General features: G+C 64.5%; 50 protein-coding genes (2 of these 50 only partly in view). 19 read left to right on the top strand and 31 right to left on the bottom strand.

Annotated features, from left to right (window positions below):
* Positions 1-445, bottom strand: the beginning of a protein-coding gene (locus GNK13_RS18530; protein ID WP_164104040.1) for a redoxin domain-containing protein. The gene continues 1,100 nt to the left of window position 1, outside the view; only the first 445 of its 1,545 coding nucleotides appear in the window; it begins with the start codon at positions 443-445; its stop codon lies beyond the left edge, outside the window.
* A gap of 179 nt (positions 446-624) precedes the next feature.
* Here GNK13_RS18530 and GNK13_RS18535 point away from each other — a divergent pair, with 179 nt between their 5' ends.
* Positions 625-1,779 (top strand): DegT/DnrJ/EryC1/StrS family aminotransferase, encoded by a 1,155-nt coding sequence (locus tag GNK13_RS18535; RefSeq protein ID WP_164104041.1) that lies wholly within the window; start codon positions 625-627, stop codon positions 1,777-1,779.
* Positions 1,780-2,098: 319 nt separating this feature from the next.
* Here the strand turns inward: GNK13_RS18535 and trxA are convergent, their stop codons facing one another.
* The 6 genes from trxA to prfB all read right to left on the bottom strand — a co-directional run bounded on the left by trxA (position 2,099) and on the right by prfB (position 7,239).
* Positions 2,099-2,425 (bottom strand): thioredoxin, encoded by a 327-nt coding sequence (gene trxA, locus GNK13_RS18540; protein WP_203329138.1) that lies wholly within the window; start codon positions 2,423-2,425, stop codon positions 2,099-2,101.
* A 256-nt stretch (positions 2,426-2,681) separates the two neighbouring features.
* Positions 2,682-2,834, bottom strand: a complete 153-nt coding sequence (locus tag GNK13_RS21545) for a hypothetical protein (protein WP_203329139.1) — start codon at positions 2,832-2,834, stop codon at positions 2,682-2,684.
* A gap of 34 nt (positions 2,835-2,868) precedes the next feature.
* A complete protein-coding gene (locus GNK13_RS18545) occupies positions 2,869-3,708 on the bottom strand; it encodes a hypothetical protein (RefSeq protein WP_164104043.1) in 840 nt (279 codons plus the stop codon).
* A 244-nt stretch (positions 3,709-3,952) separates the two neighbouring features.
* The gene (locus GNK13_RS18550) at positions 3,953-4,837 is read right to left on the bottom strand and encodes a serine/threonine-protein kinase (protein ID WP_235935333.1); all 885 of its coding nucleotides are present in this window, start codon (positions 4,835-4,837) and stop codon (positions 3,953-3,955) included.
* A gap of 24 nt (positions 4,838-4,861) precedes the next feature.
* Entirely contained in the window at positions 4,862-5,773 is a 912-nt protein-coding gene (gene accD / locus GNK13_RS18555) for an acetyl-CoA carboxylase, carboxyltransferase subunit beta (protein WP_164104044.1), read from the bottom strand.
* Positions 5,774-6,095: 322 nt separating this feature from the next.
* Positions 6,096-7,239, bottom strand: a protein-coding gene (gene prfB, locus GNK13_RS18560) for a peptide chain release factor 2 (RefSeq protein ID WP_390622527.1) whose coding sequence is annotated in 2 segments (ribosomal slippage) — positions 6,096-7,169 and positions 7,171-7,239 — 1,143 coding nt in all. Because the reading frame shifts where the segments join, the coding sequence is not laid out codon by codon here.
* Positions 7,240-7,450: 211 nt separating this feature from the next.
* On the opposite strand from prfB, the gene mnmA reads away from it, so the two are divergent.
* The 3 genes from mnmA (at position 7,451) to GNK13_RS18575 (ending at position 12,034) form a co-directional block, all read left to right on the top strand.
* Entirely contained in the window at positions 7,451-8,605 is a 1,155-nt protein-coding gene (gene mnmA, locus GNK13_RS18565) for a tRNA 2-thiouridine(34) synthase MnmA (RefSeq protein WP_164104045.1), read from the top strand.
* A 67-nt stretch (positions 8,606-8,672) separates the two neighbouring features.
* Entirely contained in the window at positions 8,673-9,599 is a 927-nt protein-coding gene (locus tag GNK13_RS18570; RefSeq protein ID WP_164104046.1) for a rhomboid family intramembrane serine protease, read from the top strand.
* A gap of 2 nt (positions 9,600-9,601) precedes the next feature.
* Complete coding sequence (locus GNK13_RS18575) at positions 9,602-12,034, top strand: cytochrome c3 family protein (RefSeq protein ID WP_235935334.1); 2,433 nt, start codon at positions 9,602-9,604, stop codon at positions 12,032-12,034.
* A gap of 108 nt (positions 12,035-12,142) precedes the next feature.
* On the opposite strand, the gene GNK13_RS18580 is transcribed toward GNK13_RS18575, so the two are convergent.
* From GNK13_RS18580 to GNK13_RS18605, 6 genes are all read right to left on the bottom strand, one after another.
* On the bottom strand, positions 12,143-13,153 hold the full coding sequence (locus tag GNK13_RS18580; RefSeq protein ID WP_235935335.1) for an NAD(P)-dependent alcohol dehydrogenase: 1,011 nt from the start codon (positions 13,151-13,153) through the stop codon (positions 12,143-12,145).
* Between the two features lie 282 nt (positions 13,154-13,435).
* Positions 13,436-14,977: a DUF3618 domain-containing protein gene (locus GNK13_RS18585; protein WP_164104047.1), complete on the bottom strand. Its 1,542-nt coding sequence runs from the start codon at positions 14,975-14,977 to the stop codon at positions 13,436-13,438.
* Positions 14,956-15,450, bottom strand: coding sequence for a phage holin family protein (locus tag GNK13_RS18590; RefSeq protein ID WP_164104048.1), 495 nt, complete (start codon positions 15,448-15,450; stop codon positions 14,956-14,958). Before GNK13_RS18590 ends, GNK13_RS18585 begins: the two co-directional genes overlap by 22 nt.
* A 49-nt stretch (positions 15,451-15,499) precedes the next feature.
* The gene (locus GNK13_RS18595) at positions 15,500-16,534 is read right to left on the bottom strand and encodes a hypothetical protein (RefSeq protein WP_164104049.1); all 1,035 of its coding nucleotides are present in this window, start codon (positions 16,532-16,534) and stop codon (positions 15,500-15,502) included.
* A gap of 407 nt (positions 16,535-16,941) precedes the next feature.
* Entirely contained in the window at positions 16,942-18,030 is a 1,089-nt protein-coding gene (locus GNK13_RS18600) for a DUF1559 domain-containing protein (RefSeq protein ID WP_164104050.1), read from the bottom strand.
* Positions 18,031-18,446: 416 nt separating this feature from the next.
* Positions 18,447-19,265 carry a hypothetical protein gene (locus GNK13_RS18605; protein ID WP_164104051.1) on the bottom strand — a complete coding sequence of 273 codons (819 nt, stop codon included), beginning with the start codon at positions 19,263-19,265 and terminating at the stop codon, positions 18,447-18,449.
* 536 nt (positions 19,266-19,801) lie between these two features.
* Here GNK13_RS18605 and GNK13_RS18610 point away from each other — a divergent pair.
* The 4 genes from GNK13_RS18610 (at position 19,802) to GNK13_RS18625 (ending at position 23,557) form a co-directional block, all read left to right on the top strand.
* The gene (locus tag GNK13_RS18610) at positions 19,802-20,761 is read left to right on the top strand and encodes a lipoprotein N-acyltransferase Lnb domain-containing protein (protein ID WP_164104052.1); all 960 of its coding nucleotides are present in this window, start codon (positions 19,802-19,804) and stop codon (positions 20,759-20,761) included.
* Between the two features lie 183 nt (positions 20,762-20,944).
* Entirely contained in the window at positions 20,945-21,472 is a 528-nt protein-coding gene (locus tag GNK13_RS18615) for a hypothetical protein (protein ID WP_164104053.1), read from the top strand.
* A 36-nt stretch (positions 21,473-21,508) separates the two neighbouring features.
* A complete protein-coding gene (locus tag GNK13_RS18620) occupies positions 21,509-22,468 on the top strand; it encodes a DUF1559 family PulG-like putative transporter (protein ID WP_164104054.1) in 960 nt (319 codons plus the stop codon).
* A gap of 99 nt (positions 22,469-22,567) precedes the next feature.
* A complete protein-coding gene (locus tag GNK13_RS18625; protein ID WP_164104055.1) occupies positions 22,568-23,557 on the top strand; it encodes a deoxyhypusine synthase family protein in 990 nt (329 codons plus the stop codon).
* 228 nt (positions 23,558-23,785) lie between these two features.
* On the opposite strand, the gene GNK13_RS18630 is transcribed toward GNK13_RS18625, so the two are convergent.
* Positions 23,786-25,723, bottom strand: a complete 1,938-nt coding sequence (locus GNK13_RS18630; RefSeq protein ID WP_164104056.1) for a hypothetical protein — start codon at positions 25,721-25,723, stop codon at positions 23,786-23,788.
* Positions 25,724-26,215: 492 nt separating this feature from the next.
* On the opposite strand from GNK13_RS18630, the gene GNK13_RS18635 reads away from it, so the two are divergent.
* Positions 26,216-27,082, top strand: coding sequence for a hypothetical protein (locus GNK13_RS18635; protein WP_164104057.1), 867 nt, complete (start codon positions 26,216-26,218; stop codon positions 27,080-27,082).
* 241 nt (positions 27,083-27,323) lie between these two features.
* Here the strand turns inward: GNK13_RS18635 and GNK13_RS18640 are convergent, their stop codons facing one another.
* Positions 27,324-28,163 carry a 3'-5' exonuclease gene (locus GNK13_RS18640; RefSeq protein WP_235935336.1) on the bottom strand — a complete coding sequence of 280 codons (840 nt, stop codon included), beginning with the start codon at positions 28,161-28,163 and terminating at the stop codon, positions 27,324-27,326.
* Positions 28,164-28,327: 164 nt separating this feature from the next.
* Between GNK13_RS18640 and pepT the strand changes: the two genes are divergently transcribed.
* Positions 28,328-29,632 carry a peptidase T gene (gene pepT / locus GNK13_RS18645; protein ID WP_164104114.1) on the top strand — a complete coding sequence of 435 codons (1,305 nt, stop codon included), beginning with the start codon at positions 28,328-28,330 and terminating at the stop codon, positions 29,630-29,632.
* Positions 29,633-29,659: 27 nt separating this feature from the next.
* Here pepT and GNK13_RS18650 read toward each other — a convergent pair whose 3' ends face one another.
* From GNK13_RS18650 to GNK13_RS18710, 13 genes are all read right to left on the bottom strand, one after another.
* A complete protein-coding gene (locus GNK13_RS18650) occupies positions 29,660-30,418 on the bottom strand; it encodes a class I SAM-dependent methyltransferase (protein ID WP_164104115.1) in 759 nt (252 codons plus the stop codon).
* A gap of 337 nt (positions 30,419-30,755) precedes the next feature.
* Positions 30,756-30,983, bottom strand: a complete 228-nt coding sequence (locus GNK13_RS18655) for a hypothetical protein (RefSeq protein ID WP_164104058.1) — start codon at positions 30,981-30,983, stop codon at positions 30,756-30,758.
* A 140-nt stretch (positions 30,984-31,123) separates the two neighbouring features.
* Positions 31,124-31,507, bottom strand: a complete 384-nt coding sequence (locus GNK13_RS18660; RefSeq protein WP_164104059.1) for a hypothetical protein — start codon at positions 31,505-31,507, stop codon at positions 31,124-31,126.
* Between the two features lie 15 nt (positions 31,508-31,522).
* Positions 31,523-31,891, bottom strand: a complete 369-nt coding sequence (cutA, locus tag GNK13_RS18665; protein ID WP_164104060.1) for a divalent-cation tolerance protein CutA — start codon at positions 31,889-31,891, stop codon at positions 31,523-31,525.
* Positions 31,892-31,910: 19 nt separating this feature from the next.
* Positions 31,911-33,569: an NfeD family protein gene (locus tag GNK13_RS18670; RefSeq protein WP_164104061.1), complete on the bottom strand. Its 1,659-nt coding sequence runs from the start codon at positions 33,567-33,569 to the stop codon at positions 31,911-31,913.
* A 48-nt stretch (positions 33,570-33,617) separates the two neighbouring features.
* Entirely contained in the window at positions 33,618-35,270 is a 1,653-nt protein-coding gene (locus GNK13_RS18675) for a TrkH family potassium uptake protein (protein ID WP_164104062.1), read from the bottom strand.
* 83 nt (positions 35,271-35,353) lie between these two features.
* Positions 35,354-36,868: a sodium:solute symporter family protein gene (locus GNK13_RS18680; protein ID WP_164104063.1), complete on the bottom strand. Its 1,515-nt coding sequence runs from the start codon at positions 36,866-36,868 to the stop codon at positions 35,354-35,356.
* Positions 36,869-37,227: 359 nt separating this feature from the next.
* Positions 37,228-37,977 carry an N-formylglutamate amidohydrolase gene (locus tag GNK13_RS18685; protein ID WP_164104064.1) on the bottom strand — a complete coding sequence of 250 codons (750 nt, stop codon included), beginning with the start codon at positions 37,975-37,977 and terminating at the stop codon, positions 37,228-37,230.
* Positions 37,974-39,227, bottom strand: a complete 1,254-nt coding sequence (locus GNK13_RS18690) for a carboxylate-amine ligase (protein WP_164104065.1) — start codon at positions 39,225-39,227, stop codon at positions 37,974-37,976. The genes GNK13_RS18685 and GNK13_RS18690 overlap by 4 nt, the downstream gene beginning before the upstream one ends.
* Positions 39,224-40,699, bottom strand: coding sequence for a RimK family protein (locus tag GNK13_RS18695; RefSeq protein ID WP_164104066.1), 1,476 nt, complete (start codon positions 40,697-40,699; stop codon positions 39,224-39,226). The genes GNK13_RS18690 and GNK13_RS18695 overlap by 4 nt, the downstream gene beginning before the upstream one ends.
* A gap of 29 nt (positions 40,700-40,728) precedes the next feature.
* A complete protein-coding gene (locus GNK13_RS18700; protein ID WP_164104067.1) occupies positions 40,729-41,454 on the bottom strand; it encodes a C39 family peptidase in 726 nt (241 codons plus the stop codon).
* A 142-nt stretch (positions 41,455-41,596) separates the two neighbouring features.
* Positions 41,597-41,986 (bottom strand): carbon storage regulator, encoded by a 390-nt coding sequence (locus GNK13_RS18705; RefSeq protein WP_164104068.1) that lies wholly within the window; start codon positions 41,984-41,986, stop codon positions 41,597-41,599.
* A 113-nt stretch (positions 41,987-42,099) separates the two neighbouring features.
* The gene (locus GNK13_RS18710) at positions 42,100-42,267 is read right to left on the bottom strand and encodes a hypothetical protein (RefSeq protein ID WP_164104069.1); all 168 of its coding nucleotides are present in this window, start codon (positions 42,265-42,267) and stop codon (positions 42,100-42,102) included.
* 545 nt (positions 42,268-42,812) lie between these two features.
* Here GNK13_RS18710 and GNK13_RS18715 point away from each other — a divergent pair.
* Entirely contained in the window at positions 42,813-44,273 is a 1,461-nt protein-coding gene (locus GNK13_RS18715) for an MFS transporter (RefSeq protein ID WP_164104070.1), read from the top strand.
* A gap of 122 nt (positions 44,274-44,395) precedes the next feature.
* Here GNK13_RS18715 and GNK13_RS18720 read toward each other — a convergent pair whose 3' ends face one another.
* Both GNK13_RS18720 and GNK13_RS18725 read right to left on the bottom strand, forming a co-directional pair.
* Positions 44,396-45,721: a hypothetical protein gene (locus GNK13_RS18720; protein WP_164104071.1), complete on the bottom strand. Its 1,326-nt coding sequence runs from the start codon at positions 45,719-45,721 to the stop codon at positions 44,396-44,398.
* A gap of 44 nt (positions 45,722-45,765) precedes the next feature.
* Positions 45,766-49,803, bottom strand: coding sequence for a serine/threonine-protein kinase (locus GNK13_RS18725; RefSeq protein WP_164104072.1), 4,038 nt, complete (start codon positions 49,801-49,803; stop codon positions 45,766-45,768).
* A 491-nt stretch (positions 49,804-50,294) separates the two neighbouring features.
* Between GNK13_RS18725 and GNK13_RS18730 the strand changes: the two genes are divergently transcribed.
* The 8 genes from GNK13_RS18730 to GNK13_RS18765 are packed head-to-tail and all read left to right on the top strand — an operon-like array spanning position 50,295 to position 57,003.
* Entirely contained in the window at positions 50,295-52,730 is a 2,436-nt protein-coding gene (locus GNK13_RS18730; RefSeq protein WP_164104073.1) for a putative monovalent cation/H+ antiporter subunit A, read from the top strand.
* Entirely contained in the window at positions 52,727-53,143 is a 417-nt protein-coding gene (locus tag GNK13_RS18735) for a Na+/H+ antiporter subunit B (protein WP_164104074.1), read from the top strand. Before GNK13_RS18730 ends, GNK13_RS18735 begins: the two co-directional genes overlap by 4 nt.
* Before the next feature lie 7 nt (positions 53,144-53,150).
* The gene (locus GNK13_RS18740; protein WP_164104075.1) at positions 53,151-53,498 is read left to right on the top strand and encodes a Na+/H+ antiporter subunit C; all 348 of its coding nucleotides are present in this window, start codon (positions 53,151-53,153) and stop codon (positions 53,496-53,498) included.
* A complete protein-coding gene (locus GNK13_RS18745; protein WP_164104076.1) occupies positions 53,495-55,063 on the top strand; it encodes a Na+/H+ antiporter subunit D in 1,569 nt (522 codons plus the stop codon). The genes GNK13_RS18740 and GNK13_RS18745 overlap by 4 nt, the downstream gene beginning before the upstream one ends.
* 8 nt (positions 55,064-55,071) lie before the next feature.
* The gene (locus tag GNK13_RS18750) at positions 55,072-55,536 is read left to right on the top strand and encodes a Na+/H+ antiporter subunit E (RefSeq protein ID WP_164104077.1); all 465 of its coding nucleotides are present in this window, start codon (positions 55,072-55,074) and stop codon (positions 55,534-55,536) included.
* Positions 55,533-55,820, top strand: coding sequence for a monovalent cation/H+ antiporter complex subunit F (locus GNK13_RS18755; RefSeq protein WP_164104078.1), 288 nt, complete (start codon positions 55,533-55,535; stop codon positions 55,818-55,820). Before GNK13_RS18750 ends, GNK13_RS18755 begins: the two co-directional genes overlap by 4 nt.
* Positions 55,820-56,209, top strand: coding sequence for a monovalent cation/H(+) antiporter subunit G (mnhG, locus tag GNK13_RS18760; protein WP_203329140.1), 390 nt, complete (start codon positions 55,820-55,822; stop codon positions 56,207-56,209). Before GNK13_RS18755 ends, mnhG begins: the two co-directional genes overlap by 1 nt.
* Positions 56,210-56,220: 11 nt before the next feature.
* Positions 56,221-57,003, top strand: coding sequence for a TVP38/TMEM64 family protein (locus GNK13_RS18765; protein WP_164104080.1), 783 nt, complete (start codon positions 56,221-56,223; stop codon positions 57,001-57,003).
* Between the two features lie 102 nt (positions 57,004-57,105).
* Here the strand turns inward: GNK13_RS18765 and GNK13_RS18770 are convergent, their stop codons facing one another.
* A protein-coding gene (locus GNK13_RS18770; RefSeq protein WP_164104081.1) for a carbon-nitrogen hydrolase family protein crosses the window boundary here: on the bottom strand, positions 57,106-57,457 show its 3' portion. 476 nt of this gene lie beyond the right edge of the window; only the last 352 of its 828 coding nucleotides appear in the window; the start codon falls outside the window, past its right edge; its stop codon occupies positions 57,106-57,108.

The raw sequence follows: 57,457 nt of genomic DNA on the forward strand, positions 1-57,457 counted from the left end.
GCTGGCCGCCCGACACGAAGCGGACCGCTTCGCTCTCGAATTTTGCACTCAGGGCGATCTTGTTCGGCACGACCGAGGCAATTTGAAAGAGTCCTTCGGTGGTGCCCAGCACTTCGTCAGCGACGGCCGAGGTGACGGTCATCTTGACCGTCGCTCGGAGCGATTCGGCCGCCGCGATCCGCCGCACCATCGGGGCCACGGCCGCCCGCACTTCGTCGCTGATCTTTGCCGCTGCCGGTGCCGCCGCATCGGCGGGGGCTGGTTGCTCGGAAGCCGGCGGCTGCGCGGGCTGCGCCTGCGTGGGGGCGGCGTCGTCTTGGGCCAGCGTGGTAGAGGCTTGGCCGACGAACAGTGGTCCAGCGAGCAGCGGGACGACGAGCAGCTTGGCCCAGAGGTGGCGGGAGGCGCGCCGGACGGGGGCGGTGGGTGGGCAGGATTTCCGCATCGGTCTGGAGGTCCTCGAAGGTGGAGTGGCTTAGCTGCAGCGGCAAGTGTTCATTTCATGATAGGCGCGGTGGAAAGCCGGGTCGACCGACCGAGCTTGACTTCCCCGGCACGCCCGCAGTAGCTTCGAACGCAATCGGACGGATTCCATTTAAAAATTGCCAACGGAAGGCTTTTACCATGTCGGGTCCCGTCGCCGGGGTGCCGCTGCTCGATATTGCACGCGGAAACTCCCCTCTTCGCGAAGAATTCATCGAGGCGCTTGCGGGCGTCATCGATAGCGGCCGTTTTCTGTTCGGACCCGAGGTGAGTGAGCTGGAGCGGGAGGTCGCTCGGCTGAGCCAAGTCGACCACGCGATCGGCTGTGCTTCGGGCAGCGACGCTCTGCTGTTGGCCCTGATGGCGCTCGACATCGGTCCCGGCGACGAAGTGATCGTCCCCAGCTTTACCTTCTTTGCCACCGTCAGCTGCGTTACGCGGCTCGGCGCCACGCCGGTGTTCGCCGACATCAACCCGCGGACTTTCAACATCGATCCCGCGGCGATTGCCGCAGCGATCACTCCGGCCACGCGAGCGATCATCCCGGTGCACCTGTTCGGCCAGTGCGCCGAAATCGACGCGATCTGCCGGCTGGCGACTCAGAAAGACATCGCGGTCGTTGAAGACGCCGCCCAGGCGATCGGAGCGGCCTACCACAGCCGGGCCGCTGGGAGTTGGGGCCAGATCGGTTGCTTCAGTTTCTATCCCACCAAGAATCTCGGCGGGATGGGGGACGGCGGGATGTTGACCGCCACGGACGCGTCGATGGCCGAGCGGCTGCGGTTGTTCGCCGCCCATGGGATGCAGCCTCGCTACCACCACCGCGTGGTCGGGATCAACAGCCGCTTGGACACGTTCCAAGCTGCCGTGCTGGGGGTGAAGATGAAGCATCTGTCGGTCGCCGTGGCGGCTCGTCAGGAGAACGCCGCCCGCTACACCGAAATGTTCACCGACGCCGGCCTGGACGAAGCGGTCGTGCTGCCGGCGGTCGATCCGCACGCCTACCACGTCTGGAACCAGTACGCGATCCGCATCGAGGCTTCCCAGCGCGACACGCTTCGCCAGCACTTGGCGGCCGACGGGATCGGCAGCGAAGTCTATTACCCGATCCCCGTGCACGCCCAGGCTTGCTACGCCTCGGAGCCGTGGAGCCGAGTCGAGTTGCCCGAGACCGAGCGGGCGGCCCGCGAGATCCTCAACTTGCCGATCTTCCCGGAACTGACGGCCGAAGAGCAGGAGCGGGTGGTGGCGTCGATCGGCAGCTTCTTCGCCAAGCAAAACCGGGCCGCAGCCTGAGTGTATGTCAGCCTTTCCAGGCTGGCACTATCAGCCGCCGGGCGCTAGGCGCGGTCAGAAAACCCTGAGCCGACGGCGCTAGCCGCGGGTGCGGCAGCGAAAATTCCGGGGCTGCGAGGCCCGAGGCTAGCGCCTACGGCTCAAAAGACTGAAATCACTGGATTTTCTGACAGGGCCTAGCCCCCGGTTCCCGAAAACGCGGTGACAACCGGACGCAAGAAGCGTGGCGGCTGATGGGATGAGAAACGTAAAAAAAGCTCGCCGGGCCCGAGGGCTCGGCGAGCTTTTTTGTTTCTTCGCAGCGTCTCGCGACGGCTCCTTAGGCTTTGACCGAGTCGAGCGCTTCTTGCAGTTGGGCCTTCGGCCGCACTCCCACAAACGTCTCGGCGACTTCGCCCCCTTTGAAGACCAGCAGCGTCGGAATGCTGCTGACGCCGTACTTCTGCGCGGCTTGCGGGTTGTCGTCGATGTTGACCTTGCCGATTTTGACTCCGGGATTGTCGCCGGCCAACTCGTCGATCATCGGAGCGATTTGCCGACAGGGGCCGCACCACGGTGCCCAAAAATCGACCAAGACCGGGCCGTCGGCTTGGAGCACTTCGGCGTCGAAATTGGAGTCGGTAAACTCCTTCACGTTTCCTGCCATCAAATCACCTCAAGAACGGTTGCAGTGCCGCCGCACCACCGGGGAAAGGAAATCGGTCGCGATTGCATCCGTAAGCCGGCGGCTGGGTTGCGTTTCACATTCGTTGCCGAATGCAGGATTGTAGGAACCTCCCGGGCGCTGTCAATTTGACGCACGGCCGATCCGAGCAGCAGTGTAAGCATTCGGCGTGCCACCAACAAAAACAGGCGTCCCCGCGATGGGAACGCCTGGATGGATTTTCAATGCTGCGAGCGGTTTAGCGGAGACCGATGAGCATCCCGACCGCCGGCCGAGCTTCGCTGGTATTCCACAGCTGGGGCAGATACCGCCGCATTTCGATCGTCATCGCGATCACGGCCACGGTCATGAACACCACGCTCAGCAGCAGCATCACCGTGTAAATGTCCATGCCCCGTTTACGGGCCGGGCCGCGGGCGCCTGGGTTACTGGATATTTGTGTCGACACGGTCGCCTTTCTGAATGGGGCCTTCGAGGTACGGTTCGAGGATTTCCGCGACGGCCCGATCGGGCTGAGTTCGCCGCACGAGCAGTTTGCCGATGTAGCGGCCGCCGCGGGTGACGTGCAGGGTGTGTCCGTCCCGCAGCCCTTCGTCGTAGCCGATCGAGATCTCGACCAGCTTCGCCGGGCGGTTGACGACCAGCACCACGCCATTCCGCTCCGGCGGGGCTCCGTCGAGCGGGTCGTTCACGTTGATTCCGCGGGCGTCGAGCACTTCCTTGTACCGCGAAACGTCGCTGACCAGCTGCTCGTTCCGCTCCTGTTCGGTCTCGAGCAAACCGATCGCCTGGTTGTATTCGTCGGTCAGCTTCAGCGAGCGAGCGAACAGCTCGTCGCGCTCGGTCCGCTCGGCAATGATCCGTTGCTCGAGATCCTTGTTGGCTTCGGTCAGCCGCGAGAGTTGCTCGGCGCGACTGCGATCGGTTTGCACCAGTTCGTTGTTGGTCGCCTGCAAGGCCTGGACAGTTTGCTCGCTGTTCTGCAGCTGCTGGCGAAGCTCGTCCAACTGGGTTTGCAGAGCGGCCAAGGCGGTCCGCCGAGCGACCTGCTCGCGGGCCAACGCCTCTTCGGTCCGCTGACGCGAATCGCGGAGCTGCTGGTTGGTCTGCTCGACCAGTTCAACTTGGTGCTTCAAGCCATTCACCGGGTCGAGCACCTCGTCGCGCCAGTTGCGGTGCGAAGCATTGGCAACCAGCGCCAGGACCATGAAGGCCAAGGAGAGGCAGACCAGGATGGTCGAAAAGATTTTTCCCAGGAAAGTCATCGATTACCAGCTCAAATGGATGAAGTTTCCGGCATCGCCGGCAGCCCGTACCACGCTTTAGATCGGCTCGCGGCGGACAAGGGGGCAGCCACGGATCGCTCGCTCAAGCGGCACCAAGCCCGCAGTGCCGCTCGGGCAGCGAATCCGTACCCGTTAAATATAGTTGCCGATTTTTTACAGTGTCAACGAAAACGGGCGATTTCGGCGTTTTAATGAGAATAGGGGGTCTGGCGTACGGGGCCGGTCAGGGCGAATCGTCGGGGCCGAGCGAGCGGATCTGCTGGAGGAACGTGGACATCGACGGCGTTCGCTTGCTGACTTCCGGTTCCATGCAGCCCATGATCGCCCGGGCGAGAATCGGGTTCAGATCCGGACGGTACTGGAGGATGTCGACCGCTTCGGCCGTATCGTGCTGCAGAGCGGCGCGGCCGGTCGTATCGCCCGAGGGCCAAGGGAACTCAAAGGTGGTGACGCAGTAGGCGGTGACGCCGAAAGCGAACACGTCGACCCGCTGGTCGGTGACGCGGCGGCGGACGATCTCCGGAGCCATGTAGAGCGGCGTCCCGGTCCGGTTACCCGGTTGCATGAAGACCCCTTTGGCTGGGACGGTCAGCCCGAAGTCGATCAGCTTCAGCCCCGTAATGCCTGGCAAGCAGATAAAGTTCCGCGGGCAAACGTCGCGGTGAATGTAGCCCTGGGCGTGCACGTACTCGATCGCTTCGGCCATCTGGCGGATCAGCATTAAACGCTTGCCGCGAAGCTGATCCTCGGCCCGTTTTTGGACCAGTTGCTGCAGCCCGGGGCCTTCGATGAACTCCATGATCAGGTAGTGCTGACCCTTGGTCGTCATCCCCGCTTCGTACGTTTTCATCACCCGGGGGTGGTCCATCTCGAGAGCGATTTGGCCCTCGGTCGGTTTTCCTTGGCCTTTGAAGCGGGCTTCGAAGAGGGCGAACTTCTCGGGGTCGCAGAGCTTGAGCGCGACGATCCGGCCATCGGTGCGGTCGCGGACGACGCTGACGTCCCCCATCGTGCCGCTGACGCTCGAGCGGAGGCGCTCGAAACGCGCCTCGACGTCCAGCTTCTTCTGTGACTTGAAAACCGAGCGAAGAGAATCGAGAAAGCTCACGCGCGTGGATCCTGCAGGGAAAGACTACTTGCCACAGTAATCGATCGCGCGGGCGATTTCGCTCTTCAAGTTTTTGCGGGTCACGATCCGGTCGATGTAGCCGTGTTCGAGCAGAAATTCGCTGGTTTGGAAGCCTTCGGGGAGTTCAATGCCGATCGTCGCCTTGATCGTCCGCGGGCCGGCGAAACCGATCAGCGCTTTGGGTTCGGCAAAGACCAAGTCGCCGAGCGAAGCGAAGCTGGCGGCGACCCCGCCCATCGTGGGATTCGTCAGCACGCTGATGAACAGTCCCCCGGCCTGGTCGTACCGGGCAAGCGCCGCCGAGACTTTGGCCATCTGCATCAGCGAGAGGATACCCTCGTGCATCCGCGCCCCGCCGCCGGAGCCACTGATGATGATCAGCGGCATGTTCTCGCGGGTCGCCCACTCGATCAGCCGGGTGAGCCGTTCGCCGACGACCGATCCCATGCTCCCCATGATGAAGGCCGAGTCGGTGACCGCGAACGCGACCCGCCGGGCGCGAATCATCCCGGTGCCGGTGATCGCCGCGTCGGTCAGTCCGGTCCGTCGCTGCTCGGACAGCAGGCGCTCGGAATATCGCTTGCGGTCGGCGAACTCGAGCGGATCGGTCGGCCGCAGATGCTCGTCCATCGGCTCGAAGGTCCCCTCGTCGAGGACCTGGGCGATCCGCTCTCGAGCCGAGACGTAAAAGTGGTGCTCGCACTTGGGGCAAACATTCGCCCGCCGCTCGACCTCTTTGCGGTACACCGAGGCGGAACAGCCTGGACACTTGATCCATAGCCCCTCGGGAACTCCCCGTTTTTTAGGGGAGGTCGCGGAGCCATTTTCAGCTCCGTTCTCCGCGGCGGAAGAAGAACCATTCACCGCGTCGAGGTTCGACGAAGCAGACGAAGAGGGGTTGTCGACGGTCGCCATGGCAGCAGTCGGAGTTTCCAGCTAGCGCGGTAGAGGATCGAAAACGCAGGATCGCCTCAAGTGTCGGCGAGCGGCCCGCAAGAGGTCAAACCCAATGCGGGCGTTTCTGCCCCAAGCTCGATTGTTAAACCAGTGTATCTTGAACCCGTGCCCGGTTCTGCGGCAATTTCGCGACGCCCACTCGCCGCCGGGCCGGAATCTTCATCAGCCGCCACGCGCTAGCGTCCGGTTCGCACGGCGTTTTCGGGAACCGGGGGCTAGCGCCCGGCGGCTGATTTTGCCATCTACCAACGCAATGCGGTACTGCCGTTCAGCGCGCCCCTCACTCGGCCGCTCCGGCTTTCTCCGAGGCTTGGCCGTCGACTTCTCCGTCGCGGGCTCGCCATTCGAGGTAGCTGTCGAGGAAGCCCTGCAACTCGCCTCCGTCGAGCACGGCATGGAAGCTGCCCGCGTAGTGCCCGGTCCGCGCGTCCTTGACCCGCTGGTCGGGATGCAGGAAGTAATTGCGGATTTGGCTGCCAAAACCGGTGCGGGCCCGCTTGGCATATTTGTCCGCCTGTTCGGCCTCGCGGCGTTCTTCCTCGATTCGGGCCATCCGAGCCCGCAGCATCTTCCAGGCCGTGGCCCGGTTCTGGTGCTGGCTCCGTTCGCTCTGGCAGGTGGCGACGATTCCGGTCGGGATGTGCGTCAAGCGAATCGCGCTGTCGGTCTTGTTGACGTGCTGACCCCCTGCTCCGCTGGCCCGAAAGCGGTCCTCGCGGACATCCTTTTCGTGGATTTCCACCTCGACCGAGTCGTCCAGCTCTGGAGAAACCGAGACGGCTGCAAAGCTCGTTTGGCGTTTGCCTTCGCTGTTGAAGGGGCTGATGCGGACCAACCGGTGCATCCCCTCCTCGCCCTTCAAGTATCCGTAGGCGAGCGGCCCGCGGACGGCGATCGTGGCGTGGTTGATGCCCGCTTCCTCGTTGTCCTGGCGGTCGAGCAACGAAACGCTGTAATCGTGGCTGGCGGCCCAGGCCGAGTACATCCGCAGCAACATCTCGGCCCAGTCGTTGGCGTCGGTGCCGCCGTCGCGGGCGTTGATCGTCAGCAACGCGCCGGCGTCGTCATTCGGTCCGCTGAGCAGCGCTTTGAGCTCCAGCGCGCTCAGCACCTCCTCGAGCCGCTCGATTTCGCCCCGGACTTCCCCGACCAACTCGGGCTCCTCTTCGGCCATCTCCAGCATCGCTTGCAGGTCCTCGGCCGCTGCAAACGCTTCGCCCATCGGACCGGTAAGTCCCTTGAGCCCTTTCAGCTGAGCGACCGTTGCCTGAGCCCGTTCCTGGTTGTTCCAGAAATCGGGTTGCCCCATCCGCTGCTCGATCTCGTCGACGAGCTGACGCTTGTTGGCGTAGTCAAAGACTGTCTCGGAGAGAGGCCAAACGATCCTGAATCTCGGCGGCGCGGTCGTACAGTGCAGATTCCATGAAAAGCCCGCTGCGAAAGAATGGGGGGAAGTGGAGTGGAGCAGCCCGTGCGGAGAAGTCTCGAGTGTCGAACTCGAGCGACCTACGTTACGTTGAATATAGCGAAAGGGATCGCCCACCCAACGGGGTCAACTGGCCAACGGGGTCAACGGGGCAACTGGCCAACAACTCCCACCTCACCCACTCTCCTCCACTCGACGCACGACAGAACATGGCACGGATCGTATTGGCAATGAGCGGAGGGGTGGACAGCAGCGTCGCTGCGCACCTGCTCCGCGAGGCGGGACACGATCTGGTCGGCGTGTTCATGCGGCACGGCGAGGAATCGGTCGAAGCCTGCCGGAGCGACGACGGCGGCGCTTCGCCACTGCTGCCGATCCTCCACGGGAGGGGGGCTGGGAGTGGGAGAGCCGATCACAAACAGGGTTGCTGCAGCGCTTCGGATGCGGCCGATGCGCGGCGGGTCGCCGACGCCCTGGGGATCCCGTTCTACGCCCTCAACCTGCAGAAAGATTTTCGCCGCATCGTCGATTACTTTGTCGACGATTACACCCGCGGGCGGACTCCGAACCCGTGCGTGATGTGCAACAACTGGATCAAGTTCGGGCGGTTGTTCGAGTATGCCGACGGGGTCGACGCCGATTTCGTCGCCACCGGCCACTACGCCCGGATGGGGCGCGATTCGCAGGGCCGAGCGATGCTGCTTCGCGGTCGAGACAGTTCCAAGGACCAGTCGTACGCCCTGTTCGGCGTCGAGGCGTCGAGGCTCGAGCGGATGCTGTTGCCGGTGGGAGATTTTGAAAAGAGCAAGATCCGCAGTCGCGCCGCTGAACTCGGTCTGGGAGTCGCCGAAAAGCGGGACAGCCAAGAAATTTGCTTCGTGACCTCCGGGCACCATTCGGAGTTCGTCCGCAGCCGTCGCGGCGCCGATGCCCCGTCGACTGCGGGAGAAATCGTCACGACCGATGGCCGCACGGTCGCCGAGCACGCGGGGATCGAAGGCTTTACCGTCGGCCAACGCAAAGGCTTAGGCGTGGCGCTCGGCGAGCCGCATTTCGTGGTCCGCATCGAACCCGAAACCCGGCGGGTCGTGATCGGCGACCGCGAGGCGCTGCTCCGTCCAGGGCTGCTCGCCAACGAGGCCAATTGGCTCGTCGATCCCCAGGAACTGCCGCCGCGGTGCGAAGTGCAGATTCGCTATAACGGGGAGCCCCAAGCGGCGACCGTGACGCTTGACGTTGCCGACCCCAGGCAGTTCACGGTCGAGTTTGAGCAGCCGCAAGCGGGGGTCGCCCCCGGCCAAGCAGCGGTCGTCTACTCGGGCGACCGCGTCCTCGGAGGCGGTTGGATCGAGCATTCGCTGTGAGCTGACGTACGTTTGAAATGACTGCCCCCCTCCCCAATTAGCCAGTGCACCGGAAAGCCGATTTTCGATGGGTCTGTACGATCGCGACTACAGCCAGTTTGACGACGGAGGCGAGCCTCGCTTCGGAGGCCGGCTGGCGAGCCACCCCGCCTGGTTGATCATCCTGGTCATCAACGTAGCGGCCTTCCTGATCAACGGGTTGTTCTTCAACCGCAGCGACTCGTTGACGACGACCCTCAGCGTCCACGACGAGACGCTGTACCAGCCGTGGATGTGGTGGCGGTGGTTGACCTACGGTTTTGCCCACGGCGATTTGAATCACATCTTCTTCAACATGCTCGGGTTGTTCTTCTTCGGGTCGGCGATGGAACGGCGCTTGGGGAAGGCGGAGTTCACTCGCTTTTATCTGTTGGCGATCGTCGCCGGCGGCGTCGTCTACTCGCTGCTGACCGCTCTGGCAGCAGCCGGAGCCGATGCGCCTCAGGTCCGCTCGTTGATGCTCGGAGCCTCGGGAGCCGTGGCGGCCGTCACGATTCTGTTTTGCTTTTGCTATCCGCACGCCAAGATCCTGCTGTTCTTCGTACTCCCGGTCAAAGCCTGGATCGTCGGCGTGTTGTTCGTGGCGATGAACCTCTTGGGAGCCCTCGGGGGACGCGGCGAAGCCCAAGTCGACTCGACGGCGTTCGAAGTCCACTTGGCTGGGGTCGCATTCGCCGCGGCGTATTACCTCGGCGGCTGGAATCTCGGGACCGCGCTGCCGGACTGGCTGGGAGGATCTTCAGGAGGTTCTTCAGGAGGGTTCGCTGGCGGGCTGCGGGACCGGTTCCGCTCGCGGCCCAAGCTGCGGTTGCACGACCCGGACAAAAAGCTCGCCAAGGAAGCGGCCGAAGCGGATCGCATCCTCCAGAAGATTCACGATTCGGGCGAAGCGAGTCTGACTGCCGCCGAGCGTCGCCTGCTCGAACGCTACAGCCGACGCATTCGCGGGAAGTAAGTTTGAATCCCCCCGACCTTCATTTTGCACCGCTCGCTCGCCTTGCCTATCAGGTCGAGCGGTCTCAGCAGCGCCGTCGGGCCCGCTCGCTCCGTCGGTTGCGGAGGCGCGGGGTCGCTCACTGGATCTGGATCGCCGCCGCCTCGCTGCTGCTCGTCGCCGCGGGCGTATTCGCGGATTACTGGCGGACGCTGCCGCCGGAGACGGTGGCGACCTACGTCGGCCGCTCCGCGTGCATCGATTGCCACCAGGAAGAGGCGGCCGCCTACGACGGTTCGCACCACGACCTGGCGATGGATTTGGCGACCGAGGCGACGGTCCTCGGAGATTTCAACGATGCGACGTTCGAGCATCACGGGATCGTCAGCCGCATGTTTCGCGACGGTGAGCGGTTCCTGATCCACACCGAAGGCCCCGACGGCGAGATGAGCGACTTCGAGATCAAGTACGTCTTCGGGGTCGAGCCGCTGCAGCAGTACATGGTCGAGTTCGATCGCGACGCTGCGACGCCCGAGAATGCCGACGCCCGCGTGCAGGTGCTGCGGATCAGCTGGGATACCGAACGGGGCGAGTGGTTTTACTTGGCGCCTCCCGATGTCGATGAGAAGCTCGCCCCGGAGGACGACCTGCACTGGACCGGCATCGCTCAGCGCTGGAACACGATGTGCGCCGACTGCCACTCGACGAATCTCGTGGCCGGCTTCGATCCCAAAGCGAACCGCTATCACACCACGTTTTCCGAGATCGACGTGAGCTGTGAAGCGTGCCACGGTCCGGGCAGCACGCACGTGACGCTGGCCCGCCGCAAATCGCTGTTCTGGGACCGGCACCTCGGCTACGGACTGGCGACGCTCAAGGGGGAAAGCAACGAGCCGCAGATTCAGGCCTGCGCCCCGTGCCACAGCCGGCGTGGGCCGATCGCTCCTGGTTTCCAGCCCGGCAACCAGTTCTGCGACTTCTATGATCCGTCGCGGCTCAGCGAGACGCTCTATCACGATGACGGTCAGATCTTGGATGAGGTGTATGAGTTTGGCTCGTTCACCCAGAGCAAGATGTATCACAAGGGAATCCGTTGCAGCGATTGTCACGATCCCCACTCGCTCAAGCTGAAAGCTCCCGGCAACCAAGTTTGCACTTCCTGCCACCAGCATCCGGCCGGAAAGTACGACACCCCGTCGCACCACAAGCACGCTCCGGGGACTCCGGGGTCGGCTTGCGTCGATTGCCACATGCCCGAGACGACTTACATGGCCCTCGACCGGCGGCGCGATCACAGCCTGAGGATTCCACGCCCCGACCTGTCGGTCTCGACCGGGACCCCCAACGCTTGTACCGGCTGCCACTTGGATCCCAACAACGTCGACGCGGAGAAGCGACCCGAGCTGCGGGAGTACGCCGATTGGCAGCGGTTGGCAGCGGCCGGTGACGAGTCGGTGCAAGCGGAGATTGACCGTGTCGACCGCTGGGCGGACGAAGCGTGCGACCGCTGGTATGGCGAGGAGCGACGCCGCGATCCGCATTTTGCTGAAGCCTTCGCCGCTTTTCGCCGCGGCGCGTCGGGGGGTGTCGACGCGCTCGCGCAACTGGCCCGCGAGGCGGCGAGCGTCCCGGCGATCGCCCGCGCGACGGCGCTCGACGAGCTGGCCCAAGGGGCCGATCCGAGGACTGCCGCGGCTGGCGCTTCCGCGGCTCGAGACGCGCTGGACGATCCGCACCCGATCGTCCGCGCCGCGGCCGCTCGCGCTCTGGCCGGCGAGCTGGTTCGCCCCGACGGTGCGGAACGATTAGCCGACCGCCTGGGACCGCTGCTGGACGATTCCTCGAGGCTGGTCCGGGTCCACGCCGCTCGCACGCTGGCGACCACGCGAAGTTATGTCGGGCTCGATGCAGGCGAGCGTGTTCGGTTTGGACAAGTGATGGACGAAATCGAAGCGGGGCTGGGAGTGATCAGCGATCGCAGCGGAGCCCACCTCGACTGGGCGCTGCTCTGCGAAGCGACCGGCCGGATTGCGGAAGCCGTCGAATCGTACAAGACCGCGATCCGCGTGGAGCCGAACACGGTCGGCCCGCGGAGCAACCTCGCCGGACTGCTCGAGAATCTGGTCGAGGGGCAGTTGGCCGCGGGCGAAGGGACGCCCGAGAGTATCGCTGCGACGCGAAAGGCAATTGCGGAACTGCGGCGACAGGAACTCCCACTGCTCGCCCGCGACGCTCGCCTCGCACCTACCAGCGCTCCGCTGCAGTACCGCCTCGGCTGGGCTTACTATCTCGACGGCCAGATGGACAAAGCGATGGAGCACCTTCAACGGGCGGCTTCGCTCGAGCCAGAGAACGAGGATTTCCAAACCGCCGTGAGACTGCTCCGCGAAAAACTCGAGGGCTCAGCCGAGACACGCGAGGCGAGCCCGGGTGGCGGATCAGCCGCCAGCCCCTAGCCCGGAATATTCATCAGCCGCAACGCGCTAGCGTCCGGTTCTCGCAGACGCCGTATTAACCGAACGCTAGCGCGTGGCGGCTGATTGGCGGATGATTGGTAGGCCAACTCACCCTCCAACTCTCAGCACCAATTTGCCTCGCACTTGATGCTTTTCGCTGCGGCGGTGGGCTTCGGGGGCTTCGTGGAGCGGCAGAATTGCGTCGACGGTGATCCGCAATTGATCGACCGTGTGGAGCCGGATGAGTTCGCCGAGGTCCTCGCGGCGGGACCGCGCGACCATGATGCGGCCTCGCTGCGAAGTGGTCAGCGTCGCGAGGCTCGTCAGCGCTCCGCGGAGGCTCGGCTCGGTGCTGACAAATCGGCCCCGGGGGCGCAGCACGCGGCGGGCTTCGTGGAACGAGCTTTTGCCGGCCGCGTCAAAGATCAAGTCCCAACGCTCGTCGGCCTCGCTGAAGTTCTGACGCTCGTAGTCGATAAATTCATCAGCCCCAAGCATACGGACATGGGCCTCAGCGCCCTCACTGGCCACCCCCGTGACGTGCGCCCCGTAAGCTTTGGCGATTTGCACTGCATAACCGCCGACCGCGCCGCTGGCCCCGTTGATCAATACGCGATCACCGAGACACAGTTTGCCGTGGTCGCGGAGCGATTGCAGCGCAGTTGACCCGGCGAGTGGAAGCGCCGCGGCATCTTCGAACGAGAGCGAATCGGGGATCGGCGATACCGCATGCGGCGAACAGACGGCCCACTCGGCATAGGCTCCGCCGTAGACCGAATCGAGAAAGGCCATCACACGCGCTCCGCGAGCCAGTCCCCATGGCTCGCCCCCCTCCTCGAGATAACCAGCCACGTCAAAACCCGGAATCCGCGGGAAGCCGCCAGGCAGTAAATACCGCATCTCCCCCTGACGCATCCGCCAGTCGATCGGGTTCACGCTGCTGGCGACGACTTGGATGCGAACCTGTCCGGAGTGCGGCTCGGGTGTGCGGAGGCTGCCGTAGCGGAGAACTTCGGGACCGCCATAGTCTTCGTAGAAAACGCCCTGCATCGTCTTGGGAGCAACAGCAAGCGGGGCTGGTGCGGCAGCGTCGAACGCGGCGGGAGATGCAGTCGTCACGGCAGCCTCAGGTTCGAAAAATCAGCCGACACGCGGCAGCGTCCGGTTTTTTTACTGCGCCGAGGGAAACCGGAGGCTAGCGCCCGGCCGCTGTTGAGACGGGAGGGTTTTCCACAGCTCTATCAGCCGCCACGCGCTAGCGTCCGGTTCTTGCGGCATTTTCGAGAACCGGGGGCTAGCGCCCGGCGGCTGATGAATAATCCGGGCTAGCATCCGGTTCCGGAAACCGGGGGCTAGCGCCCGGCGGCTGATAGTTTCTGTCAGCCTGGGCGAAAATGAGACCTACTTGCTGGTCTCTTTTTTCGCTTCGTTCTTGGCCGTTTCCTTGGCTTCGTTTTTGACCGCAGCCGCTTTGTCGGCGAGCTCCTTGGAGGTCAGTCCTTCCTCGTGCATCGCTTCCTTGGCCGACGCGGCCACTTTCTTCACGACGTTGCCGGCGTGATCGGCGAGTGCGGAGGGGGTCAGACCTTCTTCTTCGGCTTGCTCCATTGCGTGGGCGGCGGTCGCCGATACGACACTTTTGCCGCGTTTGACTGCTTCGTTGCCCATCTCGTAGCCGCGGTGGCGAACCTCCTCGGCAGTCTCACCAAACGCTTCATCCTCGCGGCGGGTCCGCGGCAACAGGAAGCCGGCGACCATTCCCAGTCCGAGGCAACCGAGGCCGACCAGGAGCGGATACTGCTCGGTTGCCTCTTTGGTAGCGTCGCGAGTGTAAGCCGCTCCGCGGTTGATCGCCCGGCCGCTGGCTCGCAAGCCATCGACGGTTGCTTCGCCCACCGTCGTCGCCCCGCGATAGGCCCCTTCATAGGTGGCCGACGCCGCATGGCTCATCGAGCGACCGGTTCCTTGCATCGCTCCGTAGGTCGACCGTCCGGCGCTGGAGGCCGCGTGGCTGACCGACGAAGCGGCGTGTCGAGCGGCTTCGCTCATGCTGTGCCCAGCCGCCGAGGCGGCATGGCTCGCCGAGGAGGCAGCGTGGCGAGCCGAATCGCTCATCCGGTTCCCGGCAGACGAGGCTGCCTGACGGACAGAGGAGGCAGCGGAACCTGCCGCACCCCCAACGGCCGAAGCCCCTTCACTCGCCCGCTGGCCGGCTTTCGAAGCCAGCGATGATCCGTCGCTGCCGCTCCTCGCTTCCACTTCGGCCTGCAGCGGGTATTTGGGCGATTCGATATCCGATCCAGCAGGCAGAACGATCGACCGCTCGGCCGTCCCCGCCGGCTCACAAAAAACATCTTCTTCAGAAACCGGCTGAGGGGTGTAGCCTTGCATGATTAACCTCTCGGAGGAAATCGATTCCTCGCGGCGATCGCGGAGGAATTCGTTGTAAAGGAAATATCCCACACCGGCGCCGACCAGCGCCGAAGGAACGGGGTTACGGCGGATGCAATCGATCACCGCTTCGGTCCCCTCTTGGACCCCTTCGGAGATCGATTCACTGCCGCTACGCACCCCCGAGCTGACCGACGAGCTGACCGAATGGCCGAGCGCCGCGGCTTTCTCCGCTCCGGCGTGCATGCCGTGACGAACGCCCGAGCTCACGCTGTGGCCCATCGACGAGGCAGCGTGGCTAACCCGTTCGCGGGCTCGACTGCTGCCGGAAGAGGACGACGAGCGGAACGCGGCCCAGACGCCACGGAGCAATTCGGCCGGTTGCAGCCGAGCGGTCAGCTCGTCGATCGTCTCGTCCATCAAGCTCCGAGTCCGCTCGATGTCGCGATAGATCTCTCGGCTGTCTTCATGCTCGTAGTGGTATTCGGCCTTGGCGCGCGGGAGTCGATCGTTGGGAATCGGCTGCGGGTTCATACTTTCTCGCGGATCCATTCCTTGTTCTCCTTCATAGTTTCGATGGTTCGTTCAGGAAGAGGCGAGGTCGACTGAATGGCGTTCTTGCCTTTCATGACCAGCATCAAGCCGATCAAACTGACGACGCAGCCGACGATCAACGGAGCGATCCACATCCCGTGGTACTCCATGTCTGCCGCGACGAACGCGACATAGATGCCCGCGGTGATCGCGAGCAGCACGAAGATCAGGCCGGCAAAAGCGACCTGCGTTCCGCTGGCAAGATAGGCCGCATTGCGACCAATCTTGCTGATCCGCTCGCTCATTTCAGTCCGAGCCAGCGCGATTTCCTGACGGACGAGAAGCGTCGTCTCGTCGCGAAGTTCTTTCAGCAAAGTGCCGATGCCAGCGGCCGAATCTGCGGTTCGCCTCGGTTCGACGTAGTGCGGGTCGTCGCGAAAGCGTGGATCGGCCGTCTCAGCCCGACGCTGGCGATCCGTTGAATCGATCATGATCTTCCTCCTCGGAAGCGGTATTTAGGGAGATGGGTCGAAGTCGCACTCAGCGGGGCCGCGGAGCGGAGCCGCCCGAATTTCGATCGCCGCTCTGGCTGGGCTGCGATTGGTTTCCTCGAGAGCTATTTCCCGCGGGAGTGGAGCAACTAGGGGACTGATCCGTCGACGGTTTAGGACTGGGCGAAGCACCGCTCCGCGGAGCACTGGTGCCAAGTGGCGACCCGGTCGCCGGCGGGGTCGTCGGCGGCGTTGCCGGGCGGCCCATGCTCGCTTGTCCGAGGCTTCCCTGTCCGGGTTGAGCCATTCCCGCCGAACCGGCCGCAGCCGGATTGCTGCCGACGGTCAATTCATGGTCGTGCGGCAACGGCGGAACCGGGCCCCGCTGCGCGCTGGGGTTCGCTCCAGTGGGCCTGCCCGCCGGCCCGCCGGCCGGCGGTTGGAAGCCGGCACTCTGATAGCGGGGCGGGCGGGCTTTGAGGAAGCGCGCCAAGGAGAGGCCGGCGACGAACAAGCCGCCGAGCACGAGCGTGGGATTGCGACGAACGAAGTGTTCAGCGTCCTCGAGCAGATCTTGGACCTGCGAGTCGCGAAGGTGGTTGCCCATCCCCTCGATCCGCTGAGCGAGCGAACGAGCCTGGGCGGCGAGCCGAGGATCATGGTGCTGTTCGAGGTCGTCGGCCGCACGCTGCAAGGCGCTGCTGACATCGCAGATCTTGGTCGCAAAACCGTTCTTCTGGGAATCGACCTGCTCGACCACCCGGTGCTTGACCATTCCGGCTTGCTCGATCGCCTGCTCGCGAACGAGCTCCGCGGTTTCCCGCGTCTGCCGGCGAACTCGCTCTCCTGCTTCAGCCGCCGAGCGTCGAACCTGATCACCGGCATGGGCAGCCTGCTGCCGGACGTGATCCTGCTCAGCCTTGGCTCGCTCGGTCGCGCTGCGAGCACCACCGTTTTGGTCAGCCTTGCCTTTCTCGATCGTCGTGGTGGTCGTTTCCAGTTCGATGTTGGTGCCGGCCGCTGGGTGCGATTGGTTCGTAGCGCGCGACTGGAAATCGTCCCGGTCTCGTGACGTCCCGTTCATCTGCCTTTCCTCCTGAGTGTGTAAATGGATGCGGCCTGACTCGTGGGCTCGCGTGTTCGGTCATTTACATGGGGAAAGTACAAATCCCGCGCCAAAAAGATCTGACCGGGAGTACAACCACAAAGTGCACGAAGGAAAGTTGAACCACGGACGACACGGATTGTGGGCTTTCGGACTCCCCCTTCATCCGCGTTCTCCGTGCTATCCGCGGTCCCACTCCTTTCCGTGCTTTTCCGTGTCCTTCCGTGGCCACCCTTCGTGCGCTTCCTGGTTGCACCCCCGGCCCGATCCGGACATGGACTCCGTGAGAGTCAGTAGATGCGCGGGGCGGTGGGAGCGCATGAAAAAACCCCACGGCGAGAGCGGCTCGCCGTGGGGTCGCAGAAAAGTTCGGAGTGCTGTCGCGATTAGAGCGCGTCGCCAGCCGGCACGAACTCTTTGAACGGCACGCTGCTGCTCTTGCCGCGGAGGGTCAGGTAGGCCTGATAGACGCGATAGTCGATCGACTCACTCACCCACCGGCTCGCGCCATCGGCAAAGCCGGCATTGACCCCGCCGTTGTGAGCCGAGGAGGGACGGGCCCACAACGGAGCGTCGGCCGACGTCATCTGTCCTTCCATCGCTTGCCAATTGATCTTCATGACCGATTCCGGTGCGGGTGCCAGCGTCGTGCCTTCGCTTTCGTCGCGGAAGTGGAAGACCATCCCCTGCATCACCTTCGCATTGGCTGCAGTCGTGCTCGAGCCCAGAGTCCAACGATTCCACGGTTGAGCCTGAAGGCTTTCGCTGAACAGGATCGTGTTGTTGCCGCCATCCTTGAAATCATCCATGCGGATCGTGGGCCCAACGGGACCGAGGGCCTCAGCCTTGTTATTGAATGCGCCGTTCGCCTTCGTCTCGACGTTCTTCAATTGAACTGCCGTCACTGCTCCATAGGTCGCAGGATCTCCAGCGTCGGTGCCATTTGCAGCCTCGGTGGGCCAGAAGCCGTTGTTCGAGATGTAGGTGTTCTGCGCAGCCTCTTGCGAGTCGAATGCGACTCCCGTGGCGCTTGCACAGACGAAGATCGGGATGTTCGGCACCGAGTTGATGTGCCAGCCGCCCACCGCGTTCGGCGTGTCGGTCGCATACAGCGGGTACTTGTCTTCGTTGTACCGCTCGTAGGTCGCTTGGGCGCCGAGGTTCGGCATCAGGGCGACGTGCCAGGTGCCGTACTTTTCGTGTGCGGTGGTGTAGGTGTTGTCCGGATCGCCGGGGTCGTTGGCACCGCTGAACGAGCCAAAGTGATTGATGTACCCGGGCAGCTTGCGATTGGTCGTCTCGTACGTCACCGCGGCCAGGGCGAGGTTCTTGACGTTGTTTGCGCACTCGGTCCGCCGGGCGGCTTCACGGGCGGCTTGGACCGCTGGAATCAAGAGGCCCATCAGGACGCCGATGATGCTGATAACGACCAGCAACTCGACTAAGGTGAAACCAGGACGAGAGCGTTTAGACATCGCACCACTCCGAAGAACTTGAGACAAGAAGGGACGGCCGGGGATGTGGGGCTGCAGAGCATCCCACCGCCAGAGGATTCGCCCCTAGTATGACACAAGCTGCTTCGCAAAGTCCAGCGTTTTCGCCCGAGCTGTAAACGTGCGCGATACCCTCCCCCCGGGCATTGGTCTCTACACAAGTCCAAGGGCTAGAAAAGGCACAGCCAATACCCTCCCCCCGGGAGGGTCGCGAGGAACGAGCGGGGAGGGTTTCCGCGACGGTGAGTTTCACTTGGGGCTATCGGTAGGGATCGCCCTCCCTCCCCTCGCTGACGCTCGACCCTCCCGGGGGGAGGGTGATGACAGGTCGTGCGACTTGTGTAGAGACCAGTTCCCGGGGGGAGGGTGATGGTGTGTGACCCGGGCTTTGGCTAGAGCTAGGCGGCCGCGGGCATGACTTCGTACTGCACCGCCTCGACGAGCTCGGCGGAAATCTGCTTCGCTTGCTCGCCGGCTCCCGCCAGCAAGGCCAGGTCGGCCAGCCGGGCGATGGTCCCCACGCGGCCTTCGGCGAGCTCGTGCAGTCGCACGATGGCCGCGTCCTTGAAAACTTCCTCGCGGGCGCCCGCTTGCGCCAGAGCGTGGCGGATGTATCCCGCCGTATCGGCCAGGTCAAATGGATCGAGATCGATCCGCAGCGGGCAGCCTCCCACGGCCGCGGCGAGCGACAATGCATCGTGCGGCGAGCAGCCGATCACGGCGGTGAACCAGGGCGTTTCCGCAGCCAGTGCCCCGGCCGTCTCCGCGGCCAGCGTCGTCGCATCGTCGAGCAACCAGACGGTGCGGACACTTTGGCGAGCCGAGGCGGCGATCCGCTCGGAGACTTGACGGTACACGTCCCCCAGTCGACCGCTTCCCAGTCGCCCGCTCCCGAAGTGCGTGACTCCGAGATGCGTGACTCCGAGCCGCTGCGCCAGATGGACCAACAACTCCTCGGCCGAGCGATTGCGGGCCCCGGTGCGAACCATATCGACGGCCGTGTCCCCGAAGCCCGCCGAGACCGCGATCCGGTGGAGCAGCATCGTCCGCCCGGCGCCGGCCGGGGCGATCAGCAACCCGCTGCTGCGGCCCCCCGAGATCAGATAGTCGAGCCGCGCTAGCGCTTCCCGCTGCGGGCGACCCGCAAAAAAGTCATCGGCCAATTCCGGTCGCCCAAAAGGCATCCGGTGCAGTGACCAGTAGGCGTAGTGGGACATTTGCGAAAGCACCAGTACGAGTCGCCACCGAAGGCGCGGATCGAGCCAAGACGCGGAAAGACCGCGGCATAACTCCGACAATCGGCACGTCCCGCACGCCGCCTTGAAGGAAAGCCGGGGCCTCGAGGTACGGGTGAGCCACGGAAGGAAATACGGGTGAGCCACGGAAGGAAATGCGGGTGAGCCACGGAAGGAAATACGGGTGAGCCACGGAAGGACACGGAAGGTCACGGAAGAAAAGGAAAGAGGGAAGAGAAGAGGAGCGGCAAGAGGTGACGGCAGGAGGTGACGGCAAGAGGTGACGGCAGGAGGTGACGGCAGGAGGTGACGGTGATTGCTAGCTCCCTCTCCAGCCCGCTTCTCGCTGCTCCCCGCCCCTTCCTTGCTTCCTTGCTTCCTTGCTTCCGTGCTTCCGTGCTTCCGTGCTTCCGTGCTGTTCCGTGTCTTTCCGTGGCTCCTCTCCGCTCCCTACGCCTCCCGCTACCTCCTGTTGGGGTTGACTCGCAAGGCTCGGAATTGCGACTGGAAGCGGCGTGATGAACCCGTCCCGCCTAAGCCTCTGCCGCCGCTGCGTCAACTTCGCCTGGCTCTGCTGCGCGGTCGGGCTGGTTGGGTGCATGCTCGGCGGCTGCGCGCAAGTTCCCGCCGGTAACTCGCTGCTCGATGGGGCGCTGCTGGAGAGGACGGCCGCGGCGGGCGAGGCGGTTCTCGAGGTTCCGGTCCCGTCGCACGAGCGGCTGTGGCGGATCGAGCAGGCGGTGCTGCCGTATGTCGAGTGGGATCAGCGACGAGTGACGGTCCGCAATGTCCGCCAATGTCGCTGGCGGAGCGAGGAGTCGAAGGAGGTCCGGCACGCCGACTGGCAGTTCGCTTGGGGCGATGTGCAGGGAGTTGATTTCGTCGTCGCTCCGTTTCGCGACATGCCGCTGCTAGCCCACACGATGCTCAGCTTCCGGCTGGCCGACGGTCGCTGCTTGGGGCTCTCGGTCGAAGCTCGCCTGGAGCGGGGCGAGACGTACTCGGTCGTCGCCGGAGCGGCTCGCCAGTTTGAATTAATGTATGTGCTGGCCGACGAACCCGACCTGTACGGGCTCCGCGCCGAAGTCCGCCGCGACGACCTGTACCTCTACGAGACTCGCGCCACGGGAGCGGCGGCCGCCCGCTTGCTCCGCGATGTTTTGCAGCGCGTCGACCAGCTGGTCGCCGAGCCCGAGTTCTACGATTCGCTGTCGAACAACTGCACGACGAACCTCGTACAACACCTCAACCGCACGCAGCTGGGGCAAGTGCCGGCTGATTGGCGGAGTCAGTTGCCCGGTCAGAGCGATCGGCTCGCCCACTCGCTCGGGCTGCTGAAGACGACGCTTCCGTTCGAAGAGGCACGGCGGCAGGCCTGGGTCTCCAGCCGCGTCCGCCAGCATTTAGGAGCCCCCGAGTTCTCGCAGAAAATCCGCCAGAGTTCCAACGCGGCTATTGCATCAGCCGCCGGGCGCTAGCCCCCGGTTTCTAAAAAACGCCGTGACAACCGGACGCTAGCGCGTGGCGGCTGATGAGCTGGACATTGCTGAAGAAGTTCTGAATCACGAAAGTTGCGTGAAGATGCGGGCGGTTTTGCGTTTCGCTCTTGACGGCTCCTTTGCAAAGATTATCAAACAAGTGTCTCGATCGACTTGGCTCCCTTGATTGCTCCCATGCAGCTGTTTGCCGCCCGCATCGCCCTCCTCGCCTATCTGGTTGGTGGCTTAGCCATCCCAGCGGCGCACCAGTATGGGTGGGTGCACGCGGCGGCGGGAGTTCCGCATCAGGGCCATGCACACGGAAGCCACTTCCACGCGGGCCACTCGCACGCGGGCCACTCGCACGAAGCTCCCTGCCACGATCAGGCGTCAGCGACGGCCAGTGATGGTGCGGCCAGTGATGGTGCGGCGGAGTCCTCGGCGACTCGTGACTGCTGCCCCACGGCGAGCGATCGAGACCACTGCTCAGCGATTGCGGCAACCGTCCCTCAAGACGCGGCGTGCGGCGACGACTGTGCCGTGTGTGGCTTTACCGGGTCGGCTCAGACGCCGCTGGCCGAGCCGCTGCCGATGCTCCCTCCGGTACCGCAGCTTCAGGCGGCACTGGCTGCGAGCGGCCCTGGGTTCAGTGCCGCGGATCTCCGTGGGGACCGGCTGCGGGGCCCTCCTGGCGACGTGATTTTGGTTTAGTCCATTCGTCTTTCCAAATCACGTGAGTTTCCTGAGATGTCTGTACGCCGAGTTTCTGCGCGCCGCGCCTTTACGCTGGTCGAGTTGTTGGTGGTGATCGCCATCATTGGAGTGCTGGTCGGATTGCTTCTGCCAGCGGTGCAAGCGGCTCGCGAAGCCGCCCGCCGGATGAGTTGCCAGAGCAATCTGCGGCAACTCGGAATCGCCCTGCACAACCACCATGACACCTACGGCTACTTTCCCGATGGCTGGGATGCGATCGACGAGCATCATGAGCCCGGCTGGGGCTGGGCCGCGGGCTTGCTGCCGTTCATGGAGCAGCAGCCGGGGCACGATCTGATCAACTTCAACGAGCCGATCGAGACGCCCGAGCACAGCCCGGTGCGGACGATGACGGTTAGCAACTTCATGTGCCCGAGCGACATCGGGCCGAGCATTTTTGCGATCGCCGAGGGAGACGGGCTGCACGGCCACGGTCACGGTCACAGCGGGATCGGGTCGCTCGAAGACGACGACCACGACGACCACGATCACGAGCACGGACCCTCCCACGCCGACGAGGGGCTCCACCCGCTGTTCGAGATCGCCAAGTGCAACTACTCGGGCGTGTTCGGCACGTTCGACCTCCATGAAAATCCCTTCAAGGGCGACGGGCTGTTCTACGCCAACAGCCAATTGCGGATGCGGGACATCGTCGACGGCACCAGCACGACGCTGATGGTCGGCGAGCGGAGCAGTCGCTTGGGAGGCACGATCTGGCACGGGGCGATCCCCGAAGCGAACGAGTTCGAAGCCCGGATCGTCGGCGTCACCGACCACACGCCGAACCATCCGGTCGGGCACTTCGAGGACTTCAGCAGCTACCACCGAGGCGTCACCGGGTTCGTGATGGGCGACGGTTCGGTCCGGCACTTGAGCGACAACATCGACCTGGCGGTCTACAAGGCGCTGGCCACCCGCCAAGGCTCGGAAGTGGTCGACAGCACGAAGTACTGAGGACTGCGTGCTGCGTACTGGCAGGGCTGGTTGCAAACCTTTCTCGCGGGGCTATCTTCGACCGCTTGTTCGAACGTCACCCGCGAGGAAGCAAAGATCATGAGTCAGGCGTATGGCAACGGAAAGCCGGGAGTAGCCGCTTTCCTGGAGCATCATTACCGGCATTTCAATGCTCGGGAAACGATCGACGCAGCCCGCGGCTATCGCCAGTTCATCGACGAGGGAGGCAAGATGCTGGTCAGTTTGGCGGGCGCGATGAGCACCGCCGAACTGGGGCTGTCGCTCGCCGAGATGATTCGCGCGGGACTGGTGCATGCGGTCAGTTGCACCGCCGCCAACCTGGAAGAAGACATCTTCAACTTGGTGGCTCATGACGAGTACCGGATCATCCAGGACTGGCGGGCGCTGTCGGCCGAGGACGAGGTGAAGCTGCTCGAAGAAGGCTTTAACCGCGTCACCGATACCTGCATCCCCGAAACGGTCATGCGGAACATCGAAGCCCGCTTGCTGAAGCTGTGGATCGAAGCCTGCGAGCAGAATGAGCCCAAGACGCCGGCCGAGTTCATGTTCCGCTTGCTCGACGATCCCGAGCTCGAACAGCACTTCCAGGTCGACTCCTCCGCCTCCTGGGTGCTGGCGGCCAAGGAAGCCGGCATTCCCGTCTTCGTCCCCGGATTCGAAGATTCGACGCTCGGCAACATCTTCGCCGCCCGCGTCTACGAGGGGGTTGTTCCCTCGCACAGCGCGTACATCAGCGGCACCGGACAGATGGAGCGGCTGATTCGTTGGTATCGCGAGACGAGCGACGAGTCGAAGATCGGGTTCTTTCAGATCGGCGGCGGGATCGCGGGCGACTTTGCCATCTGCGTCGTCCCGCTGCTCAATCAGGATCTCAAAGCCGACATCCGGATGTGGAGTTACTTCTGCCAGATCAGCGACGCGGCGACCAGCTACGGCGGCTACAGCGGGGCGGTCCCCAACGAGAAGATCACCTGGGGCAAGCTCGACGCCGAGACGCCCAAATTCATGATCCAGAGCGACGCCACGATCGTCGCGCCACTGATCTTCGCCTACCTGCTCGGGTGGTAGGTAGCAGGTAGCAGGTAGCAGGCACGCGGTTCCCATTCGTACTCGTACTCGTACTCGTACTCGTACTCGTACTCGTACTCGTACTCAGCGGAGCGGTACTCGTACTCAGCGCAGCGGTACTCGGAGGCAGCCCGGACAAAGGATTCGAGTACGAGTACGAGTACCGCTGCGCTGAGTACGAGTACGAAAAGAAAGTTCTGCCCGTAACCTGCTCCCTGAACCCTCTCCCTAAGCTTTCCGGATGAAGTGTTCGGCGTAGCTGCGGACGTGGGTTCCGTTGAGCACGTGGACCATCCGCAGTTGGCTGACTTCGGCGTCGCTGAAGGCGCTCAGCGGGACGTGGACCAGTTGTTTGCGGAAGCGGCGGGCGAGCCTCCGCCAGCCGGCTCCCGGCGGCAGCCAGCTGAGCAGCGCGACTTGCCGGCTACGGCCATGCATGCAGGCGGCCGCCAGGAGCCGTTCCTCAAGCGTTTCGGCGAAGTCGAGCCGCCGGTCGTTCCAGATGTCGTGGATCATGCGGGGCGGGTAGAGGAACATCGCGCCCCCGTAATTCGCCAGACAGATCCCTGGGCCGACGACCTCGCGGCGGAAATCGCTGGCGTAGAAGGCGAGCGTCGATTCCTCCTCGTGCTCGGCGAACCAGGTCGTCCGCCAGGGATAATCGCGGGGGTCGGCGGGGCTGTCGAAGAGCATCACGCAGGCGTCGAGCGAGCCGCGGTCGGGCGGGATGACTTTGACGTAGATCTCCCCTTCGTACCAATGCCGCAGCGTGTCGCGGATGTCGATCCCGTCCTTGACGCTGGTGGTGAACTTCTCGGTCCGCGCCAGGTCGGCTCCGGTGATCGCTCTCGCGCGGTCGAAGACGCGGGTCCGAAATCGCTCGATGCGACTGTCTTCGGGCGGGTAGCTGCACTGGCCGAGCGGGTTCCACTGGTACCGCCAGCGACGCTGCTCGTCGCTCGTCGGTCGCCGCTGCAGCTCGACCGTTTGCCAAGTCGTCGCCGGGCCCGCTAGGCGGCTGACCAGCGGCACGATTTCACCATCGGGCAGCCGCGCTTGATCGATCCCGAGCGTCACTCGCGGCGCGTCGAGCGGAGGTTGTTCATAGGGATAGCTCCGCGCAGTCTCGACGACATGCAGCGCGAACTGGTCGCCGAGAATCTGTTTGCTGGCGGTCACGATCGTGTACAGATCGGGCGTCATCCGGCGATGCAGCAGCGACAGGTTGCGGATGTACTTGAGGCACTGCGAGAGCAGCAGCGGCGTGATCCGCCGAGCCCGCTTGCCGAGGTCGGCTCGATAGGCATCGCGGGCGGCCACGAGCAATTCCTTGACGCCGTCGACCGAGAGGTTCTCGTCATCCTCGAGCTCCGCCCGCGCCCGCTCATACAAGCCGGTGATGAATGGCAGCTCGCCAAACAAAAACATCAGCGAGCGGGGAGCAAGCTCGTACGCCACCGGTCGCTCGACCGGATCGGGCTCCGGACAAGCCTCCGCGCCCCGCAGTGCGTCCGCTTCGCGATACGCCTCTCGCAGCCAAGGCCACTGCAGAACGCTGCTGATCACCAAGATCCGCGCGTGCGTTTTCTCTAGCTCTCGGAGCTGCCTCGCCATGTAGACAATGCGATCGCGCGATTGGCGGTCCGGCGGCTTGGGGATTCCCGGCAGCAGCGCCGCGGCAAACCGCTCGGGGGAAACCTGCCGCAGCGCGTAGGGATCGGGCATCGAGGCCGAGAGGGGCAGAAACCGATCGGTATCCAGATCGATGTACGCCCGCGGGATGTGCTCGCCCATCGCCGCGCGGATCCCCATGATCACCGGCTGGCAGGGATCGATCGGCACATAGCTCAGCGGCAGCGAGTCGCGTTCATCCTCCTCGTCCTCCTCGTCGTACTCGCCCCCCATCCCCGTCGCCGGCTCCCCGTTCCACTCGCGATACTCGATCTCCGCTCGCCCCGGCTGGATCACGATCGAGGGATTGGGGAGCTCGAGGACCGCCTGCTCGACCGGCTCGCGAAACGACTCCGGCAGCGGGACCGCCACGCAGTCAAAGTCGTGCTCGAGCATCCAGCGGCGGACGAGCAGGGCGCATTGACCGCTGCCGTGAATGATCGGCAGCGCCGTAATCCGCGGGCTGATCTTCAACAATGGAGGAGTGCGGTGCATCGGCGAGTCCGCTGAAAATCAAGCGGCGCCACATCTCGAGGCGCCGAAGCGAGGGTCGCTGGCGAGCTTCCGGACAGCACGAGCGGAGGCGACGGCAAATGCCAGCGACGAAAATCGATGGAGCCAGTGTATCGTCTTCTCCGAGCAAGCGACCAGCCGCCCGGCTTGCCCCCTCCGCACGAAGGGTGAGATCGGCGTCTCAAGATGAGACACTGCGGCCCCTGCCGCTCTCTAGCATCCACCACGAGCGACTCGCTCCAGCCAGCCGATGTGGGAGAGCAGGTGTGGGAGTGCGGGAAGCGTTGCGGAAACGTTTTGCCAGCATTCTACGGCTCCTGCCTTCCCCTTCCCCCCGCCAGCACTGAGCGGCTGCCGCTTCGCAGGTCTGCCTGCTCGTCCGATGGCATGATCCTTGCATTTACTACACTCCGCAATTAAATCGAAACTGTATCCGGCGTGGCAGATAACCCAATCATGGCAGGGACCAAGGCGATGAACTCTCTCTTCCAGCGATCGACGGTAGGTGCCGCCTTGATGGTGGCCATGGCGATTCCGGCCTCGGCTCAAGAGGCTGCTCAACCCGCCCCGCCTCCCCCGCCCCAGCCGGCTGCGGCCGATGGAGTGGTCCCGGCGGTGCCTGAAGCAGCGGCACCCCTGCGGCGGGACCGGCGAGCTCAGGCAGCGGCAATCGCGGCCGAAGCTGGCTACGCCCCCGCAATCCGCTACCCGGATCAGTCGATGAGCTTTCTCGACCACAGCAGCACTTTTGCCGAGGGTTATCTGCGAGGGGCGGGTCAGTTGGCGCGAGGCCTAGGAGCGGCGAACCTCGACAACTCGCTGGCCGCCATGAACTATCAGGAGGCCTATCGGCGGTCGCTTGAAAATTCGCTCCGCTACGCCGAGACCTACTATGCTCGCCGTGACCTGTGGTTCGACTACCAGGAGGCGACGCGGCGAGAACCGCTCTCGATGGAAGGCTATCGCCGGATCGCCGAAGCGGAAGGCGCGGATCGCCTGACGGCCGAGCAAATTGACCCGGAGACGGGCAAGATTCGTTGGCCGGCGCTGCTCGAAGCCGACGTTCTCGAGCCGTACCGGGTGACGGTCGAAGAAGCCCTGGCGAACCGCTCGGTGAATGAAGTCGGACTCGGCAGCCGCACCTATGAACGCGTGCGGCGATCGGTCGAAGCGATGCGGTCGATCCTCGATCGCAACAAAAAGTCGCTCCCGAGCCACCTGTATGTGAACGCGACGCAGTTCCTCGACAGCGTCCAGTTCGAGTCGCGGTTCGCCCCGCCCGGCGCTGAAAACACCGCTGCCGAGGACGTTCCCCCCGCGACCCCGCCGCGACCCGAGTGATCCGCGGAGCGTCGGCTCAAGCGCCCCTTGCATAATACCCTCCCCCCGGGAGGGTCGAGCGTCAGCGAGGGGAGGGAGAGCAATCCCACACGATAAGCCCCGAGTAAAATCCGAGGTTACGGATACCCTCCCCGCTCGTTCCTCGCGACCCTCCCAGGGGGAGGGTGTTGTTGCGGGTTTTCTGAACGAACGCTAGCGCGTGGCGGCTGATAAATGTTTCGCACGCCCGCGTCGACTCCGCTCAGCACGCCACGGGTGCTGCCCAGGGATTCTTCCAGTCGCCCCAGCCGGCTAAATAGCGCGAGTAGGCTTCGCTCTCCGCAGCCCGGTCGCTGATCCACTCCTTGCACTGGGCGACTAACTCATGCTCGCGCTCGAGCGTCAGTTCGCCTCGCAGGACCGCGCACCGCAGAAAGACGAAGTAGGTGTCGAGGACGTCGCAGCGGCAGTAATCGCTGATGCCTTGGCGGTCGCCGTCGTTGTGCATGTCCTGCACCATGTGGCCTTCGACGCACATCTTGCCCGGCTTGCCGATCAGCTCCGCGGCCAAGTTCAGTCCGCCGGTGAACCGCGTCGCTCCGCAATTGGTCAGCACGTCGAGCAGATCGAGATGGCAGTGGGAGTTGAAACGATTGCGAGGTTGGTCGAACGATTTGGCTTTGGGCCGGAACCAATTGGGGAGCGAGCAGCCATAGCGGAAGGCAGCGAGCTCCATCAGCGGCATGTCGAACGTGCGGCCGTTGAACGAGACCCAGGTCGGCTGGTTGTAGGCATCCCAGCCTCGCCAAAACTGCTGGGTCATGACGTGCGAGCGGAATTGCGGTTCGTCGAGCGAGACGAGATCGAGGAAGCGAAAGTCGGAAGCCACCTTGGCAACCACGATCGCCACGGGGACCTGGAAGGTGTAGGGAATGAAATCCCGCTTGCCATCGGACTCGGCCAGCAGATCGGCGCGATACCGCTCGATCGCTTCAGCCGGTTGCAGGTCGTCTCCCGGATAGCGGATGTTGGCGATCAACTCGCCGTCCGCCGCGCTTTCGACGTCGAAGACAAAGTAGCTCACGTCGTCACACTGGCTCATCGGACACGGGGCTCCGCGGATTTCAAAAGTCGTGGATAATCAGTTGGCGTGAATCTGGTCCAGTGATTGTAACAGCGTCTCGATTGGAGCCCGATGTGGCTAGCACTCCCGAATCCGCCCGCACTTCCAATTCTGCCCCACTCTCTGAATCTCCCCGCCCGGCGATCAACCGCCAACGGCTGTTGGAGAATTTTCTTCAGTACGTGCGGGTCGAATCGACCGCCAATCCGGATGCTAGCGGTTATCCGAGCAGCCCCGGGCAACGGGAGCTGGGGCGGCTGTTGGCCGAACAGCTCGCCGAGTTGCCGCTGGAGGATGTCCATCAGGACGAGCATGGTTTGGTCTGGGCCACGATTCCCGCCACCGCGGGCCGAGCGGGCGGGCAAGCAGCGGGCGGACCAGCAGCGGGCGGACCAGCAGCGGGCGGGCAAGCAGCGGGCGGCAGCGGGCCGGCGACCGTCGCTCTGATCGCCCACCTCGACACTTCCCCCGAAGCGGCTGGCAAGAATGTTCGCCCGCAGGTGATCGAGTCGTACGCGGGAGGCGATATCGAGCTCGAAAGCGGAGCCAAGATCGCTGTCGACGCCGCACCCGAGCTTCGGGAGCTCGTCGGCCACACGTTGATCACCAGCGACGGCACCACGCTGCTCGGTGGCGACGACAAAGCGGGAGTGGCGATCATCATGGAGCTGGCGCGGCACCTGAGCGAACATCCCGAGCTGCCGCACGGTCCGGTGAAGATCCTGTTCACCTGCGACGAGGAGATCGGTCGCGGGACTGAAAAGATCGATCTGCAGAAACTGAACGCCACCGTCGCCTACACGATCGATGGCGGCGGAGCTGGCGAGCTGGACGTGGAAACGTTCTCGGCCGATGCGATGAAAGTCGCGTTCACCGGCCGCAACATCCATCCGGCGATCGCCAAAGACCGGATGGTCAATGCGCTCCGAGCGGCTTCCGAGTTCGTAGCCTCTCTCCCTCGCGATCGCCAAGCTCCAGAGGTCACCGACGGGCGGGACGGGTTCGTCCACCCCTATCACTTCGAAGGCGGAGTCGGTCGTGCCGAAGTTCGCTTGCTGCTGCGGTCCTTTGATACGGCCGAACTCGAGCGGCAAGCGGCCGAGGTCCGCGCGGCGGTCGACCGCACCCAACAAGCGTTCCCCGGCCTCGACTGCCAGATCGAGGTCACGCGGCAGTATCGCAACCTCAAGGAGGGACTTCAAAAACTCCCCGAGGCGGTGCAGCTCGCCCGACAAGCGATGTTAAATCTGGGCCGCAAGTGCGAAGAGACAATCATTCGAGGTGGGACCGACGGCTCGCAGTTGACCGAGAAAGGGCTGCCGACGCCGAACCTCTCCAGCGGTCAGCACAACATCCACTCGCTGCACGAATTCGCCAGCCTCGACGAAATGGTCGCGGCCGTGGAGCACCTGGTCGAACTGCTCCGCCTCTGGAAGACGGAGTACTGAGTACTGAGTACTGAGTACTGAGTCGGCCTACGGTAGCCAGAGGGCTGGTCCGCTGCCGCGACGGCGGGCTTTGATTCGCACGTAGGGAGCGATGTAGCGGGCGCGGTCGGCAAACGAACCGTGCTCGGCGTCCTCTTTGGCGTGCACCGGTTCGACCAAGTCCTCAATGACGAATCCCGCTCGGCAGATGCCCCCGATGATCTGCTCCCAGCGATGCAGGAATTCGGTCGCTCCCGATTCGCGCAGCCTGGCCGCCGAGCTGCAACTCTCGGTCGGCGGCGGAACCGGCGCTTCGCGGTAGTAAGTGTGCCGTAGCTGGTAACCGCCGGTGGGCTGGGGATCGATCGAGGCCTGCAGGCTCACCGGCTGCTTGTGCTGGCTGACGTACAACCCGCCAGGACGCAAAACGCGGGCGACTTCGGCGAATACCGGGGCGACGCGGCGGACGTAACAGGTGCTGACCGGGTGAATCACCAGATCGAATTCACCGTCCCGCAGCATCGGCAGATCGTCCATCGTTCCGCGTATCGCACGGATCGATAGCGAGCGCTCCTGGGCCACGGCGCGGTCCAGTTCCAGCATCGCCGGACTCAGATCGACCACCGTCACTGCGGCACCGGCGGTCGCATAGAGCGCACTGTGGCGACCACCTCCCGCAGCCAGGCAGAGGACTCGCCAGTTGCGGATGTTTCCGCCGAGCCACCCTAAGGGATCGACATGCGCCAGGGGGTCTGCCAGTTCGGCATCGCTAGCGGGCTGGCAGAGCGGCCGCCGCTGTTCGACCATCCGGTCCCACGCTCGCCGGTTCGCCTCGAGCACCGCCGCATCCGGAGCGGAAGCATCGGGCGAAGAAGCATCGGGCGAAGAAGCATCGGGTGGCGCTGGGTGGTCGGGATTCACGCCGGCGATTTTGTAAAAACGAGATTAAGTTTGCAAGCGACGAGCAAACTGCTCTGGAGCGCGCCGCAGGGTCAAAGCGGAGCGCCGGGCACAACTGTGCGTCGCGGGGCTGCGCTACCATCAGGAGCGAAACGCAAAACGGCTCGTGAGCCGCCCTCGGGTGAGGGTGCTCCGAGCCGTCGCTGCGGATGGTCATCGGGTCGCTAGTTCCAGAAAGTAGGACTCAGGCTGCGTGTCCGCCGCACAGGGCTTCGACCAGGTTCTCGAAGCGGTTCTGAGCTTCGCGGCGACGTGCGATCCGCTCTTCCAAACCCCAGGACGCCCGAATTTCGCGGACGCGGCGATAGATTTCTTCCGGGCTCGGCCCGCAATCCCCACTCCCCTCGCGGAGGCTCTCATAGTGAGACGGAACGGTCGTGAAAGAGACAGCGGTGGGGGTGGTGGTCAACATGGCATTCTTCCTGATTTACCAGAGCAAAGGGGGATAATCTCGGCCTGTCCAATCTCCAGTGGACCGGTGGGACTGACGGCGAGCCGCCGAGGTGGGCGGTCCTGTCAGTCACCTCCCCCATCAAGCAACGGTTATGCCAATTAATTCGGCTGCGCGGGTTTTCCCCAGATTTCTTCCTCAAAGCCTCGCTGGTCCCACGGCTCGCGGTGCGGCAAGCGGAGGATCGACAGCTCGTCGTTCCGCTCCCCGACCAGGATCGAAACCAGTTCCCGCCAGACGTGCCGCGGGCAGCTCCCCTTGAGATCCACGTACTGAATCTGCGGGCCGAGATCGTAGAGCATCCCGTCGAGCTGCCATCGGCCAGCTCCTTCCCCCTGCTCCCGGTGCTCGCCGCGCCAGGCGAACGAGCCGTCCCACTCAAAGTGCAGTCGCTCGATCTGCTCGAGCCGCACCGCCACGTCCTCAAAGCGACTCGGCAGGGGGCCGCCGCCGGGCCCGTAGAGATAAATCGCGAACGGCTTCATCGTCCCTCTCCCCGCTCAGCGATCCGCATCCGAACCATTTGCTTCGGAACCGGCCGCATCGGCGTCCACTTCAGCAGCCAGCCAGCGAAGGTAACCGTCGCTGCCGCCAGCGACCGGGATCATCAGGATCTCCGGCTCGTCGTAGGGATGCGCCTCGCCCAGGTACGCGATCGCCTGCCGAGCGGCGGCCGCGGTCGTCTTGAGGGTCAACCGGAACTCGCTCGCCTGTTCGATCTCGCCCGCCCAGCGGTAGACGCTCGCGAGCGGGCCATCGATCTGCACGCAGGCAGCCAAGCGACGCTGGACGAGCCCCTGCGCGAGCGTCTCGGCGGCAGACTTTTCCGCGACCGTCGTGACGATCTGAACGGCGTCGAGGTGAGTCATGGTCATCCTTTCCAGTGCGTCAGGCGGAGCGGACCGTCAGCCGCATGCCCTGTTTTTTGATCACGCGGACGGCCGCATCGGCGGCAATGTATTCCCCTTCGGTCGTGACGTCGACGACGTCCTCGGCGAACTCCGCTTTGCCGCTCGGTCGCAACGGCGAAACCGTACGCCCGAGGTCGCCGACGCCGATCCGTTGCCAGGCGGGGGGCATCGCGGTCGGCTCTTTCTTGTTGCCACTCTCGAGCCACTCGCTTTCGGCTCCGGAGTCGCTGGCCGCGGGGGTGCCTTGCGGCGCGGGCGGTTCGAGCACCAGCCGCCGAAACAACGGCAGCGAGGTGAGCGAGTCGGCGGCAAGGAAGGCAACCACCACCGCCCCCAGCAAGGCTGCACACACCGCCACGACGGTCGTGGCCAGGTCAAACCAGTCTTGCCCGGACTGCGGCAGCAGCACCCGTCGCGAAGCCATCACCAGCGAAAAAGCCAGCAAGCCGATGCCCGCGATTCCCGCCACTCCGAACCCGGGAAACACGAACACTTCGGCAGCGAGGAAACCCAGGGCCGCGAGGAACAGGATCACCTCCAGCCAACCGGCGGTGCCCCCCAAAAACCGGCTCCAAAAGAACAGCGCAAAGCAAAGTGCGGAGACGAGGCCACCGATCCCCAGCCCCGGAGCCCAGAGCTCCACCCCGAGGGCGATCAGACCGATCAGGATCAGCAGCGCGGCGACCCAGCCCGAGTTGAGCAGATCGACCGTCCTGTCGACCCAGGTCCGCTCCAGACGCGTCACCGGGCGGACCGCGTTGAGCCGGTCGAGGGTCTCGTCCAGCCCTTCGCTGGTCGCCTCCGCCAAACCCAGCTCCACCGCTCGCGAGCCGCTGACGGTCAGGAAGGTCCCCTCGCGCGATTCGAACACCGGTGGCCCCCGCCGCCACTGCTCTTGGTCGGCCATCGATTCCCATTCGGCTTCGGTAACGTACCGCTGGCGGCCGTCCTCGAGGTGCGTTAGCGAATAAACCGTGACGTCTTTGTCGACCATCGCTTCGGCCAGCGCCGCCGGTCGCCCCTGGGCTTCGGCGAGCGTCCGGATCGAGGCGACGACCGGACTCCGCTGCTTCTCTTCGACGTACTGGAAGGGAGAGAAGGGACCGCCGATGATCACCCCCACGTCGCCGAGCTGAGCCTCGGGATGCATCTCGATGCGATCGCAAGCCAGCGCGATCATCGCCGCCCCGCTGTGCGCGTTCTGGCGAATGTAGGCCACCGTCTCGACATCCTCCGCCTCGCGGATCAGGGTCACGATCTCAAACGTCGTATCGAGCCGTCCCCCGGGACTGTCGATCTCCAGCACGATCAACTCCGCTCCCGCTTCCCGGGCCTCGGCGAACTTTCGCTCCAGAAATCCCCGCAGATTCGGCTCGATCACCCCCTCGAGCGGAATCACGAACGTTTTCGGGCGAGCCATCGCCCCGGCGGCCGGCGGGGCAGCCTCGGCAGCGGCCGGTTCCGCAGCAGCGGCCGATTCCGCAGCAGCGGCCGATTCCGCTGTGGGGGCCGGTTCCGCTGTGGGGGCCGGTTCCGAAGCAGGGGGCTGGGCCGCAGCGGGGGAAGACGAGCTGCACGCTGCGAGGATGGCGAGGGCGAACAGCAGGCACGGCGAGAGCCGGAAAGCGAGCAGCATGGCGGAAGCTCGTGAAGGGGTGACGGTGAGCGGGCGGTTGGCCGACGCTCAGTGGCGTCGCCAGAACACCGGGAAGATCAGCACGAGGATGCTGAACACCTCGACGCGGCCGAGCATCATCAGCCACACGAACCACAGTTTGGCTCCTTGGCTGAACCCGGCGTAGTTCCTGGTTCCTCCCACGACCCCCAGTCCGGGGCCGACATTGTTTAATGTAGCGGCCACCGCGCTCGCCGAGTCGAGCAGTTTTTCGCCGAGCATGCTGCGGATCATCTCCCGCTCGATCTCCACCGCATGCGCTTCGGTCGGTGCGGTGGGGGTGATCAGCGTCAGCTCGCCGGTGTCGTCGCGGGCCACGCCCCACGTCGTATCGGGCTCAAACGTGATCAGCAGCATCCAGGAGGCGATGAAGATTGCCAGGATCAAACAGAAGTAGACCAGGATGTTCCGCGTCAGATCGGGATCTTCGACCGGCTGGCCGCCGACCCGCAGCAGGCGACGGACGCGCGGGTGGTGAGCCTGCTCGATCTCGAGCCGGAGGATTTTATAAAACAGCACATGGCGGATGACCTTCATTCCCCCCCCGGTGCTGCCCGCACAGCCGCCGATGAACATCAGCAGCAAGAGTGCGCCGCGGCCAAAATTGTTCCAGACGTCGAAGTCGGCCGTGCCATAGCCGGTCGTCGTCAAGATCGACACGACCTGGAACAATCCGAAGCGGAGGGCCTCGGTGGCGTCGCCAAAATGGGGATCCCCGTACCGCATTCCAAAGAACATGATGCCGATCGTCACCACGACGATGATCCCGATGTAGGTCTGGAACTCGACGTCGCGGAGCAGCCGCATCGGTTGGCCGACGGCGGTCAGATAGAGCAACGTAAAGTTCGTCCCCGCCAGGACCATGAACACGATCGTGGTGTATTCGATCAGCGGACTATTGAAGGCACCCAGGCTGAGGTTGTAGGTGCTGAAGCCGCCCGTGGCCATCGTGGCGAAAGCGTGGCAGATCGCGTCGAACCCGGTCATGCCCTCGAGCCGGTAAATCGCCGAGAGAACGATGTTCAGGCCGATGTAGATCGCCGCGAAGACGAGCGCGGTGTGCTGCATCCGCGGCATGCTCCCTTCCTTGGTCGGACCGGGCATCTCGGCCCGCATCATCGCTTTTCCCGCCGAGCCCTGGCCGAGAATCGCGACGAACAACACGACGATCCCCAGCCCGCCGAGGAAGTGCGTGCTGCTCCGCCAAAACAGGATGCAGTAGGGGACCAGGTCCGGATTCTCTAAATCGGTCAGCACCGTCGCCCCGGTGGTGCTAAAGCCCGACTGCGATTCGAACAGCGCCTCGATGATCGTGATCGGTCGCTGTTCGGCGACCATCGTCCCGCTCAGGTAGTAGGGAAGCCCGCCGAAGATCGTCGCCAGCACCCAAGAGAGTCCGACCACGGCCATCGCTTCCTTGCGATACAGCGGCCCCCGAGCCGCTCGCCCGGTCCACCAGAGAGTTCCCCCGACCATCCCACAGATCGCCATGCTGCCGAGCAGCCCCAGGACGCCGGCCCACTCCACATGCTCGTTGGGGAGCGGTGCGGCGAGCGTGCGGTTGGAGAGCGCCGGATGGGCCCAGGGGAGGCTGAACACCATCGAGCCGCCGATCAAGAGGCAGACGATCCCCACCAAGCGGCTGAGCAGCAGATAGTTCATGCGGCCAAACGGGAGCGGGAGGGGGAAGGAAACTGCAGATGTTGTCGGTCTTCCTCCGGTTCCGATCTAGGGGGGACCCTTCGCTACCGCCCGAGCTCCACCGGGTCTGCCTCGACCGGATTCGACCCGGCGAGCCCCCAGCCGAGCACGAACCCGAGCCCGCTGGCCACCGTCGCCGCCAATTCATGCGGCAGCGGAACTCCCCGCGGCTCGAGCCACGGCTCGAAGAAAATCTCCCAGCCGAGCAGCATGTGCAGGCTCCACAGCCCGATCCCAAAAATCATCGAAAGGATCGCCGCGGTGGCCGGTGCACGGCGGGTCCGCAGCCCCACCAGGAACGGCACGAACAAACCCACCAAGGCCATCGAATACGAGCCCTGGACCAGCTCATACGCTCCTTCGCCGCTGTACGAGAGCCACGCCGAGGCGATGGCGACCGCGAGGATCGAGGCACGCTGCAGCAGCAACAGTGACTGCTCCGACGGTTTTCGCCCCAGCTGACGGCGCAGCAGCGGCTCGACCAAGTTGTGGGCCATCACCGCCGACGGAGCGAGCACGGCGCTGACGATCGTCGAGAGCACGGCCGAGACGATCGCGAGGAAGAACACCAGCAGCAGCAAGGGGCTCAGCAAGCCGCTGGCGACGACCATCACCACGTCTTCCAGCTCCCCGGTCGCCTCCGGCAACAGCAGGTGGGCGGCCATCCCCGTCCCGACCGGCAGCACGCCCATCAGCAGATAGCCGCCGCTGGCCCAGAGGCACGCCTTGGCGGCGATGCGGTCCGAACCGGCCGAGAAAATCCGCTGCATCAAATCCTGCATCGGCAGATTCCCCAGAGCCCCAATCGCTAAAGCCGAGAGGGCGGTCAGCGTGTCCCGCCAAAACGTCTCGGGATCAGCGATCCGCCACCGCTCCTCGGCGGTGTCATTCCACAGCCGGTCGACCCCGGAGAGCGGTTGCCCGCTGCCGAGCTCGACCAGCACCGCCCACCCCAGGATCAGCAAGCCGAGCAGGATGAAACCGATCTGCACCGCGTCGGTCCAGGTGATCGTCCACATCCCGCCGAGCAACGTGTAACCGGTGCCGAACAGGGCGACCAAGCCGATCCCCACCTCTTTGGGAATGCCAAAAAATGTCTCGAGCAGCTGAGCCAGGGCGACGAACTGGGCTGCGACCCAGCCGAAATAACTCGGGACCAGGATCAGCGAGGAGACGATCTCGGCCCGCTTCCCAAACCGACGGAAAAAAAAGTCGGGGACCGTCAGCAGGTTCATCCGCCACATCGGCCCGGCCACGAACAGCCCGGCGAGCAGCAGGCAGAGGGCGATCCCGAGCGGGTCGAGCATCGCTTTGCGAAGACCCTCGTTGCCCACCTCGTCGGCGGTCGTCATCAGCGATTCGGCACCGAACCACGTCGCGATGATCGTGATCGTCGCCAGCGAGACCGGGAGCCGCCGTCCGGCGAGCACGAAGTCCTCGACGTTGCGAATCCTCCGCTGTGCCAGGTAGCCGATGGCATACATCGCGAGCAAATAGAGCAGCAACGCACCGGCGAAGACGGAAAGCATCGTTTCCGACAGCGGGGAAGTAGCGTGCATCCGCGTCCCACCATCTCAGGAGCCAGGAGATAAAACGCGCCAGCCGGTACCCGACTCGCCGCTTTCGACGCCCTGGCACCGCCCACGCGAACCGCAAAATAGTAACGAAACTCTAGCCGCTGCCGAGCCCAAACCGGCCGCGGTTCGAGAGCGGACGAGCCCACCGGTTCGTATCGAGCAACGACACCCTCCCCCCGGGAGGGTCGAGCGTCAGCGAGGGGAGGGGGAGCAATCCCTAACGATGAGCCCCAAGTGAAATTCAGCGTTGCGGATGCCCTCCCCGCTCGTTCCTCGCGACCCTCCCGGGGGGAGGGTGTTGGTGAGGTGCCGGTTTGCTGACAGAGATCACCGCCCGTCGGCTAATGCGTCATCCGGGCCAGCGTTCCCGCGAGGGTTTGGCGGAGTCGGCTCCAAGCGGCCCGCGGGCCGGCGACGATGCCCTGGTTCACTTCCAGCTCGATTCCTCGGTAGTGCTCGATTCCTCGGTAGTGCTCGGGGGCGAAGCGGCGACGCAGATGGGTGGTCAACCCGTCGGCGACGCCCCGGTAGGGATGGTTCATCCGCACCCGCAGCCCGGGCTGTGCCTCTTCGAGCGCTCGCTTCCAAGCCCCGCAAAAAGCTCGTTCGCCGTTTCGCCGGGGGTCGTACAGCAGCCCGATGTCGACCGCTCGCTCGCTGCCGTTCCAGACCGGTGTGAACGAGTGCACGGATATATGCAGCACGGGGACATGCAGCACGGGGACATGCAGCACCGACGCGGCGCGGGCTGCCGCCTCCGCGACTGCCTTGCCGACCGCTTCTTCCACCCGTTGGCGATAGGGATGGTAGTGCTCGCGGAGCAACCGCGCGCGGTCTTCCGGGCGCAGGTCGCGGGACCACTCGGAGAACAACGAGCGATTGGAGAGCGAGCGGTTGAGGTCGACCAACAACCGCGTGACGGTCGCCGAGTACAGCGGAGCATCGAGCCGCCGAGCCAGTTGGCGAGCGAGCTGGAGCGCCCCGGGATCGAACCCGCGGTGGCTTTGCAGCGCCTCGCTGGCCGAAGCGAACCGCTCGGCCCAAGCGGGCGGCAATCGGTTGCCGCCATGCTCGCAGGTAATGATCCTCATGGGATGAAGAGCTGGTTCTCCGCCAGGCGGTCGCACAGATGGGCGTACACGGTGCGAAGGTGGTTGGGCGAAAAATCGTCCCCGACCGCCTGCAGAATCCGCGACGCCAAGGTTCCCGAGTGAACCAGTTTCTCGGCGACCGGTTTGAGCTCCGCCGGGAGCGCTTCGGCCCCCGATTGGTCGCTCCAGGAGAGCAGATGTTTCCAAAGCTCTCCGGCTGAGACCGAGGGCTGAGCCGGCGAGAGCGTGATCCCAAAATGAGCCAAGTAGGCGGCGTCGGTGATCTCCGCCGCTTCCCCCTCGCGGACCGTCTGCCGGAACAGCTGGCGCAGCGATCCGCTGTCGACCGCTTGCTGCTCGGCCGTCGAGGTGTGGATTTGCTCGACCAATCGCCGCACCACGCTGGTCGTCAAACCGGCGATCGCCAAATCGGCCGCCGGACATTCCTGCACGTCGATCACGCGGATCTCCAAGCTCCCCCGCTGGAAGCGGGCGATCGCGCCGCGGGAATTGAGGAACTCATCCTGCAGGACGCCATCGGGATCGTGCGGAGCGAGGTCGCGGTACATCGGCTCGAAGATCGCTCTGCGGTATTCCGCTTCGCTGTAGACCGGCTCGGGGATCACCCCGCCGCAGACCGACGGAATGCGGTCGCAGTTGTGCTCGTAGACATTCAGCCGGGTGTCGAGATACTCCGAGCGGCGACCGTCGACGATCGGCGAACTGGCGGCCAGGGCCGGTAGGATGGGGAGCACCAGCCGCACCGCCGCATGCAGCCGCCCGAATTCCTCATCGCCGTCGAAGGGCAGGTTCAGGTGCATGCTTTGGACGTTCGACCAGCCATGCCCGGTGCAGTCGAAGATCCGGTTGAACGTCTCGTAGATCTCGCTCGAGTCGCCCAGCCACAACTGGGTCTCCCGCGCGGGCTGCATCCAGGGGTGCATCGCCGTGGGCATCAAGCGAGCCCCGAAAGCGGCCAGGCGTTTGTTGGCCGCTTTGACATTCTGGTGGAAATGCTCGGAGAGGCCGGCCAGAGACGGAGCCGGCTCGCTGGTCTTGAGCTCGATGACGTGATTGACGAGCTCGTTGGACCAGACGATCGCACCGCGCCGCAGGTCCGACACGGGATCGCCGTCGCGATCGACCAGAATGCGGTCGGCGACCGGTCGCACGTTCATGCGTTTCGCATCGATGATTCCATATTCGATCTCGATGCCCAGGGCGGAGAACAGGCCCAGCGTCGTGTTCACGCGGATTCTCCATGAACCGATTTGCGTTGCTCAATCCGCTTCAGAAAGACTTCCATAATTCTTCGATACAATTCGTCTCGGAGGATTTGATCTTCGTAACCCGCGTCTAGATTCGGATTGTCGTTGACTTCGATCACATAGAAATTGCCATCCGACTCTTTTACATCCACGCCATACAAACCATCGCCAATCAGGTTGGCCGCTTTGAGCGCCACGGCGACCGCTTTTCGCGGGGCGAGCTCGACGGGGATCGTTTCGCTTTTGCCGTATTTTCCGTTCCCTTCGGCCGATTGCTGGATGATTTGCCAGTGTCCCGGCGCCATATAGTACTTGCAAGCGAAGAACGGTTTGCGGTCGAGGATCCCGATGCGCCAATCGAAATTGGTAGATAGAAATTCCTGAGCGACGAGTAAATCGGACTTGCTAAAAAATTCGTCCAGACGCGTCTTGAGTTCTTCGGGCGTCTTGACCTTGACCACGCCTTGCGAAAAAGCGCTGTCAGGTTTCTTGAGCACGCAGGGAAAGCCGAGCTGTTCGCCAATCTCCTCCGCATTGTTGCGGTGCACGATCAACGTCTTTGGCGTGGCGATCTTATGCCGCTGCATCAACTCCGCCAAATAGACCTTGTTGGTGCAGCGGACAATCGATTCGGGATCATCGATGACCACCAGACCTTCGCTCAGCGCGCGGCGGGCGAAGCGGTAGGTGAAATGGTTGACCGAGGTCGTCGCGCGGATGAACAGCGCGTCGTATTCGAGCAGATGGGCGGCCTGGTCTTTGGTGATTAGATCGACCGCAATCCCCAGCGACTCGCCCGCTTTGGCAAATTTCTTCAGCGCCGACGAGTTCGACGGCGAGTCATCCCCGGCCTGCGGATCGTGGAGGATCGCGAGATCGTACCGCATCCGCGGACGCTTTCGGCCGGCCGGCGACCGCCCGGCAAAATGCTTGTCCGCCGACTCGAGCACGAACGGCCAGTGCGAGGGAGGAATTTCGCGGCAGCCGATCGCTTTGATCGCGCGGAGCCGCCAGCGATCGCTCTTCGAGAAGCGAAACCGCAGCAAGGGGGCCGGGAAGATGTTGAACAATTGCCGGCTGAGCCGCTCGTAACGCGCCGCCGTGTTGCGTCCAAAGTAGACGCTCAGCGTGAAGTTCTCCGACTGCAGGGGCTTGAGCGATTGCTGGATCAGCTCGTCCAGTTCGTCGCTGACCAGCCGCAACATCGACGGCGACTGGATGTCCTGCAGCGTGATGATACTCGGGACCGGCTTGTGCCCCCGCGCCTCGGCCAAGAGCGAGACGTAGTAGCCGGTCGTCTGGTACTGGTAACTGCTGCAGAGATTGAAGACGCGCGAGTGCCGCCGCTGCTGAGGCATGTCGGGGGCTAAGTAGGACCAGGCGTCGCAGACGTCGACGCTGGTGTTTTCCAGCGGCCAATCTTCCGCTGAATCAGAGACAATGAGCGCCGGCATCGGCGGGGGATCCTCGCGGGAAAAAACGCCTAGGACTGCGGTGGATGGAGGATGAGCAAATTGGCGTCGTAGGTCACGACTCCGAGCATAATCGATGCGAACACCCGGTCGATGCCCACAGCGTATTTGCGGTCCCGCGAGAGCGGGTTGCGTTCGAGCGGATCGGCCACGATCGCCTCCCGCCGCTCCGCATCGTAGCCGCACAGGACGACGAAGTGCCCGGCCGGAGAACCGCCGATGTCGTCCGGGACGACGGTGACGCCATGGACCGGCTTCTCCAAGACCCGCTCCCGCGCTTCGCCGTACAGGAACGTCGCACTCAGGCCCGTCAGAATCGGCACGCCGGCCCGCAGATAGTTGCGGAGGAGGCTGATCGAAAATGTCTCCATCCGAATCTGGCCGCCGAGCTCCAAGTATTCCAGGTACGCGTCGGTCGCCACGCGGAGCTTGGGGATCGCTTTCCTCTCCCGCTGAGTCCGCAGTTTGTCGACGAGATCGACCCCGTGGTGAAACCAAGTCGGGTCGAAGACCTGTAAATTATACGTGTAGAGGGTCGAGGTGTAGCCGCGCGAAAGCGCGTGGCAGCCAAGCAGCACGGCGAGCGTGCCCCCGTCCTCGAGACGCCCCACTTGCTCAATCAATTCGGAGAGCTCGATGACGTCGCCGTAGTAATCGTAGACGGCGTGCAGGCAGGTTGGGCCGCAGGTGGTGTCGTCGGGCTGGGCCAGCATTTCCAGATGCAAATGCTTGTTCATACGGCAGTGGCCGCGCGATGCACGGAGAGGCACCCCCAGGGACGGAACCAAACGCACAAAAAGGTTGCGCGAGAATCGTCGCCGGGCCCGGTGGCTTTGGCAAGATCAAGTTTGCCGATTTTGCCCCGCCGCAGTCCGATGCCTAGGAAATGTGGCTGGCCGACCACTCCGTCGCGGAATCGGTCAGCGGCACCGCGACCGGACGGCGGTCCTGAGGCCGCCGCCGGGCTGCCAAGCCGCTGCCGGCCGCGCTCCCGCTCGAAGAACGAGCCTTGCTGGCCGCTGCTCGGGCCGGTCGAGCTTGCAAGGCCGGTCGAGCTTGCGAGGCCGGTTGCCCTTTTGAAGCCGCTCGGTCGTCCGAGGCACGCGTGGCTCCGTCCCCCTCGAACGCCAGTTCGCCGCGGCGGATCGCAACTTCTTGCGGAGCGTCGATTCCAATGATCACCCGGTTGCCCGAGATCCGCTGGACCGAAACCACGATGTCGTCGCCGATCCGGATCGTTTCACTCGCGTGGCGGCTGAGAACCAACATTGCTGAATCCCTTCAAGAATGAGTCGCAAGGAAAGGCCGTAAGGCCCGGAAGTCCCGAGACGCCCCGGAGAGGAGCCCCTAAACGGGAGCTAAAATCTTGTGGACTGGGGGTCTCAGCCGGTGATGCCTTGCGGCAGCGGCGGGCCCCACAGCCCGATGATCGTTAATCGCGTCCAGAAGCGATTGACGTGCCAAAGCTCGAGCGTGCTGGCGAAACATTTCAAGTTTTTAGAGGGAAGCCGCGCTTGCTGCGGCTGCCGATCGCCGCCCTCGAGGAGCAAAGGCCGCCATCCAGCGGCCGTCAGGCACCGAGAACGCGACGAAAACGAGACGGAAACGCGCGAAATCGTCGCGAAACCCTAGGAAAACCCAACTGAGCAGCGTGGGCCACTGAGGAGCCGCCCCCATGCCGCCATCGCGAACCGGAGAGACCGCCGCTTTGTCCCTGTGGGGGGCTGGAGGCGCGCTCGTGGAGGCGGTGCGGCTCTGGAGCGTCGGCTACAGTGGTCGCTGAGCAATCAGTGGTCGCTCGCCAGCCTCTCCAGAGGGGTGGCAAACGGTCGCGCAGCGCGCAGTTGCCAAGGGAAGAAGATGCCGAGGCACGACACTAAGGGGGCATTACCGGCGGTGAAACTGCCGCTACCGCGAACAGCGGAAATCCGCAGCAGCAATTCTGAAAACTGCCTGAGATGCAATTGCGGAAATTGCGGATTTCTTCTTTGATTGGAGCTTCTTCTGGCGAATTGCTTCGTCCGCTGGCACGGTCGCCAGCCTTCCTCACCCTGGGCTTTGTGGTCAGCGCCGCGCACGCTGCCGGCACACTTTCATGTTGGCACCTTCGAAGATCTATCGCCGTCCGCAGGACGGGATTAGCACGCGGTCGAACCTTCGCGCCAGCACGGCCGATGGGGCGGCATTTGGCGTGATGGTCGGGCTCGGCGAAACGTTTTTGGCCGCCTTCGCGCTGGCCGTTGGGATGAGCGAGGTCGCCGCCGGTCTGGTCTCGAGTCTGCCCTTGCTGGCGGGCGGCTTGCTGCAACTGGTCTCGCTGTGGGCGGTCCGCCTGGTCGGTTCGGAGAAGCGGTGGGTGATCGCCTGCGCGACGCTCCAGGGGCTGGCGTTCGTGCCGCTGGTCATCGCCGCCTGCTACGGCTCCATTCCGCTCGCCGCGCTGCTCTTGATCGCCTCGGTCTACTGGGGCTGCGGACTGGCCTCCGGGCCAGCGTGGAATACCTGGATGCAGGGGATCGTCCCGGCGCGGTTGCGGGCGACCTATTTTGCCCGTCGCACGCGGGCCAGTCAGCTGACCACGTTCGTTAGCTTCCTGCTCGGGGGCCTGCTGTTGGAGTGGGCCCGGCGAAGCGGGACGGAATTGACGACCTTCGCCCTGCTGTTTCTCGGTGCCGGACTGTTCCGTCTGATCTCGGTCGCCTGTCTCGTGCGGCATCATGCGCTGCCGCCGGGCGACCGGCAGCCTCTCGCTCCGCCGCGCACCGCGTTGTCCCTGCGGGAGACCGCGGCGGCGGGCGGCCAAGCCAGGGCCAGCGCCGCCTCGGCCACGCTCTCGGCCAGCGAGTTTTCCGCGACTGGGCGGCGGTTGCTGGTCTATCTGGTGGTGGTCCAGGGGATGGTGCAGATTTCCGGGCCCTACTTTACGCCGTTCATGCTCGAGCAGCTCGATTACTCCTATAGCCAATTCGTCACGCTGACCGCCGTGGCGTTCGCCGCCAAGGGCGTGGCGCTGGCCGTCTGGGCTTCGCTCGCGCGACGCCGCGGGGCGGCGTGGCTGCTCTGGGTTGGGGGCTGCGGAATCGCCCCGATGTCGCTGCTGTGGGTGGTCTCTCAGAATTTCTTCTGGTTGGTCGCCGTGCAGATCTTCAGCGGTGCCCTGTGGGCGGCCTACGAACTGGGCTTCTTCCTGCTCTTCTTCGAGACGCTGCCGCTCCGCGCGCGAACCAAGATGTTGACCCTGTACAACTTGGGGAACACCTTTGCCTGGTGCGGAGGCTCGCTCGTCGGGGCCGCTTTGCTGTCGCACTTCGGGGCGTCGCACGGAGCCTACATGCTGCTCTTCACCCTCTCGTCGGTCGGTCGGATCTTGGCGATCGGACTGCTGATGCGAACCTTGCCGATCCGGCTCCCGATCCGTATCCCGGTCGTCGGGATCGGGATCCGAATGCATGGCGTGCGTCCAGGCGGAAGCGGGGTCGACGTGCCGATCCTGCCCAGCATCCCGGCGACTCCCAACATGCCGGCAAGTTCGAGCGCCGTCAAAGCCGCAGGTTAGGGTTGAGACTTGCCCTGCCCGGGGTGCATCGGGACGGGACCTACGACTTGCCTTCACCCTCCCCGCTCGTTCCTCGTGACCCTCCCGGGGGGAGGGTGGCGTAGCAGCTTGCTCCCTAGCGCCTACGGCTCGACGATTTCGCGGATGTCGAGCAGGTGCAGTTGGCGACCGTGCTCGGCGGTCGGGGCATCGATCACCAGCATTGTTCCATCGGGGCTGTGCCGTGGATGGGTGTCGCACCGCCACTCGCCGGTGTAGGCCTTGGGGAGCAGGAAGCGGCCCACCTCGATCCGCCGCCTGCTCGGGACGTGGTACAGGTAAACGGTTTGATAGCGGTCGCGGTCGGGATAGGTGTCGTTGACGATCCAGTCCCGGTTGGGCAGATAGGTGCAGTGACCATCGCGCGGCATCGCCTCTTGGCCAACGACCTCGACCGCTCCCTGCGGGGCGTCCTCGAAGAGATAGAAAGCGTCTCCGTGCGATGGCTGCCGCGACCAGGCGAGCAGATGCTGGGGGTCCCGCCAGATGAAGTGCGAGGTCATCCCGTTGTCGTCGATCACGCGGACATCCGAGCCGTCGGGGTTGGCGGTCAGCATTCGCGTTTTGCGGCTGCCGTCGGGGTATCGCCAGCGGTGCAGGAAGACGAATCGCGACCCGTCGGTGTTGAAGAGCAGGTGATTGAAGTAGTGCTTGACCTGCGAATTTGAGTTGGGCGGGTCGGGGCTGGGGATTTCTCCGAATTGGGCGATCTCGGCTAGCGAAATGATCGGTGTTACCTCGCCGGTTTCCAAGTCGATCGCGTCGATGCCCGCACCGCGAGGAGCCAACTCATCGGCGTGAGGATCGGGCAGCCCCACGTAGCCATAGCCCGGGCGGACGTCGTTGATGCGGCGGAAGTCGGCCGTGACCGCGGTGCGTCCATCGGGGCTGACGGCGTAGATCGGTGAGGGAATCGTTTGCTGCTCGCCGCTGTGAACGTCCAGGATGCGGCTGACATACCGCTTTCCGTCATCGCTGCGGTCGTTCCAGATGATTTTCGTGGCCGAGCCCGGCAGCCACTGCAGCATGCATCCCTGCTGCCATCCCCAGGCAGTGCTCTCGCCGAGCTCGATCCAGCGATCGTTGTCGCCGAGGTCGACCATCCCGATCCGGATCCGATCTTCGGCCGTGGGGGAGCGATGCTCGAAATCGACTTCCATCCCCAGCAGGTACCGCTGCGAGGGATCGAACTGCAGTTTGTCGTAGTAGCCGAACCAGTGGTGCCGCGGCCCCCGCGTGACGACTCGCACCGGCACGGGAGGAGCTCCGCGGTTCGTGACTGCGGGTGGCTGGGCTGCGGGTGGCTGGGCTGCAGCCAGTTGGGAAGGCCCCTGCCGGCTGCTCCAGCCGAGCAGTAGCGAAGCTCCGCCAGCCGCTTTCATCCAAGTTCGTCGGGAGTAGTTCGTCATCGGAGGCTCGTTCATCCGGAGGGAAGCGCGAAGGGAGGTCGCGACTATCTTAGCCGCCCGGGGGGAAGCGGTGCCGCGAGGAGCCGCGCGAAGGCCGCCGGAGCGTGGACCCCCTGGGCCGCCAGGTAGGCTTCCAGCCGAGGCTGGCTGCTACCCTCGCTCGCGGGCTCGGCGGCGAGCGCCGCCAAGCGATCCTCGGCGGCGAGTCGGTGGAGTTCGAGCTGTTGGCGAGCTGCGGAGCGGGATGCAGCTTGATAGGCGGCTCGGGCCGTTCCAGGGTCTCCTCGGAGTTCGGCGAGCTGACCGGCGGCGAATTCGCTGAGCGTCGCGGCGAACTCCATCGGCTCGCGGCGGAGCTGGCGGAGCCACTTCTCGGCCTCCCGCACCCAACGCTCGACTGGGGGCGAGGCAGCAGGAGGCGAGGCAGCAGGGGGCGAGGCAGCAGGGGGCGAGGCAGCGGGGGGCGGGATCGCTGCGAGGGAGGTCGCTGCGAGGCAGGTCGCGGTGTGGAGGTGCATCCACTGCCAGTGGACGCGGATGATCTGCAGCCTGGAGAAAGCGCTGCGGCGGTAGGCCCGCTCGTGAGCCTGCAGCCGTCGCCACGCCGCCTCGAGCCGTCCCGAGTAGCAGTCGAGCATCGTTGCGCTGATCAGCCGCAGCATGTGGATCAGCTGAAAGCCGAGGCCGCGGTAGTGGGCGCGAAAGCGGCGGTCGGCCGCGCGGAACTCGGCGACGCGATCCGCCGCCAAACCGCCGGCCACCGAGTTTCCGCAGACCGACGTCAGCCATGCCAGCGAGTCGTCGCGGTCGAGGGCATCCTGCTGGATCCAGTCGCGGGTGCGGACCATTTCTGGAATCCGCCCGAGGAAGAACTGTGCCCACACCGCCTGCCAGTGCAGGTGCACCGATTCGAAGATGCAGCCCGAGCATTCCGTGCGGTAGATCCGGTGAGCAGTGAGCAGCGGTTCGAGCGCCTCGGCCCAGCGGCCTTGGGTGAAATGGACGGCTCCGGCGGCCGAGAGCCCGTCGGCGATGAGTTTCCGGTCGCCGAGCTGTTCGGCGGTTTGCAGGATTCGCGGGATCAGGCGGTTGGCTTGCTCGCGACCTCGCCCGGCGTCATAGCTGCTGATGACGGCAAAGGCGACCGAGGCATGCAGCATGCGGGGGCGATCGCCGTGGCGGGCCGCGAGCAACATCCCCGAAGTGATCAGGCTGCCGGTGTAGAGGCTGTCGAACATCGACATCGCGCGGCAGAGGTTCAATTGGGTGTCGATCCGCTCGAACTGCCGCGGATCGACCGAGCGACCTTCGGCAGCCGGGTCGATCGGTCCGAGCAGCCGCAACCGCGAAAGATTCCAGAGGATCTCCAGCTTGGTCCGGAGGGGGGAGTGGAACCGCGGCAGCTTCAATCGCGGTGCCACTTCGGCGATCGTGCGTCGCGCTTCGGCCAGCTCGCCGCTGCAGATGTAGTGCTCGGCCGCGAACCGGCGAAACCGCAGCTCGTCGTCGCCGCTCGACTGTTCGGCCAACCGTTCAAACAGCCCGGCAGCGCGGCCGCTGCGTCCGCAGTGCGCGTAGCAGTCGGCGGCTCTCTGCAGCAATTCGATCGCTGAGGGGAGCTCCGAGCGGGCCGATGATGCTTCGGACGAGCGGGGCCAAGTCGCGGAGACTTCCTCGACGTGCTCGGCAGCCCAGGCATACCAGCGGGCCGCATCGGCAAAGGCCAGCCGTTCGCGAGCCGCTTCGGCGGCGCGGATCGCCGGTTCGACCGCCGCGGCCGTCCGCCCCCCAGCGATCCAGTGGCGGGCGAGCTCGGCACTCGACAGGTCCGCCTGCTTCGCCAACCAGCGGGCCCAGCGGCGATGGTGACCGCGGCAAGTCCGCGGCCCCGCCGTCCGCAGGACCACATCGCTGATCCGGTCGTGGTACATCTCGACCGTCTCGGCTTCGGGCCCGTAGTCCCGCGCCAGCATCTCGTGCCGCAGTTCCGCAAGCGCCGCTGCCGGAAGCGAAGCGGCGGCGGGGTCCGCGGCAAAATCCTCGCTCGCTAGTCCCCCTCCCTCGAATCCCCCTCCCTCGAATCCTGGCGCAGGCGTCCCGGTCGCATCGGAATCGTCGGGCGAGAGGGGTTTGTCCGGGACCAGCTCTCCGGCTGCGGCGGCTTGGGCGATCGCCAGCAGGTGGCCGACATCGACCGGTTTTCCGGCGACCGCGAGCAGTTCGAGCATGAGTCGGGCCAGCGGGGTCAGCCGCCGCCGCCGAAGGGCCCACAGCGACCCGAAATCGGTGGTCTGCGCGCCGTCCGCACCGAGCAGGTCGCCGATGTGGGTCAGCAAATACGGATTCCCCTCGGCAGCCTTGGCCAACTCTCGCACCCGCGGCTCGGGAAGCTCGACGCCGCGGCGGCGGGCCCGGTTGCAGATGATCGCCTGCGCCGCCGCCGGAGAAACGCCCGAGAGCTCGATCCGCTGGTCGAGCGGGAGATCGCGAGCGGCGAACTCGGGCCGGCTGGCGGTCAGAATTCCCAGCCGCCGCGGAGGGTTGCTCAGCAGCCGCCGGAGCAGCGCGATGCTGTCGCCGTCGGCCCACTGCAGGTCGTCGATCACCAGCAGCATCGGCGTCTGCTCACACAGCGCCGCGAAAAGCCGCACGACCGCTTCGAGCGCTTCCTGACGCCGCAGCGCCTGGTCGCTCAGCCCCTCCAGCGGCTCGGTCACCAGGAGCTCCGTCGAGCTCCAGTCGCTTGGGGGAGGGACCGTCGGTTCGGGTTCCGCCCCGGCCAGTAGCGCTGGGGCGAGGACGGGAAAGAGGTCGGCGACCGACCGCCGGGTGGCCTGGCTCAACCGCAGCGGTCCGCAGCCGCCGCTGGCGATCCAGCGGGCGATCCCGTTGATCGCTTCATCGAAAGCCCGCAGCGGAAGCGCTTCGCGCTGCCGGCAACGGGAACGGTAGACCTCGATCCACTCCGAGCGGGCAGCCTGGACGACTTCGCCGAGCAGGACCGTTTTGCCGATTCCCGAGGGACCGCTCAGGTGCATCGCTCCGCCTCGCCCCCGCACCACGTCCTGGATCCAGCGGTGCACGGTCGCCATCTCCGCCTCGCGTCCGATCAGCGGGAGCGGGTGATTGCGGACCCAGGCGGGCAGCGCACCCCGCTCGGCATCCTGCTGGCCAAACCGCTCCAGATCCCACGCCGTGGGCCGCTCGAGCGGGTCGAATTCGAGCATCGCCGCGCACAGCTCACGCAGCTCCGGGGGCAATTCTCGAGGCAACCGCCCGCCGTTCTGACGCTCCCATTCCTGCGGATCCTCCCCCGCCTCGCGGTCGGTCGCTGGCAGCTCGCCGCAGAGCAGCGCCAGGACCACGCGGCCGACGCTGTAGATATCGCTGGCCGGCGGATACGTCCGCTGGGCGAGTACCTCGGGAGCCATATAGGGAAGCGTGCCAGCCACATAGTTTGACTCCGGCTCGGCCGCGAACCAGGGCTCGAAGGAGCCGAGCAAGCCGTAGTCGAGCAACCGCAAGCGGCCGCTCGAGTCGATCATAAAGTTGCTCGGCTTGATGTCGCGGTGGACGAGCGAGCGGGCGTGCAGGGCCGAGAGCGCCGCGCCGATCTGGCGGATCAGCTTCGCGAGCCACTGGAAATCGTCCTCGGCCGACCGTTGCTGATGGGCGAAGCTGACGAGATCCGAGCCGTGGATCCGCTCCATCGTGATGAACCAAAAACCGGCCTCGGGGGGACTCGACGGTTCGCGGACGAGCGACGCGAAGTGCAAGCGGTCGAGGCTGACGAGGTTGGGATGGTAGAAGTCGGCCAGGGCTCGGAATCCGCGTTTCAGCCGGTCGATGCCGAGCTCGTTGGGGTTGAGCAGCACCTTGAGCGCGTAGGAAGTGCCGGAGGAGACTTCGACCGCGTCGAACACCAGGCTGCTTCCTCCCTCGCCGATGCGGTCGAGCAGTCGGAAGCCGCCGAGCTGGTCTCCGGGGCGCGGCGACAAGCCGGCCGGAGCGGCGCGGCGCGCTCGATCGGTGGAGCCGCTCCCTCGGCTGCCATGGCTCCTGCGTCCGTCGTCGCTTTGCATCTTGCACCTAATCCGCCACGTTTCCCCGGCAGGTTCGCCTGCCGGTGGCCGCTGGCCCCGCCAAGAGCCCCATCGTAAGCCACGCCCTGTGCCACGTGGGGAGGGGAACGGTGAAGAGCTGGTGAATCTTGCTCACCCAGGCCCGCAGTGTGGGACATCAGCCGCCACGGGCTAGCCCGGATTATTCATCAGCCGCCGGGCGCTAGCCCCCGGTTCTCGAAAACTCCGCAAAAACCGGACGCTAGCGCGTGGCGGCTGATTTAACACACTGTTCTGTCATGGTCTGTCGCAACTTCCAACGCCACAAGAACTTGCGACACATCTACCCAAACGCATGAATAATCCGGGCTAGCACCCGGCGGCTGATGAGGAATCCGGCTGGAGGCTTCGGGGGGGCGCTTTGGGGCCGCCTGTCGAGGTTGGGGAGGCGTTGCTAGGATGGCTCGAGTCGCGCCCGAGTCTTCCTTTCTTGCTTCACCGAGCCCTGGCGAATGTTCCTGTTGGTCCTAGCCGGCTTCCTGGTTGCCGCGATCGCGCCAGGTGTCGAACGCGTCACCGGCCGCTTGGCTGGGGTCGTGCTCGCGGCAGCACCACTGACACTCTTTGCGATGCTTCTGAGGCGCGCGGAACTGCTCGAGCCCGGCGGGCGGATCGAAGCGGGGGGAGCGATCCGCGAGACGCTCCACTGGGCGCCCCAGCTCGGCGCCCAGCTCTCGTTCCGGCTCGATGGGCTCAGCTTGCTGTTTGCGCTGCTGATCACCGGCATCGGCGGTTTGATCACGCTCTACGCCGGGAGCTATCTCCAGGGGCATCCGGCGCGCGGCCGGTTCTTTGCCTGGCTGATGGTGTTCATGGCATCGATGCTGGGGTTGGTGCTGGCCGACAACGTGATCAGCCTGATCGTGTTTTGGGAGCTGACGAGCATCAGTTCGTATTTTCTGATCGGCTTTGATCACGCCCGCGAAGCGGCGCGGCGGGCGGCGCTCCAGGCGCTGCTGACGACCAGCGCCGGCGGGCTCGCGATGCTCGCCGGGCTGGTCGTGATGGCGGTCGCCGGTGGCAGCTGGGAGATTTCCGAGCTGCTCGAGCAGGGCGAGACGCTTCGCGGCCACTCCCTCTATCCGGCGATGTTGCTGTTGATCCTCGCCGGCTGCTTCACCAAGTCGGCTCAGTTCCCGTTCCACTACTGGTTGCCCAACGCGATGGAGGCGCCGACTCCGGTCAGCGCCTATCTGCATTCCTCGACGATGGTCAAGGCGGGAATCTACCTGATGGCCCGGCTCAGTCCCGCGCTGGGCGGGACGCAGTTGTGGTTCGCGATCCTCGCGATCGTGGGGGGCGCGACGATGGTGATCGGGGCCTACCTGGCGATCCGCCAGACGTACTTGAAGCGGATCTTGGCCTACTCGACGATCAGCGCCTTGGGAGTGCTGACTTTTCTGCTCGGGCTGGGGGCTGCCGGAGGGGAAGCTGCCGCCGGGGGAGCGGCTCCGGTCGAGACGGAGATCGCGGTCTACGCGGCCCAGGCCTTCACCGTCTTTCTGCTCGCCCACGCGTTTTACAAAGCGACGCTGTTTTTAATCGCCGGCTCGGTCACCCACGCGGCGGGCACAGCCGACGTGCGGCGGCTCGGGGGGCTGGCCAAAGCGATGCCGCTGACGGCCCTGGCCGCCGGGTTGGCCGCGTTTTCGATGGCCGGTTTCCCGCCGTCGTTTGGTTTTCTCAGCAAGGAACTGTTGCTCGAGGCGACGCTCAAGCAGCCGAGTCTCGCGATCCTGACGACCGCTGCCGCATTGCTCGGGGGGATCCTGTTCATCGTCGTCTCCGGACTGGTCGCCTTTGGACCCTTCTTCGGCCGCCGCCAAACGGAGAGCCCGCCAGCCGATGCTTCGTCGCCGACCGAGGCTTCGCCGCATGAAGTGTCGTTCCCGATGTGGATCGGACCGCTGCTCCTGGGCGGAGCCGGATTGGTCTGCGGGGTGCTTCCCCACGGGATCGGCGAGCACGTGGTTGCTCCGGCGGTTACGGCGGTGCTGGGAGCGGACCAGCTGGTGCCGATCGAGTTGGCGCTCTGGCACGGCTTCAATCTGCCGTTGCTGTTGAGCACGATCGCGATTCTCACGGGGGTCGGGCTGTACGTGCTGCATCCTCAGGTCAGCCGCCTGCTGCAGAGCGGCGATGCGGCCCATCGGTTCGGACCCGAGGCCTGGTACCACGGGGGGCTCGAGGGGCTGTTGGCGGTCGCCCGTTGGCAGACGGGGCTGCTCCAGAACGGCTCGCTGCGGGCTTATTTGCGGACCGTGCTGCTGACGGCGATCGGGCTGCTCGGCTGGACGCTGCTCCGCGTCGACTCACTGCCGCTGGGAATCGGACCGTGGCCGGAAAAGCCCGAGGAATGGTTCTATGCGAATTCGTATCGCTTGGCGGTCGCCGGGATGATTTTGCTGGGAGCCGTCGGGGCGGTGCACTCCGGTTCGCGGCTGACGGCGATCGCTTCGCTCGGCGTCGTTGGCTACGGCGTCGCTCTGATCTACGCTCTCTACGGGGCGCCCGATTTGGCGATGACGCAGTTTGTCGTCGAGACGCTGACGGTGCTGCTGTTCGTGTTCGTTTTTTACTACCTTCCCAATTCGCCTCGCCAATCGACTCCCGCCCATCGACTTCGGGATCTATTGATCGCCGTAGCCGCGGGGGCCGTGATGAGTCTGCTCGTGTTGGTGGCGGCGCGGGTGCAGATCGATGGCAGGATCTCGGGATACTTTGCCGCCAACAGCGTCGACGTGGGGCATGGGCGGAATGTCGTCAACGTCATCCTGGTCGACTTCCGAGCCCTCGACACGCTCGGCGAGATCACGGTCTTAGCGGTTTCCGCTCTGGGCGTCCTGGCGCTGCTCAAACTGCGGCCGCGGCGGGAGAAACTCTCATGACCTCGACGATTCTCCGCTCCTCGACGCGGTACCTGTTTCCGGTGATCGCGCTGTTCTCGATCTTTTTGCTGCTCCGCGGCCATGACGAGCCTGGAGGCGGATTCGTCGGAGGCCTGCTGGCGGCGCTTTGCTTTGCCCTCTACGCCCTGGCCGACAGCGTGGAAGCGGCGCGGCGGTTGTTGCGTGTCGAAGAGCAGCAGTTGATCGGGATGGGGCTATTGCTGGCGGCCTGCAGCGGGCTGCCTGGACTGCTCGCCGGCGAGCCATTTCTCACCACCTACTGGACCGAGCAGTGGGTGATTCCGACGGTTGGCAAATTGAAGCTGGGAACTCCCTTGTTATTCGACGTCGGGGTCTATCTGACCGTCGTGGGAGTGGTGCTGATGATCCTCTTTCCGCTTGCCGAGGAGTAACCGCACGATGGAATGGATCATCTCGATCGTCGTCGGGGGGCTGTACGCCGCGGGGTTCTATTTGCTGATGCGGCGGAGTCTTGTGAAGGTCGTGATCGGATTGGTGCTGCTCTCCCAGGCGGCGAACCTGCTGATTTTCACCGCCGGCGGTCTCCGCAGCAGTCAGGCTCCGCTGGTTCCCGAAGGAGCGAAGGTTCCGCCGGAGGGATTTGCCGATCCTCTCCCTCAGGCGCTGATTCTGACGGCGATCGTGATTGGCTTTGGCGTGATCGCGTTCACCCTGGCACTGTTCCAGGTCGCCTACAAACGCGTGGGTACCGATGACCTCGACCAAATGAATTCGACCGACACATGAACTGGCTCCTGACGCTGCCCATCTTGCTACCGATGTTGGTCGCCAGCGGAATGATGCTGTTGCGGCGGCGGCCCATGGCGCAGCGTCTGGTCAGCGTCCTCGGCATGCTCGGCTTGCTGGCCACGGCGATCACGCTGCTCGTCACGGTCTACCGCGACGGCGTGCTGGCGATTCAGCTCGGCGGCTACGCGGCTCCCTATGGAATCTCGCTGGTCGCCGACCTGCTGGCCGCGATCATGGTCCTGTTGGCCGCGATGAAAGGAACGGCGGTCGTGATCTATTCCACGGTCAGCATCGACGCGGAACGCGAGGCCTACGGATACCATCCGCTACTGCACGTGTTGTTGATGGGAGTCTGCGGGGCGTTCCTGACCGGCGACCTGTTTAACCTGTACGTTTTCTTTGAAGTGCTGCTGATGTCCTCGTTCGTCCTGCTGACGCTGGGCGGCGAGCGGGGGCAGGTCGAGGGGGCGATCAAGTATGTGACGCTGAACCTGATCAGCTCCGCATTATTCCTCGCTGGGGCGGGAATTCTGTATGGGGTGACGGGGACGCTGAATATGGCCGACTTGGCGATCAAGCTGCCGGCCGCCGGGCAGCCGCAAGTGGCGAATATGCTGGCCATGATCTTCCTGTTAGCCTTCGGGATCAAAGCGGCAATCTTTCCACTCTTCTTCTGGTTGCCCGCTTCCTACCACACCGCTCCGGCGGCAATCTCAGCGATCTTTGCCGGGCTGCTCACCAAGGTGGGAGTTTATGCGCTGCTCCGAGTGTTCACCCTCGTATTCGTGCATGATATCGGGTTTACCCACGGCCTGATTTTGATGCTGGCGGGGTTCACCATGGTCACTGGTGTCCTCGGGGCCGCCGTGCAGAGTGAGTTTCGGCGGATCCTCTCCTTTCACATCATCAGCCAGATCGGTTACATGCTGATGGGGCTCGGCTTGATGGTCGTGCTGGCATGGTCGGACACCGAAGCCACACGAGCGGCCGTCACGATGGGGCTCGGGGCCACCGTCTTCTATATTGCCCACCATATCGTGGTCAAAACGAACTTGTTTTTGGTCAGCGGAGTGGTCGAGCGGTTGCAAGGAACCGGCCGGCTCGATTCGCTGGGCGGGTTCTATGCCTCCCGTCCTGTGTTCTCGTTGCTGTTTTTAGTTCCCGCGCTGTCGCTCGCCGGAATCCCTCCCTTGTCCGGTTTCTGGGCAAAGCTAGCGCTCGTCCAGGCGGGGCTGAGGCTTGAGCAGTATGGGATTGTGGCGATCGCGCTGGCGGTCGGCGTATTGACGTTGTTCTCCATGACCAAGATTTGGGCAGCCGTCTTCTGGGCGCCCGATCCTGCCGAGCGGCCAGCCAGTGAGGAGCGGCCAGCCAGTGAGGAGCGGCTATCGAAGGAGAAGGGGTTGGCGATGATGATCGGCCCGATCGCCGGACTCGCTGGGATCACGCTGTTGATCGGTCTGGCAGCGGGGCCAATCTTCGAAGTGGCGATGCAGTCGGGGGTTCAATTGCTGAATCCGCAGATCTATATCGACGCGGTGCATCCGGTGGTGAGCGAATGAGACTCTTTTTGGGTAACCTCCTGCTGGCGTTCGTGTGGTCGCTGATGATCGCCGAGTTTTCGGTGGCCAGCCTGATTATGGGATTCGCGTTTGGCTTTCTTTTGCTGTGGCTCTTCCAACCGCTTGTTGGCGGGTCGAGCTATTTTGGCAAGGTGCGGCAGATCGTTCGCTTTTCGCTGTTCCTAGCCAAAGAAATTGTGCGGGCAAATTTGCATGTTGCCTGGCATGTGATCACCCCCTCGAGCTTTTTCAAGCCGGGAATTATCGCCGTTCCACTCGAACCCCAAACGGATTTCGAAGCCACCTTGCTGGCCAATATCCTAACGCTGACTCCCGGATCCTTTTCGGTCGATATTTCCACGGACCGGCGGGTGTTGTACGTGCATGTGATGGACGTAGAGAATGCGGAGCGAACGCGTTGGGAGCTGAAAGAGCAGTATGAGACGCCGCTGTTGGAGATTCTCCGTTCATGACTCTCTATGGCTATCCTGTCGTCGCGGTAGTGTCTCTGTTAGCGATGAATCTGCTGGTGGTGGCGATATTTTTTGCGGTGGTCCGACTGCTGCGAGGGCCGAGTTTGTCGGACCGCGTCGTGGCGCTCGACTTGGTCGGTGTGCTGGCGGTGGGAATGATCTCGGTGCACGCGGTTTTCACCGGCCAGCCGATGCTCCTGCGGGTTGCGATTCTGCTGGCGCTCGTAGCGTTCGTGGGCACGGTGGCATTTGCGTTTTTCCTGGAGAAGCGAGGCAGAGAATGATGGCGCACCTCAACGACCTGCTGGTCTGCCTGTTCATGCTCGCCGGCGCGATTTTTTGTTTGATCGCCTCGCTCGGCGTGTTTCGGATGCCCGACCTTTACACGCGGATGCAGGCAGCGGCGAAGTCGAGCACGCTGGGCGTTGTGTGCATCATTCTCTCGGTCGCGATTCACTTTGGCGACGCGGGAGTCACGACGCGGGCGATGTTGGTAATCGTGTTCCTGTTCTTGACGGCGCCGGTGGCCGCGCACATGGTGGCGCGTGCCGGGTACATCAGCAACGTTCCGCTGTGGCATCGTTCGGTGGCCGACGAGCTTCGCGGCCAGTACGATGCGGCGACCCATGAATTGGCCAGCGGCCGCCCATCCGCGGAGGATCCCCGCGGCTGACCGCGGCTCCCATGGAACGCTCCTCCGCGGACCCGTCACCGCCCCCTGCCCCGCCCGATCCGGGCTCAAATAGCGGCGGTTTGTCGAGCCGAGCGAAAATCACCATCGCCGCGGGGCTCGTGGTCGCACTGGTCGGCCTTTCGCTGGTCCTCCGCGATTGGGTTTCGCTGGCGGTGCTGCTCGATTGGGAGCAGCAACTGCGGGAGTGGCAGGAATCGCATCCGCTGTGGGTTTATATTGCCGCGTTCGCGCTGTACGTGCTGGTCACCGGAGCGTCGCTGCCGGGAGCGGTTCCACTGTCCGTGGTGTATGGATGGTATTTTGGGTTTCTCCCGGCGGTGGTACTGATCAGCTTTGCGTCGACCAGTGGTGCGACGCTGGCTTTTCTCAGCAGCCGATATCTGCTTCGCGATGCCGTCGAGCGTCGTTTTGGGGCGCGCCTGCGGAGCATCAACGACGCGATTCGCCGCGAAGGGGTGTACTACCTGATCACCGCTCGGCTGATTCCTGGGGTTCCCTTCGTCGTCATCAATCTGGTGATGGGACTCACGCCGATTCGCGTGGGTACGTTTTGGTGGGCCAGCCAGTTGGGGATGCTTCCCGGCACGCTGCTGTACGTGTGGGTGGGGTCCGCTTTTCCCGATCTCCAGACGCTCGTCGACCGCGGCGTTGGGAGCGTGGTGACGGCGGAGATCGTGGCCGCGTTCTTGTGCCTGGCCCTGTTTCCGCTGGCGATCCGGCAGCTGGTGGCGTATGTCCGCCGTCGGCGAGGCCGGGGGCTTTCTGAGCCGTAGGCGCTAGCCTCGGGCGTCGCGTCCCGAAACCGTGTGTCAAATCAGCCGCCACGCGCTAGCGTCCGGTTCCGCTGCGAAAAAATTGACCGGGGCGCTAGCCCGTCACTGCGGCTCGCTGAGTTTGCCGTAGAACTCGGGGCGGCGGTCGGCGAAACGATCGATCACGTGGCTCCCTGGCGTCCGCTCGATGCGTTTGTTGCGGGCCGCGGCGAGATCGATCTCGGCGACCAGCAGGGTCTCTTCGTCGGAGACCGCACGGGCCAGTTCGACGCCATCGGGGCCGCAAATCGAGCTCAGTCCGCAGAAGTGAAAGCTCCGCTCGCGGCCGATCCGGTTGGCGGCGATGAAATAGAGGTGGTTCTCCATGCTTCGCGCCGGGGGGACGATCTCGGCGGTCCGCCGGGCGGCGACCGGCCAATTGGTCGACAGCGCGATCACATCCGCCTGTTCGAGT

Origin of the sequence: Candidatus Laterigemmans baculatus, from assembly GCF_010367455.1 — a bacterium.
GTDB classification, from domain to species: Bacteria; Planctomycetota; Planctomycetia; order Pirellulales; family Pirellulaceae; genus Laterigemmans; species Laterigemmans baculatus.

Bases quoted from the DNA above. Each gene is read 5' to 3' on its own strand.
- GNK13_RS18535 (WP_164104041.1), top strand. From the start codon at position 625: ATGTCGGGTCCCGTCGCCGGGGTGCCGCTGCTCGATATTGCACGCGGA.
- trxA (WP_203329138.1), bottom strand. From the start codon at position 2,425: ATGGCAGGAAACGTGAAGGAGTTTACCGACTCCAATTTCGACGCCGAA.
- GNK13_RS21545 (WP_203329139.1), bottom strand. From the start codon at position 2,834: ATGGACATTTACACGGTGATGCTGCTGCTGAGCGTGGTGTTCATGACC.
- GNK13_RS18545 (WP_164104043.1), bottom strand. From the start codon at position 3,708: ATGACTTTCCTGGGAAAAATCTTTTCGACCATCCTGGTCTGCCTCTCC.
- accD (WP_164104044.1), bottom strand. From the start codon at position 5,773: ATGGCGACCGTCGACAACCCCTCTTCGTCTGCTTCGTCGAACCTCGAC.
- mnmA (WP_164104045.1), top strand. From the start codon at position 7,451: ATGGCACGGATCGTATTGGCAATGAGCGGAGGGGTGGACAGCAGCGTC.
- GNK13_RS18570 (WP_164104046.1), top strand. From the start codon at position 8,673: ATGGGTCTGTACGATCGCGACTACAGCCAGTTTGACGACGGAGGCGAG.
- GNK13_RS18585 (WP_164104047.1), bottom strand. From the start codon at position 14,977: ATGGATCCGCGAGAAAGTATGAACCCGCAGCCGATTCCCAACGATCGA.
- GNK13_RS18590 (WP_164104048.1), bottom strand. From the start codon at position 15,450: ATGATCGATTCAACGGATCGCCAGCGTCGGGCTGAGACGGCCGATCCA.
- GNK13_RS18595 (WP_164104049.1), bottom strand. From the start codon at position 16,534: ATGAACGGGACGTCACGAGACCGGGACGATTTCCAGTCGCGCGCTACG.
- GNK13_RS18600 (WP_164104050.1), bottom strand. From the start codon at position 18,030: ATGTCTAAACGCTCTCGTCCTGGTTTCACCTTAGTCGAGTTGCTGGTC.
- GNK13_RS18605 (WP_164104051.1), bottom strand. From the start codon at position 19,265: ATGTCCCACTACGCCTACTGGTCACTGCACCGGATGCCTTTTGGGCGA.
- GNK13_RS18610 (WP_164104052.1), top strand. From the start codon at position 19,802: ATGAACCCGTCCCGCCTAAGCCTCTGCCGCCGCTGCGTCAACTTCGCC.
- GNK13_RS18620 (WP_164104054.1), top strand. From the start codon at position 21,509: ATGTCTGTACGCCGAGTTTCTGCGCGCCGCGCCTTTACGCTGGTCGAG.
- GNK13_RS18625 (WP_164104055.1), top strand. From the start codon at position 22,568: ATGAGTCAGGCGTATGGCAACGGAAAGCCGGGAGTAGCCGCTTTCCTG.
- GNK13_RS18630 (WP_164104056.1), bottom strand. From the start codon at position 25,723: ATGCACCGCACTCCTCCATTGTTGAAGATCAGCCCGCGGATTACGGCG.
- GNK13_RS18635 (WP_164104057.1), top strand. From the start codon at position 26,216: ATGAACTCTCTCTTCCAGCGATCGACGGTAGGTGCCGCCTTGATGGTG.
- GNK13_RS18640 (WP_235935336.1), bottom strand. From the start codon at position 28,163: ATGAGCCAGTGTGACGACGTGAGCTACTTTGTCTTCGACGTCGAAAGC.
- GNK13_RS18650 (WP_164104115.1), bottom strand. From the start codon at position 30,418: ATGGTCGAACAGCGGCGGCCGCTCTGCCAGCCCGCTAGCGATGCCGAA.
- GNK13_RS18655 (WP_164104058.1), bottom strand. From the start codon at position 30,983: ATGTTGACCACCACCCCCACCGCTGTCTCTTTCACGACCGTTCCGTCT.
- GNK13_RS18660 (WP_164104059.1), bottom strand. From the start codon at position 31,507: ATGAAGCCGTTCGCGATTTATCTCTACGGGCCCGGCGGCGGCCCCCTG.
- cutA (WP_164104060.1), bottom strand. From the start codon at position 31,891: ATGACTCACCTCGACGCCGTTCAGATCGTCACGACGGTCGCGGAAAAG.
- GNK13_RS18670 (WP_164104061.1), bottom strand. From the start codon at position 33,569: ATGCTGCTCGCTTTCCGGCTCTCGCCGTGCCTGCTGTTCGCCCTCGCC.
- GNK13_RS18675 (WP_164104062.1), bottom strand. From the start codon at position 35,270: ATGAACTATCTGCTGCTCAGCCGCTTGGTGGGGATCGTCTGCCTCTTG.
- GNK13_RS18680 (WP_164104063.1), bottom strand. From the start codon at position 36,868: ATGCACGCTACTTCCCCGCTGTCGGAAACGATGCTTTCCGTCTTCGCC.
- GNK13_RS18685 (WP_164104064.1), bottom strand. From the start codon at position 37,977: ATGAGGATCATTACCTGCGAGCATGGCGGCAACCGATTGCCGCCCGCT.
- GNK13_RS18695 (WP_164104066.1), bottom strand. From the start codon at position 40,699: ATGCCGGCGCTCATTGTCTCTGATTCAGCGGAAGATTGGCCGCTGGAA.
- GNK13_RS18700 (WP_164104067.1), bottom strand. From the start codon at position 41,454: ATGAACAAGCATTTGCATCTGGAAATGCTGGCCCAGCCCGACGACACC.
- GNK13_RS18705 (WP_164104068.1), bottom strand. From the start codon at position 41,986: ATGTTGGTTCTCAGCCGCCACGCGAGTGAAACGATCCGGATCGGCGAC.
- GNK13_RS18715 (WP_164104070.1), top strand. From the start codon at position 42,813: ATGTTGGCACCTTCGAAGATCTATCGCCGTCCGCAGGACGGGATTAGC.
- GNK13_RS18720 (WP_164104071.1), bottom strand. From the start codon at position 45,721: ATGACGAACTACTCCCGACGAACTTGGATGAAAGCGGCTGGCGGAGCT.
- GNK13_RS18725 (WP_164104072.1), bottom strand. From the start codon at position 49,803: ATGCAAAGCGACGACGGACGCAGGAGCCATGGCAGCCGAGGGAGCGGC.
- GNK13_RS18730 (WP_164104073.1), top strand. From the start codon at position 50,295: ATGTTCCTGTTGGTCCTAGCCGGCTTCCTGGTTGCCGCGATCGCGCCA.
- GNK13_RS18735 (WP_164104074.1), top strand. From the start codon at position 52,727: ATGACCTCGACGATTCTCCGCTCCTCGACGCGGTACCTGTTTCCGGTG.
- GNK13_RS18740 (WP_164104075.1), top strand. From the start codon at position 53,151: ATGGAATGGATCATCTCGATCGTCGTCGGGGGGCTGTACGCCGCGGGG.
- GNK13_RS18745 (WP_164104076.1), top strand. From the start codon at position 53,495: ATGAACTGGCTCCTGACGCTGCCCATCTTGCTACCGATGTTGGTCGCC.
- GNK13_RS18755 (WP_164104078.1), top strand. From the start codon at position 55,533: ATGACTCTCTATGGCTATCCTGTCGTCGCGGTAGTGTCTCTGTTAGCG.
- mnhG (WP_203329140.1), top strand. From the start codon at position 55,820: ATGGCGCACCTCAACGACCTGCTGGTCTGCCTGTTCATGCTCGCCGGC.
- GNK13_RS18765 (WP_164104080.1), top strand. From the start codon at position 56,221: ATGGAACGCTCCTCCGCGGACCCGTCACCGCCCCCTGCCCCGCCCGAT.